Below are 54,779 nucleotides of genomic sequence, written 5' to 3'. Positions count from 1 at the left end.
CGAGCCGCCCCGGTCAGTCCTTCTGCTGCTTGCCGGTGATGAGCGTGAGCGCCTCGGTGATGGCCGTCTCCGCAGCGGCCTTGTCGAGCCCGAGGCCGGTCAGCAGCCCCGCACCGTCCTCGTGCTCCAGCAGGGCCAGGAGGATGTGCTCCGTGCCGATGTAGTTGTGCCCCATCCGCAGAGCCTCCCGGAACGTGAGCTCCAGGGCCTTGCGCGCGTCGGCGTTGTACGGGATCAGCTCGGGCAGCCGGCCCTCCGTGGCTGCCGGGAGCGCCTGCTCGGCGGCCTGGCGCACGGTGTCCAGGGCGACACCCTGCGCCTTGATGAACGCCCCCGCGAGGGCCTCCGGCTCGATGAGCAGCCCCAGCACGATGTGCTCGGTGCCGATCTCGGCGTTGCCCGCGGCACGGGCCTCGTTCTGCGCGGCCATGACGACGTTCCTCGCGCGCGGGGTGAAGCGGCTGAAGCCCTGGCTGGGGTCGAGCTCGGAGAGCTCACCGGGGTCCTTCGCCACGAACCGCTTCTGGGCGGCCTGCCGGGTCACGCCCATGCTCTTGCCGATCTCCGTCCAGGAGGCGCCGGAACGCCGGGCCTGGTCCACGAAGTGGCCGATCAGGTGGTCGGCGACGTCACCGAGGTGATCCGCCGCGATGACGGCGTCCTGAAGCTGGTCGAGAGCGTCGGGGTGCACCTTCTTGATGGCGGCGATGAGGTCGTCGAGACGGACGGGCTGATTCATGCCTACGGGATTCGTCATGTGTCAACGGTAGGTTGACAGTCGCTCGCTGTCAACCTTCGGTTGACACGTGTGCCCGGTACACGGGCCCCGGGTACGGCGACGGCCGGGAACGGGCGTCGGCCCAGGGAACGGAAGTGGGTCCGGAACGACGGAACGCGCCGGCCGACGGTGTTCGTCGGCCGGCGCGTTCCGGTGTGTGTTCCGCGAGCGGACCGGGGTCAGAGCGTCCCGGAGTCGGCGATGGTGACCTTCGCCTTGGTGCGGCCGCTCTGCGAACCGAGACCCTCGATCTTCGTGACCAGGTCCATGCTCTGCTGGTCGGCGACCTCGCCGAAGACCACGTGCTTGCCGTCCAGCCAGGAGGTCACGATGGTCGTGATGAAGAACTGCGAGCCGTTGGAGTTCGGGCCGCTGTTCGCCATGGAGAGGAGGCCGGGCTTGGTGTGCGCCAGCTTGAAGTTCTCGTCGTCGAACTTGGCGCCGTAGATGCTCTTGCCGCCCGTGCCGTCACCGCGGGTGAAGTCGCCGCCCTGCAGCATGAACGCGGGGATGACGCGGTGGAAGGACGAACCCTTGTAGCCGTAGCCCTGCTCGCCGGTGGCCAGCTGGCGGAAGTTCTCCGCGGTCTTGGGAACGACGTCGTCGTACAGATTGAAGACGATGCGCCCGGCGGGCTCGTCGTTGATGGTGATGTCGAAGTAAACCTTGCTCGTCATGGAACCATCCTGACATCTGCCCGCCCGGCCCCGACGGGCGGGCGCGTCCAAACACCGCTGACGGGTGACCGGCCAGGGGCGTGTGGTGGACACTCCGCCGGGGCCGCCGGGGCCGCCGGCCCCGTCGCGCCCGGCACCGTCACACCCCCGTCGTGCCGTCGATCCGCTCCCGCAGAAGGTCGGCGTGGCCGCTGTGGCGGGCGTACTCGCCGATCATGTGCGTGTGGATCCACCGCAGGTTCACCTCGCCACCCATGAAGGGCGCGGTGTCGTCGAGCGACCGCGCGGCGCAGTTGGCGCGGGCCGCGGCGATCTCCTCCTGCCAGCGCGCGCAGGTCTCCGCGAACGTCGCACCGCCGGAGAGCTCGAACCCTCCGTCGTGGCCGTCGGGGCTCGGCGCGCCGTACGCGGGCGGGACGTCCTCGCCGGTCAGCACCCGGCGAAACCAGTTCCGCTCCACCTCCGTGAGGTGTTGCACCAGGCCCATCAGGGTCAGCGTCGAGGGCGCCACGGAGGCGTCACGGGCCTGCTCGTCGGTGAGTCCTTCACATTTCACCGCCACCGTGGCCCGGTAGAAGTCGAGCCAGGCGGCCAGGCCGGTGCGTTCATCAGGTGTTCAGGGGCGGCATGGGACGTTCGGTGGTCGTCATGATCACCGATGCTGCCAGGAGGGTCTGACATCGAGCCCCCGCGCCCCGCGCCCCTCGCCGGGCGTCGTGCTAGGGACGCCGACGCGGCTTGCCGCGCTTGGCGCCGGCGGCACCCTTGGCACCGCGGGCGCCGCCCTTCGTGCCTCCGGAACCGCCTCGCGGGTTCTTCCCCGCCGAGGCGCCCGCGGCGGGCTTGCGTCGCGGATTGCCGCTCTCGGCGCGCTTCGGCTTCGACTTCGACTGCTCCGCAGGTGCACTACTGCGGCCCCGGGAGCTGTTCACGGTCCGCCCGCGGACGATCCCGATGAAGTCCTCCACCAGGTCGGTGGTTCTCTCCTCGGGCCAGGACAAGGCGATCCGCGACTCCGGCGCGTCCGACAGCGGGCGGTAGGTGAGGTCCTTGCGGTGGTGCAGACGGGCGAGGGACTGCGGGACGACGAGGACACCCACCCCGGCGGCCACCAGCTCGACGGCGTCCGCCGTCGTGGCCGGGCGCTCGATCGCGGGCCGGCCGGGGAGCTCCTGCCAGCCGAGGGTGTCGTCGAGCGGATGCAGCACGATGTCGTCGGCCAGCTCCGCGAGGGAGACCTCCTCGACCGCTGCCGCCACATGGTCCTTGGGGATCACGACGACGGTCTGCTCGGTGTAGAGCGGGATCGCGCTGAGGTCCGGCCCGTCGACCGGCAGCCGGACGAACCCCGCGTCGGCGTCGCCGGCGCGCAGCAGGGCCGTCGCCTCGGCGGCGGGCACCGCGACGAGGGTCAGGGGGATGCCCGGCAGGCGCTCGTTCCAGATCCGCACCCATTTGGTGGGCGTCACTCCGGGGACGTACGCGAGCCGGAATGAAGGGGATGCTTCCGAGCCTGTCACTCCGCCAGGTTACCGGTCGTGGTCGGAGGGGGCGCACGCGCTCGATACTCTTGACCCCATGACGTCGCACCAGACCGCCCAGACCATGAAGCCCGCGACCGCGGCGAAGAAACTGGGTGTGTACCTCGAGGCCACACCCACCGAGTTCCAGGAGGGTGTCGTCTCGCGCGCCGAGCTGGCGGCCCTCCAGGCCGATCCGCCCGAGTGGCTGCAGGAACTGCGACGCAGCGGTCCGCACCCGAGGCCGGTGGTCGCGTCCAAGCTGGGCGTCTCCATCTCCGGCCTCGCCCGCGGAGGCGTCACGGACGCCCTCACCACGGAGCAGATCGACGCGCTGAAGCAGGACAACCCCGAGTGGCTGCAGAAGGAGCGGGCCACGCAGGCGGACGTCCGGAAGGAAACCGTACGCATCAAGGAGCGGAACGCGGAGCGCAAGAACGCTTCCTGAGGGCTGTCCCGACCCGAAGACCGCCGTGTGGGTGGTCTCCGTCCCACGGCGGCCGCCGCGTGGGACAGAGGCCACCCATGCGCATGTCCGCGCGGGGAGACCGGGGCGGGAGGCGGTTGCCCCGTAAAAGCGGGTGACGGCCGGCCGGGCCCTCCGTACCTTGGTCCCCATGGGAACGCTGTGATCGCCCCGCCCACGACCGCGTAGAGCTCAGCTCCGCCGTCGTGGCGCCGATTCGTCCTCGAATCCGTTCTGTCGGCACGGCCGGGAACAGGGGCTTCTTCATGCACCCAGCACACTCAGCACAACTCTCTCTGCACGGCGTCACCAAGCGTTACGGCGAGCGCACCGTGCTTCAACAGATCTCGTTCAGTGTCGCGCCCGGTGAGAAGGCCGGCGTCGTCGGCGACAACGGGGCGGGCAAGTCCACGCTGCTCCGTCTCCTCGCGGGTCAGGAGCGGCCCGACGCGGGCGAGGTGTCCGTCGTCTCACCCGGCGGGACGGGGTATCTCGCCCAGGCCCTCGCGCTGACCCCGCAGGACACGGTCCAGGACGCCGTCGACCTGGCACTCGGGGAGCTGCGTGCCCTCGAGGCACAGCTGCGCCGGGCGGAGTCCGCGCTGGCCGGAGTGCCGCCCGGGCAGGAACTCGAGCGGGCCCTCGCCGCGTACGCCCGCCTGACCGAGCAGTACGAAGCACGCGACGGCTACGGAGCCGACACCCGGGTGGACGGCGCGATGCACGGCCTCGGGCTGCCGTGGCTGTCCCGGGACCGGCCGCTGGGGACGCTCTCCGGCGGTGAGCGCTCGCGACTGGCGCTGGCCGCGACGCTCGCGTCCCGCCCGGAACTGCTGCTGCTGGACGAGCCGACCAACGACCTGGACGACCGGGCGGTCGGCTGGCTGGAGGACCATCTGCGGGCCCACCGCGGAACGGTCGTCGCGGTCACCCACGACCGGGTGTTCCTGGAGCGGATCACCGCCACGGTCCTGGAGGTCGAAGGCGGGCGCGTCTCCCGTCACGGAAACGGCTACGCCGGATATCTCATCGCCAAGGCCACCGAACGCAGGCGGCGCCAGGAGCGGTACGACGAATGGCGGGCGGAACTCGACCGCAGCCGCCGGCTCACCGAGTCCAACGTCGCCCGCCTCGACGCCATCCCGCGCAAGATGCCGAAGGCCGTCTTCGGGTCCGGGGCGTTCCGTGCGCGGGGGCGCGCCCACGGCGCGATGAGCCGTATCCGCAACGCGAAGGAGCGGGTCGAGCGGCTCACCGCGAACCCGGTGACTCCGCCGCCGGACCCGCTGTCCTTCGCGGCCCGCATCGCCACCGCGGCCGGCCCCGGCGGGACACCGGCCGCGGCCCTGGACGACGTGGTGGTCGAGGGCCGGCTGAAGGTGCCGCACCTGCGCATCGCCCCGGCCGGTCGGTTGCTGGTCACCGGCCCCAACGGGGCCGGCAAGAGCACCCTCCTGCGCCTCCTGGCCGGTGAACTCCGGCCGGACGCGGGGGCGGTGGGCGTCACCGGGAAGGTGGGACACCTGCGACAGGAGGAGACGCCGTGGCCGCCGGGCCTGAGCGTGCTGGCGGCGTTCGCCCAGGGCCGCCCGGGTGACCGGGACGAGCACGCCGACCGGCTGCTGTCGCTCGGCCTGTTCGAGCCGGACGCCCTGCGGCAGCGCGTCGGGGACCTTTCGTACGGTCAGCGGCGCCGCGTCGAACTCGCCCGGCTGGTCAGCGAGCCGGTCGACCTGCTTCTGCTGGACGAGCCGACCAACCACCTCTCGCCCGGGCTCGTGGAGGAACTGGAGGCGGCGCTGACCGGTTACGACGGTGCGCTGGTGCTGGTCACCCACGACCGCCGGATGCGGGCGCGGTTCGAAGGCAGCCGACTGGAGCTGAGGGAGGGCGTCGTCACCGGCGCCCACTGAGCACGGACCTGCCGACCGTCTCGGCGCGGGCGGCGGCCTACGGGAGAGAAAAACAAAAGGCAAGGAGTGTGAAACGACTCCTTGCCACTCTCAAGATATAGCGCACCGGGGGCCTTGCGGCAAGGCCCCCGGTGCGCCGCAGAATGACCGGCCACGGCCAGAACCTGCTGATCTCCTGAATGGGTGTTCCGATGATTGACGTAATCGTGGTCGGCGGCGGACCGACCGGTCTGATGCTCGCCGCCGAACTGCGGCTGCACGACGTGCACGTGGTCGTACTGGAGAAGCTGACCGGACCGACGGGGGAGTCCCGCGGCCAGGGTCTGCACGCCCGCAGCGTCGAGGTGATGGACCAGCGCGGCCTCCTGGACCGGTTCCTGGCGGTGAGTGAGAAGTTCCAGGTCGGCGGTCTCTTCGGCGGCATCGCCACGGCGTGGCCGGACGGCCTGGACACGGCGCACCCGTTCGGTGTCGCCACTCCGCAGCCGGTCACCGAGCGGCTCCTCGAGGAGCGGGCGGCCGAACTCGGTGCCGAGATCCGGCGCGGCTGCGAAGCGGTCGCGCTGAGCCAGTCCGGAGAGGGGGACGAGGCCGGTGTGACCGTCGAGCTGGCGGACGGCACGCGGTTGCGCTCGCGCTACCTCGTCGGGTGCGACGGCGGCCGCAGCGCGGTGCGCAAGCTGGCCGGCATCGGATTCCCCGGCGAGGCGGCCACGGTCGAGACGCTGCTGGGGGAAATGGAGGTGACCGAGGATCCGGAGAAGATCGCCGCCGTTGTCGCGGAGGTCCGCAAGACACAGCTGCGGTTCGGTGTCGGTCCCGCGGTCGACGGTGTGTGCCGGGTGGTGGTGCCTGCCGACGGGGTCTCCGAGGACCGTACGACCCCGCCGACCCTCGAGGACTTCAAGCAGCGGCTGCGGGCCGTCGCCGGCACCGACTTCGGTGTGCACTCGCCGCGCTGGATGTCCCGTTTCGGTGACGCCACCCGCCAGGCCGAGCGCTACCGTGTGGGGCGGGTGCTGCTGGCCGGAGACGCGGCGCACATCCATCCGCCGACGGGTGGGCAGGGCCTCAACCTCGGCGTCCAGGACGCGTTCAACCTCGGCTGGAAGCTGGCCGCCGCGGTCCGTGGCTGGGCACCGGAGGGTCTGCTGGACAGCTATCACGCCGAGCGCCACCCGGTGGGCTCCGCCGTGCTCGACAACACCCGCGCGCAGATCACACTGCTGGGGACCGACCCGGGTGCGACGGCGCTGCGGGCGCTGTTCACGAAGCTGCTGGGGTTCGAGGAGGTGAACCGGTACGTGACCGGAATGATCACCGCGGTCGACATCCGCTACGACTTCGGCGAGGGCCACGCACTGCTGGGCCGCCGGATGCGGGACGTGCAGCTGGGGGACGGGCGACGCCTCTACTCGCTGATGCACGAGGGGCGCGGGCTGCTCCTCGACCGGACGGGCCGGCTCTCGGTGACGGGATGGGCGGACCGGGTCGACCACGTCGTCGACGTCGACGGGGGAGCCGCGGGGGAGGATGCGGACGTGGCCGCGGTCCTGCTGCGTCCGGACGGTCACGTGGCGTGGGCCGGCGAGGACCAGCAGGAACTGCTCGACCGGCTGCCCCGGTGGTTCGGCGCCGCCGCCCACTGAGGCCGACCGGCCGTGCGCGACCGGCCGGCGTCTCGTCCCCGGTCGCCGGACGAGGGCGGGGACGGGACGTGTCCGGTCGGTGCGGCGGGGTCAGGAGGCGACGAAGCGCGCGATCTGGCCCAGCACGACCGTGTCCGCCAGGTACCCGATGTGGGTCTGGCAGAGCACGTTGTTGTTCGTCGCGCCGCTCAGCCTGGTGCTGGTGTACGGGAGGATGACGCCGTCGCACGCCGAGTACCAGGTGGCGTACCTGGTGTCGCCCGGCGTCTCGTCCCCGGAGGAGATCTGGGAGATGAACGACGAGCCCGGGTACATCTGCTGACAGGTCGTGTAGATCAGGCAGGCACTGGCGAAGGTCGTTCCGTGGTTGGCGCCCGCGATGGAGGCCAGGTGGCTGACGCTCGTGTTGCCGCCCAGCACCTTCAGGTAGTACTGGCTGACGAGGCCGCCCATCGAGTGGTTGACGATCGCGACCTTGCTCGCACCGGTCTGCGACTTCACGTTGTTGACGAAGGCGGCCAGGCCCTGGGCGTTGGTGACGTTGTTGCCGTACGAGTTGTACTCGTAGGCGAACAGCTTGGAACCGGACCAGCCGTTCAGCTGGAAGACGCTCTTGGCGGTCACCCAGTTGGAGGCGTTGCCGGTGTACCCGTGGACGAAGACGACCGGGGTGCTGGTCGACAGGGGCGTCACGGCCGCGGCGGACTTCGCGGCGGGCGCACGGTCGGCGGCGCCGGCCGTCGACGTCGAGCCGAACAGGGTGAACGCGACCGTGACGGCCGCGAGAACGCCGAGAAGGCGGCGGGGTGAACGACGACGCATGGGAGCACTCCTGACAGGGGTGTGGGGATGCGGATGCCTGCTCGGATCAGGGTCGGGGCGCGCGGGGGCGGGCGGCATCGGTGATTTCACCGGTGTTCGCGGGCGGCCCGCCGGACGCGCCCGGCGGGCCGCCCGTCCCGGAGGGACAAGGGGAACGCCCCTGCTCGGACGCCCCGGGCGCACCGACGCGCGCGCAGCCCCGGCCGAACGACGCGAGGTCCCTGGACCGGCGGGTCAGGTCCGGTAGCGAGCCGAGGTGAACAGGCGCAGGAGGTACTTGAGGGGAAGCACCGCGAGCCAGGTCCACAGCGCCGCCGGGGGTGACACCGCGTACGCCACGGCCACGGACGCGGCGGCGACCGGGACGATGGAGGCCAGATCGATGGCACCGTCCCAGGTGGCGCGCTCGCTCAGAGGGACCGCCGTCCGGTGCGGGCGGCCCCGCGCGAGGAGGAACAGCGTCAGGTGCAGCAGGGCGATCCCGCCGATGGTCACCGCGTACACGGCTACCGCTGCCGGGTAGCTTCCGCCGTACTCCGAGAGCACCGACGTCGGGAAGGGCAGCAGCGCCACCAGCCCCAGCCCCGCCAGGGCGACCCGGACCATCAGGGTGCTGCACCGGCCGACCTGGTGCAGGATCGACCGCTGGTCACGCCAGAAGCCGGCCAGTACGGCAAAACTGAGCGCGTACGCGCCCAGGCTCGGCCACACCCCGGCCAGGGCGGCCTCGAAACCCGCTTCGTCCAGCGCCGGAGGGATGGTGATGTCGAGCACGAGCAGCGTCATCGCGATCGCGTAGACCCCGTCCGACAACGCCACGAGCCGCTCCGGGCTCCCCGCCCCCTCAGCGGCCCCACCGGGCTCGGCCGGCACGTCCCCGCTCACCTTGGCCATGCCGCCCACCCTGACCGACGTCCTGCGCCCGCCCCGCGGGCCACGCCTCCGGATCACCCGCACCCCCCGGCCCCTGGTCCGAACGGCCCAGAGACGCGGGGCGTGTGCTGTCATACCTCCGGAGCGACAGGAGGCCGGCAGGACGTCGAGGGGCACCTGGAACGCGGGGCCCCTGCGGACTCCGCCGGATGATCGCAATTCTTTGCATAAAAGTGCAGAGATGCGTATAGTCATGCCATCGACGAGGAGGGTTCCGATGGTGGTACGTGCAGCGGTGGCAGGGGCGAGCGGATACGCCGGCGGGGAACTGCTCCGCCTTCTGCTGGTCCACCCCGAGGTCGAGATCGGGGCCCTCACAGCGAACTCCAACGCGGGTCAGCCGCTCGGCGCCCTGCAGCCGCACCTGCGGCCGCTGGCCGGCCGGGTGCTCCAGCCGACGACCCCCGAGGTGCTGGCCGGGCACGACGTGGTCTTCCTCGCCCTGCCCCACGGGCAGTCCGCCGCCGTCGCCGAGCAGCTCGGTGACGAGGTGCTCGTGGTCGACATGGGGGCCGACTTCCGGCTCGAGGACGCCGCGGACTGGGAGAAGTTCTACGGTTCGCCGCATGCCGGGACCTGGCCCTACGGTCTGCCCGAGCTGCCCGGCGGGCGCGCCGCGCTCGCGGGGAGCAAGCGCATCGCGGTGCCCGGCTGCTACCCCACCGCCGTGTCGCTCGCGCTCTTCCCGGCGTACGCGGCCCAGCTCGCCGAGCCCGAGGCCGTGATCGTCGCCGCCTCCGGGACCTCGGGCGCGGGCAAGGCGGCCAAGCCGCATCTGCTCGGATCCGAGGTGATGGGCAACATGTCGCCGTACGGAGTCGGCGGTGTCCACCGGCACACGCCGGAGATGATCCAGAACCTCAGTGCCGCCGCCGGTGAACCGGTCACCGTGTCCTTCACCCCGACCCTCGCCCCGATGCCCCGCGGCATCCTCGCCACGTGCAGCGCGAAGGCGAAGCCGGGCGTGAGCGCGGAGTCGCTGCGCGCCGCGTACGAGAAGGCCTACGCCGACGAGCCGTTCGTCGATCTGCTCCCCGAGGGCCAGTGGCCCGCGACCGCCGCCGTGTACGGCTCCAACGCCGTGCAGATCCAGGTCGCGTACGACGAGGCCGCCGGCCGGATCATCGTGATCAGCGCCATCGACAACCTTGCCAAGGGCACCGCGGGCGGCGCCCTGCAGAGCATGAACATCGCCCTCGGACTCCCCGAGGACACCGGACTTTCCACGATCGGAGTGGCACCGTGAGCGTCACGGCAGCACAGGGGTTCTCCGCGGCGGGCATCGCCGCGGGAATCAAGGAGAGCGGCAACCCGGACCTGGCCCTCGTGGTCAACAACGGTCCGCGTCGCGCCGCCGCGGGCGTCTTCACCTCCAACCGTGTCAAGGCTGCTCCCGTCCTCTGGTCGGAGCAGGTGCTCAAGGGCGGCGAGGTCACCGCCGTCGTCCTCAACTCCGGTGGCGCCAACGCCTGCACGGGACCGCAGGGCTTCCAGGACACCCACGCCACCGCCGAGAAGGCGGCGGAGGTCCTCGAAGGCCACAGCGCGGGTGAGATCGCCGTCGCCTCGACCGGTCTCATCGGCCTGCTGCTGCCCATGGACAAGCTGCTGCCCGGCATCGAGAAGGCCGCGGCGGCCCTCAGCGAGCACGGCGGCGAGAAGGCCGCCATCGCCATCAAGACCACCGACACCGTCCACAAGACGGCCGTCGCGGGCGGCGAGGGCTGGACCGTAGGCGGCATGGCCAAGGGCGCGGGCATGCTCGCTCCCGGCCTGGCCACGATGCTCGTCGTCCTCACCACCGACGCCGACGTCGCCGCCCCCGCGCTCGACGCCGCGCTGCGCGACGCCACCCGGACCACCTTCGACCGGGTCGACTCCGACGGCTGCATGTCCACCAACGACACCGTGCTGCTGCTCGCCTCCGGTGCCAGCGCGATCACCCCGGAGCAGAAGGAGTTCGCCGAGGCCGTACGGACCGTCTGCGACGATCTCGCCCGGCAGCTGATCGGCGATGCCGAGGGTGCCTCCAAGGACATCCGGATCGAGGTCGTGAACGCCGCGACCGAGGACGACGCCGTCGAGGTGGGCCGCTCCATCGCCCGCAACAACCTCCTCAAGTGCGCCATCCACGGCGAGGACCCGAACTGGGGCCGGGTGCTGTCCGCCATCGGCACCACCAAGGCGGCCTTCGAGCCGGACCAGCTGAACGTCGCCATCAACGGCGTCTGGGTCTGCAAGAACGGCGGCGTCGGCGAGGACCGCGATCTCGTCGACATGCGCTACCGGGAGGTCAAGATCACCGCCGACCTCGCCGCAGGCACCGAGTCGGCCGTCATCTGGGCCAACGACCTCACGGCGGACTACGTCCACGAGAACAGCGCGTACAGCTCATGACCGCCGCGCGGAAGCACACCGCACTCCCGAAGGCGCAGATCCTCATCGAGGCGCTGCCCTGGCTGACCCGGCACAACGGCAAGACCGTCGTCATCAAGTTCGGCGGCAACGCCATGATCGACGAGGAACTGAAGGCGGCCTTCGCCCAGGACGTCGTCTTCCTGCGGCACGCCGGCCTCAAGCCCGTCGTCGTGCACGGCGGCGGCCCGCAGATCAGCGCCCAGCTCGACAAACAGGGCCTCGTCAGCGAGTTCAAGGCCGGACTGCGCGTCACCACGCCCGAGGCGATGGACGTCGTGCGGATGGTGCTCGCCGGACAGGTCCAGCGCGAGCTCGTGGGCCTGCTCAACCAGCACGGGCCGCTCGCCGTGGGCATGACCGGTGAGGACGCCCACACGATCACCGCCATCCAGCACCGCCCCGTGATCGACGGCGAGGCCGTCGACATCGGCCGGGTCGGCGAGATCACCGCGATCGACACCGGGGCCATCCAGGCGCTGCTGGACGACGGCCGCATCCCGGTCATCTCCTCCATCGCCCGCTCGGCGGAGGACAACCACGTCTACAACGTCAACGCCGACACGGCTGCCGCCGCGCTCGCTGCCGCGCTGAACGCCGAGACGCTGATGGTGCTCACCGACGTCGAGGGCCTGTACGAGGACTGGCCCAACAGCGACGACGTGATCAGCCGCCTCACCGCCACCGAGCTGGAGAAGCTCCTGCCGGAACTCTCCAGCGGCATGGTGCCCAAGATGCAGGGCTGCCTGCACGCCGTGCGCAACGGCGTGGAGACCGCCCGGGTCATCGACGGCCGGGTCCAGCACTCGATCCTGCTGGAGATCTTCACCGACGAAGGAATCGGCACGATGGTCGTGCCCGACGCACAGGGGGAAGCATGACCAACGCCGGGCTCACGCAGCGGTGGAAGTCCGCTCTGATGGACAACTACGGCACCCCGCAGCTGTCCCTCGTCCGTGGCGAGGGCGCCCATGTGTGGGACGCCGACGGCAACGAGTACCTCGACTTCGTGGGCGGCATCGCGGTGAACGCGCTGGGCCACGCCCACCCCGCGGTCGTCGAGGCGGTCTCCAGCCAGATCGCGTCTCTCGGCCACGTCTCCAACCTCTTCATCGCCGAGCCGCCCGTCGCGCTCGCCGAACGGCTGCTCCAGCACTTCGGCCGTACCGGAAAGGTCTACTTCTGCAACTCGGGCGCCGAAGCGAACGAGGCCGCCTTCAAGATCGGCCGGCTGACCGGGCGCACCCACATGGTCGCCACCGACGGCGGCTTCCACGGCCGGACCATGGGCGCACTCGCGCTCACGGGCCAGCCCAAGAAGCGCGCGGCCTTCGTCCCGCTGCCCGGTGACGTCACGCATGTTCCCTACGGGGACGTCGAGGCGCTGCGGACGGCGGTGACCACCGACACCGCGCTGCTGATCATCGAGCCCATCCAGGGCGAGAACGGTGTCGTCGTCCCGCCCAAGGGCTACCTGGAGGCGGCCCGGGAGATCACCCGGGCCACCGGCACACTCCTCGTCCTCGACGAGGTGCAGACCGGCATCGGGCGGTGCGGCACCTGGTTCGAGCACCAGGCCCACCAGGGCGTGGAGCCCGATCTGGTCACTCTCGCCAAGGGACTCGGCGGCGGACTGCCGATCGGTGCCACGGTGGCGTTCGGCGAGGCCGCCGACCTGCTCGCGCCCGGCGGGCACGGCACGACGTTCGGTGGCAACCCGGTCGCCTGCGCCGCAGGTCTCGCGGTGCTGGACACCTTGGCCGCCGACGGGGTGCTGGACAACGTGAAGCGGCTCGGCGAACGGATCCGCGACGGCGTGGAGGGCCTGGGGCACCCCTTGGTCTCCCACGTCCGCGGCTCCGGCCTGCTGCTGGGTATCGTGCTCACCGAGCCCCTCGCACCCCAGGTGCAGCAGGCGGCTCAGGGAGCCGGGCTCCTGGTGAACGCGCCCGCCCCCGATGTCGTACGGCTGATGCCGCCGCTGATCATCGGTGAGGCGGAGGTGGACGCGTTCCTCCAGGCGCTGCCCGGTGCCCTCGACGCGGCATACGGGGACGGACGATCCGGGGCGGGACACACCGGAGAATGAGGCGACGACGATGACCGAGGCGCAGGATTCCGAGCACGGCGGGCCGTCCGTGCCGCAGACCCGCACCGCACGCCACCGCCGGATCGTGGACATCCTGAACCGGCAGCCGGTGCGCTCGCAGAGCCAGCTGGCCAAGCTCCTCGCGGACGACGGGCTCAGCGTCACCCAGGCGACGCTCTCCCGCGATCTGGACGAGCTGGGTGCGGTGAAGATCCGCAACACCGGCGGCGAGCTGATCTACGCGGTGCCGAGCGAGGGCGGGTTCCGCACCCCGCAGGCGCCACTGGGCGGGTCCGCGAAGGAGGAGCGGATGCGCCGCCTCTCCGCCGAACTGCTGATCTCGGCGGAGGCCTCGGCCAACCTCGTCGTACTGCGCACGCCCCCGGGCGCAGCCCAGTTCCTCGCCTCCGCGATCGACCAGGCCGAGCTGCACGACATCCTCGGCACCATCGCCGGCGACGACACGCTCATGCTGATCAGCCGTGACGCCGCCGGCGGACAGGCGCTCGCCGACCATCTGCTGCGGCTCGCGCAGAACGACCGCTAGAACTCTGGTGAGGATGCTGTCGAGGGGCCGTCCGGCGGAAGCCGGACGGCCCCTCGACGCTGTGTGACGGCCGGGGGTGCCCTGCAGGGTTCAGCCTGCGTCGAGGCCGGAGAACGCTTCGGTCGTGAGCTCCTGGAGCTCCGAGAGCGGGAGGTCACGGAGATGCTGCGTGAGCCCCCACCGATGACCGAACGGGTCGAGCAGCTGACCTTCCCGCTCGCCCCAGAAGGCGTCGTCCAGCGGGCGAATCACGGTCGCCCCGGCACCGACGGCCCGCTGCCAGGCGTCATCGACATCGTCGACGTGCAGGTAGAGGGCGCCATAGGTGCCGCCGAAATGCTGCGGCCCGTAGGAATCCATCTCGGGGAACTCATCGGCCAGCATCAGGGTGATCGTCCCGATGCGGACCTGGACGTGGATCAGCCGGCCGCCGGGCACCACCAGCCTGGTGAGTTCTCGGGCTCCGAAAGCCTGGCGGTACCAGGCGGATGCCTCGTCCGCGCCGCGCACGGTCAGGTGCAGAGCGGGGGAGTGGAACGACATCGCTACTTCCTTTCCTGGGATACGGACCGGCCGGTTCGGGCACCGCGTCACCGCGTGCCGACGGTCCGACCGATCGACGGCCCCGCGGCCGCAATTGTCAGGCGGAAGGCCGGCACGCCCCTCAACGGCTCCATGGCCGCAGCTTGTCCGGGTTGCGAATCGCCCAGATGCGCCGGATGCGGAACTTCTCGATGTCGAACGCGTACACGGTCAGCACCTGACCGCCGTTCACCGCGACGAGGCCCGGCTGCCCGTTGACGGTCCGCTCGAGGAGCTCCAGCCGGCCGGCGAGGCCCGCCAGGTGCACCAGGAACTCCGCGACCTGGAGGTGGCCCCGGACAGGCGTCGGCGAGGCCGTCGCGCGACCGCCACCGTCGGCGACGGCGACGACCGACGGGTCGAGGAGCCGTACCAGGGCGTCCATGTCCTTGGCCTGCCACGCCTGCCGGAACTCGCGCACGACGACGGAACGCTGCCGGGCCCGCGCCCCGCCGGTGCGGGCGGCAGCCACGCGTCGACGCCCCGACGAGGCGAGCTCGCGGCAGGCTCCCGGCGTGCGGCCGACGATCTCCGCGACCTCGTTGAACGGCACCCGGAACACGTCGTGCAGCATGAAGGCGACGCGTTCGGCAGGCGTCATCGAGTCCAGCACGACCAGGAACGCCATCTCGACGGACTCGTCCAACGTGATGTGGTCGGCGGGATCCCCCGCCGTCGATCCGTCGGAGAGCCCGCTCCACTCGGCCCGTGCCGGCACCGGCTCCGGAATCCACTCACCGACGTAACGCTCCCGGCGCGTCCGGGCCGAACGGAGCTGGTCCATGCAGATGCGGCTCACGACGGTGGTCAGCCAGGCCGCGGGATTCACGACGGCGCCCCGGCGCTCCACGGATTGTGCGAACCAACGGGCGTACCCCTCCTGGACGGCGTCCTCCGCCTCGGTCAGCGAGCCGAGCAGCCGGTAGGCGAGATTCGCGAGGCTGCGCCGTTCCGAGATGAGCGGCTCGTCCTCGGGACCCGCCGAGGCGTCTTCGTTCCCGTCTGTGATGTCCATTCGGTCAGCGCCTTCCAGTCGTCACGTACGCATCCTCCCGTGAGGGACGACGGATCAGGCCCCGCCGATGTCAGGCGCGACCGCGGCCCCGACTCCTGACGATCGAGGTCCCTGCCGCGTCGGTACGGGTGTGGGCACGGCGGACGGCCGCGAGAACGACCGCCTGCCTGTGGCCCACGCAGGGAATCGCGACAGGAGGACGCAGCATGACCAGGATCGGCATCGTCATCGGCAGCACTCGTCCGGGACGGATCGGCCCGCAGGTGGCCGGGTGGGTCCATGAAGTCTCGGCGCGGAGGTCCGACGCAGAGTTCGAGCTCGTCGACCTCGCCGAGTTCCGGCTCCCCCTCTTCGACCAGGTGGTTCCACCCGCCATGGGCGGAACCGGAGGCCCCGGGGCACAGGCCTGGGTGCGCACGGTCGAGTCGCTCGACGGATTCGTGTTCGTCACGCCGGAGTACAACAACCAGCTCCCCGCCGCACTCAAGAACGCCATCGACTTCGTCCACACCGGCTGGGCGGACAAGGCCGCAGGGATCGTCGCCTACGGCGCCGCCGGCGGCACGGGGTCCGCGGCCCAGTTGCGGCAGCTGTGCGGTCTGCTCGGGCTCGCCGACGTGCCGGCCCAGGTCTCTCTCCACCTGGCCACGGACTTCGAGGACTTCAGGGTGTTCGCTCCGAGTGCGCCCCGGGCGCGCTCGCTGGAGGAACTGCTCGACGGCGTAGTCGGCTGGACCGCGGCACTCGCGCCTCTGCGCGGTGCCCGCACGGCGTCCATCGCCTGAGCTGCCGCCCCCCACCGATCGGTACCAGAAGGAGACGAACGAGCATGCCTCACCTCACCGTCCACGCTCTCGAGTCGCAGATCGCCGGGCACGAGAACGACCTCATCGCCCGGCTCACCCGAGCGGTCACCTCCGTCTACGGGGAGGGGGCCCGCGATCTCGTGGTCGTACGGCTCGCGGGACTCGCGGCCGGCCGCTGGGCCGTCGGCGGGGTGGTGTGCCAAGAGGCGGCGCCGACCGTGACGTTCGCCATCAGGGAGAAGGCGTTCACCCGGCCCGACGGTCCGCGGATCGCGGCCCGGCTCGTCGCCGCGGTGACCGACGCGGTCGCGGCGGCGCTCGGAGAGCACCATCGCGACGAGATAGTCGTCGACCTGGTCGCCGCACGCGACGATCGCACCGCCGTCGGCGGGCGGCTCGTAGGCGACGTGGCGGGGAGCGAAGCGGACGAGTTGCGGGACCGCGTCGAGATCGAGGCGCTCCGCTCGGAGTTCACGGACGCGGCGATGATGAACGACCACGACCGGCTCGCCTCACTCTTCGTGCCGGACGGTGTCGTCCGCATCCCGGACGCCGGGATCGAGGCCGTCGGCCGCGACGGGATCCGAGGTCTCGGGCAGCAGCGTGAGGCCGGCTTCGACGTGTTCGTCCAGACGGCCCACCCCGGCGTCGTCTCACTCACGGGAGACACCGCGACCGGGCGGGCCTGTCTCTCCGAGGTCATCCGGATCCGGGGCGGCGCCTCACACCGCAATTACGCGATCTACCACGATCGTTACCGACGCACTCCGGACGGCTGGCGCTTCGTCGAGCGCGCCTACGAGATCCGCTATCTGGACTCGACGCCGCTTGCCGGGGGGCCCGTCGGATCCGTGGTGGATCACGGACAGCCGCCCTCCCCGCAGGGTTCGGAGCAGAGGGGCTGAGCGGCGAGGACATGCGCGACGTCCGGACACGGCGCCCCAAGAGCTCCTGTCGGGCGCATACGCAGACCTTCTCGCAGCTTCCGGGGCGGGATCAGTACCGCGTGATCGCCGTCGGGCCGGAGCGGGTCCCGATCGCGATGTGCGGCCGGCGGGCCGGATCGGCCCAGGCCAGGATCCGGTCCATCGCGGCCGCCGGCACGGAGACGCAGCCGGCGGTCGCGCCGCGTCCGTCGACGTGGAGGAAGATTCCGGCGCCCCGGCCCCGTACCGGCCGGTGGTAGTTGAACCCGACGACGAGGGCCCGGGCGTACTGCGTCGGATACGTGATCAGGTGCTCGGCCTCGGCCGCCCGGCAGTCGGGCGGCCGGGGCTCCACCCACCGGTTGTAGGCGCGCGCGTCATTGTCCTGGCACCACCACGAACGGTCGCCGGCCCGGCGGTACGGATACCGCGTCCCGGGCGGAGCCGCCTCGGTCCCGAAGGCGTACGGCAGGTCGTACAGGCCGGTGGGTGTCGTGTTCGTACCCTGCTTGCGCGCAGCCCCCTCGGCCAGCCCGTTCGCCCCGAAACGGGCGGGCGCCGACCCGGCCGCCGTCCAGCGGCCGCCCCGCCGGCTCCACCACGTGACCGTGCCCGTGGTGGAGCCGGTACCGGACGCCTCGGCCGTGACGAGCTGGCTGCCGCCGCCCGTGTCGGCCAGCCGCCGGGGCAGCGGCTCCGCCGTGGGGGGCCGGGCTCCGACAAGGCCGGTGAGAGCGATCAGGACCGAACCGGTCACCAGAAGTCTGCGCATGCCCCGGACCGTAGACCTGCCGTCCTCCGCTCACCTGCGGACCTGCTCCGTACGGCCCAGTGGCTCAGGACACGGGCGGCAGGACCGGCAACGGGAGCGGCAGCCCCGGCAGGCCGTCGATGCTGGTGGCGATGTGCTCCTTCTTCTCGAAGTAGGCGCTGAGCGAGGCGTCGTCCTCCCGCGCGAAGCGCTGCCCGTGCAGGGTGCGGTCCTCGTCGTAGCTCATGAAGGGCACGCCGTATCCACACGAGTCCCGGATCAGCTCGGCCATCACCACGATGATCGCGCGCAGCCCGTGCCGTGAGGGGTCCACCCCGTCGAACTTTCCGAGGAGCTCCGGGAAACGGGGATCATCACGGAAGACCGGCTCGCCCCGGCCGTGCACCCGCACGATGTTCGGCGGACCCTGGAAGGCGCACCACATCAGGGTGATCCGCCCGTTCTCGCGCAGGTGCGCCACGGTCTCCGCGGTGCTCCCCGCGAAGTCCAGATAGGCCACGTGCTGCTCGTCCAGCACTGTGAAGGAGCCGCTGACGCCCTTGGGGGAGAGATTGACCGTGCCCTCCCCGTCGAGCGGCGCGGTCGCCGCGAAGAAGACCGGCTGCTGCTCTATGAAGGTGCGCAGACGCCCGTCGATGCGTTCATACGTTTTTCCCATGGTCCGAGTATCGGTGCCGACTGCCGCCCCGGCGGGGGTGTTTCAGCCGGTGGGACGGACGTGCCCGGCCGCCCGCGACAGACGCCGCGCCGCCGCCCGAACCACCCGCGGCCGGTCCGGTGTGCTGCGCTCGGCGTGGTCCCCTCGTCTGCCGAGTGCCGACCGTACCGGGGCGGCGCGCCCGGGTCTGCGGGATTTCCGGCTGCGGCGTCCCGGCCGTCAGCTTTGACAAAACATACAGAGGACCGCATAGTTATGCCTGTTAGTGATTGCGGCAGAGGCTGCACCGTGGATCGCGCCGTGAGCAGGCATCCGTGACCGAGTGGGTCGCGCTCGCGCGGGCCGACGGTCGCCCGTCCAACCCCCTGGTTCTTCCGAGGAGCACGCAGTGAGCAACGGCAACGGCAACGGCGACGTACGTCTCTGGGGCGCCCGCTTCGCGGACGGTCCGGCCGAGGCGCTGGCCAGGCTGTCCGCCTCCGTCCACTTCGACTGGCGGCTCGCGCCCTACGACATCGCCGGCTCCCGCGCCCACGCGCGCGTCCTCAACAAGGCGGGTCTGCTCACCGAGGACGAGCTGGAGCGGATGACCGCCGGGCTGGACAAGCTGGAAGCCGATGTCGCGGACGGCTCCTTCACCGGCACGATCGCCGACGAGGACGTCCACACCGCCTTGGAGCGCGGACTGCTGGAGCGGCTCGGCCCCGACCTCGGCGGCAAACTGCGTGCCGGACGGTCCCGCAACGACCAGATCGCCACGCTCTTCCGGATGTACCTGCGCGACCACGCCCGCATCATCGGCGGCCTGATCGCCGAGCTCCAGGACGCCCTCGTCGGCCTCGCCGAGGCGCACCCGGACGTGGCCATGCCCGGCCGCACGCACCTCCAGCACGCCCAGCCGGTGCTCTTCGCCCACCATGTCCTGGCCCACGTGCAGTCCCTGTCCCGGGACGCGGAGCGGCTGCGCCAGTGGGACGAGCGGACCGCGGTTTCCCCGTACGGTTCCGGCGCACTCGCCGGTTCCTCGCTCGGGCTCGACCCGGAGGCGGTCGCCGCCGACCTCGGGTTCGAGCGCGGCTCGGTGGGCAACTCCATCGACGGCACGGCCTCGCGGGACTTCGTCGCCGAGTTCGCTTTCATCACCGCGATGATCGGCGTCAACCTCTCCCGGATCGCCGAGGAGATCATCATCTGGAACACGAAGGAGTTCTCCTTCGTCACCCTGCACGACGCCTTCTCCACCGGCTCGTCCATCATGCCGCAGAAGAAGAACCCCGACATCGCCGAGCTGGCCCGGGGCAAGTCGGGACGGCTCATCGGCAACCTCACCGGCCTCATGGCCACGCTCAAGGCCCTGCCCCTCGCGTACAACCGCGACCTCCAGGAGGACAAGGAGCCCGTCTTCGACTCCTGCGACCAGCTCGAGGTCCTGCTCCCCGCCTTCACCGGCATGATGGCCACGCTCACCGTCAACCGCGCGCGCATGGAGGAGCTGGCCCCGGCGGGCTTCTCGCTCGCCACCGACATCGCCGAGTGGCTGGTCAAGAAGGGCGTGCCGTTCCGCGTCGCCCACGAGGTCGCCGGTGAGTGCGTGAAGGAGTGCGAGAGCCACGGCATCGAGCTCGACGAGCTGACCGACGAGCAGTTCGCGAAGATCTCCGAACACCTCACCCCCGAGGTCCGCTCGGTCCTCAACGTGGCCGGTGCACTGGCCTCCCGCAACGGCCGCGGTGGCACCGCTCCCTCGGCGGTCGCCGTCCAGCTGAGCGAGGTCAAGGCGGACCTCGCCACGCAGCACGCCTGGGCGGCGGCACGCAAGTAGCCGGACGGGCATCGCGGGCTACGTTGGGGGTAGTCGAGATTCCTGCCGACGACGAGGAGCCCGCGATGCCGTTCGCCCGACTGACCACAGCGACCACCCCGACCGCCCACATCGGGCTCGGTCTGGCAGCGGTCGGCAGGCCCGGCTACATCAATCTGCACCGCGACCGCGACCTGCCCGGCGAGCGCAGCGTCGACGCGCTGCGCGCCCGTACGCACGAACTCCTCGACGCGGCCTACGCGCAGGGCGTCCGGTACTTCGACGCCGCCCGCTCCTACGGCCGCTCCGAGGAGTTCCTCGGCGAGTGGCTGACCGCCCGGCCGGAGGTCCGCGACGTCGTCATCGGGAGCAAGTGGGGCTACACCTACACCGCCGACTGGAGCGTCGACGCCGAGGCGCACGAGGTCAAGGACCACGGTCTCGACACCTTCCTGCGCCAGCGCGCCGAGACCGGCGCCACGCTCGGCGACCGGCTCGACCTCTACCAGATCCACTCGGTGACTCCCGACAGCCCGGCGCTCACCGACAAGGAGCTGCACGCCCGGCTCGCCGCGCTCGCCGCCGAAGGGGTCAGTGTGGGCCTCTCCACCAGCGGACCGGCCCAGGCCGAGGCGATCCGGGCTGCCCTCACCGTCACGGTGGACGGCGAACCCCTCTTCCGTACGGTCCAGGCCACCTACAACGCCCTGGAGACCTCGGCCGGACCGGCGCTCGCCGAGGCGCACGCCGCCGGGCTCACCGTCATCGTCAAGGAAGCCATGGCCAACGGCCGGCTCGCGGGCACGGAGGCACCCGCCGTGATGCGGGAGATCGCCGACGAGGAGGGGCTCGGCAGCGACGCGGTCGCCCTGGCGCTGGTGCTGCACCAGCCGTGGGCCGGGGTCGTGCTCTCCGGAGCGGCGACCGTCAACCAGCTCGCCGGCAACCTCCACGCGGCCGTCCTCGACCTCGACGAGGAGCGCAGGGCCGGGCTGGACGCGCTGGTCGAGGAGCCGGAGGCGTACTGGCGGCACCGCGCCTCGCTCCCGTGGCGCTGACCACTTCGCGCACTCCTGTCACATCGGCCGGGTGCCCTGCGTCAGTGTGGTGACGGCAGACGACGCAGGAGGACGACGGTGGACGGAAACGAGTTCCTGGCGGCACGCTTCGAGGAGAACCGGGCCCGCCTCAGAGCGGTGGCGTACCGGATGCTCGGCTCCGACAGCGAGGCGGAGGACGCCGTCCAGGAGGCGTGGATCCGTCTCGGCCGTTCCGACGGCGCGGCGATCGACAACCTGGGCGGCTGGCTGACCACCGTGGTCGGCCGGGTCTGCCTGGACATCCTGCGCTCGCGCCGCTCCCGCCGCGAGGAACCTCTGGAGACCGGCGCGGTGGAGGCCGATGTGCCCGGCCTTGCCCTGGGCCCGCGGCCGGGCGCCGATCCGGAGCAGCAGGCGCTGATGGCCGACTCGGTCGGCCTCGCGCTGCTCGTCGTACTCGAGACACTTGACCCGGCCGAGCGCCTGGCCTTCGTGCTGCACGACATGTTCGCGGTGCCGTTCGACGAGATCGCCCGGATCGTGGACCGCACCCCCGCTGCCGCACGGCAGCTCGCCAGCCGGGCACGCCGCCGGGTGCAGGGCGCAGACCCGGTGCCCGACCCGGACGCGGCCCGCCGACGGGAGGTCGTGGACGCCTTCCTCGCCGCGGCCCGCAGCGGCGACTTCGACGCGCTCGTCGCCGTGCTCGACCCGGAGGTCGTGGCCCGGTCCGAAGGGGTGGCCGGAGCCGCCTCGCTCGTGCGCGGAGCCGCGAACGTGGCCCGTCAGGCGATCATGTTCGCCCCCTTCGGCCGGTCGGCGCGGCCGGCAGTGCTCGACGGTGCCCCGGCCGTCGTCTCCGAGGTGGAGGGACAGCGCTTCTCGGTCATGCGGTTCACGATCGAGCGCGGAAAGGTGGTGGAGCTGTTCGTGATCAACGATCCGGCCCGGCTGCCCGGGCTCGATCTGACCCTGCTGAGCGACTGAGAGCGGGGAGCGGTCAGCAGGCCGCTCCCCGGGCGTCCGCCCACGCGGCCAGCGCGTCGAAGTCGGCCCGCTCCAGGCCGATCCCCGGGTCGATCCGCAGCAGCAGGCTCTCGCGGTCCGCCCCGTGCTCCGCGACCCACGCCCGGTCCAGCTCGGTGATCTCGTCGTCGATCCACGCGAACGGCCGCCCGGCCGCGTACTCCACGACGTACTGCGTCTTCCAGTACGTACCGGCCGGCGCGGCGCCGTGCATGTCCGGCCAGTCGATGTACGGCAGAGGAGGCAGCCCCAGACGCGGCCCGATCCACTCGTTCGCCTCGTCCTTCCACGTGGTCGCCCAGATCAGGTCGTAGCGGCCGGCCAGCGAGAGGAGTTCCCCGCCGTGGCCGGGGTTGAGCAGAACGGGCAGGGGCATGCCGTCGGTCCACCCCGTTGGCCGCATGTGGTGCCTGGTGTATCCCTCCGGTGCGCGGCGGCGGGAGAGCGCTGCGTACGGATTGAGCGGACCGTCGATGTCGATCAGCAGCAGCGGCTTCATGCAGACATGGTCCTCCGCTTCCGGTCGGCGACGCGAGCTCATTTCCGGTGAGACGCCTCTGTCTCAAATGGGCTAGTGTCGTCTCATGACTCTTGATCGTGAGCAGGTGCTGCGCAGCGCCGCCGCCCTGCTGACCCGTAAATCGACGGCCACCATGGACGAGGTCGCCAAGGCCGCCGGCATCGGCCGTGCCACCCTGCACCGGCACTTCGCGGGACGGGACGCGCTGGTCAGGGCGTTGGAGGAGCTGGGCATCCAGGAGTTCGGCGCAGCACTCGACGCCGCGGTGCTGGACGAGGGCACCTCGCAGGAGGCCCTGCGCCGGTTCGTCGCCGCGATCGAGCCGAGTGCCGGGCTCCTCTCCTTCCTCGTGACCGAGAACCAGCTCTTCGAGGGCGACGAGCAGAACGACGGCTGGGACCGGCTGGACGCCCGGGTCGCCGCGTTCTTCCGGCGTGGGCAGGAGCGGGGCGAGATCCGCATCGACCTGACCCCGGCCTGGCTGACCGAAGCGCTCTACGGGCTCATCAGCAGCGCCGCGTGGGCCGTTCAGGCGGGCCGGGTGGCCGCACAGGACTTCGCGTACATGATCGTCGAGTTGCTGCTCGGCGGCGCACGCCGGAGCGTGGAGCAATGAGCAGCATCGAACAGCAACCGGAGCCCCCGCCCGAGCTGCACCGCCCCGGGCGGTGGATCGCGCTGTCCGTGCTCGTGCTCGCCGTGCTCCTGGTGGCCGTCGACGCCACCGTGCTGGGCCTCGCGACCCCGTTCCTCAGCGAGGACCTCGAACCGACCGGCACCCAGTTGCTCTGGATCGGCGACGTCTACTCCTTCGTCATCGCGGGTCTCCTGGTCTCGATGGGCAGCCTCGGTGACCGCATCGGCCGCAAGAAGCTGCTGCTGTGCGGAGCCACCGCCTTCGGCGCGGTCTCGGTGCTCAACGCGTACGCGCAGACGCCCGAGATGATGATCCTCGCGCGGGCCCTGCTGGGCGTGGCGGGCGCCACCCTGATGCCGTCCACCCTCGCCCTGATCCGCAACCTCTTCCACGACGCCCGGGAGCGGAGCCTCGCCATCGGCATCTGGGGCGCGATGGCCTCGGCGGGCGCGGCCGTAGGGCCCGTCGTCGGCGGTTTCCTCCTGGAGCACTTCTGGTGGGGGTCGGTCTTCCTGATCAACCTGCCGGTCATGGCGGTGCTCGTCGTCGTCGGGATCAAGATGATCCCGGAGTCGAAGAACCCCGCGCCCGGGCCGTGGGACCTGCTGAGCGTGGCGCTCTCGCTGGTCGGCATGATCGGGGTCGTCTACGCCATCAAGGAGCTCGCCGCACATGGTGGGAGCTGGGAGGTCGCCCTCTCGGGCCTCGGTGGCCTGGCGGCGCTCATCTGGTTCGTACGCCGGCAGTTCCGGCTGCCCGCCCCGCTGCTCGACATGCGGCTCTTCCACCACCGGGGCTTCTCCGGCGCGGTGCTCGCCGATCTGCTGACCATCCTCGGTCTCTCCGGCCTGGTCTTCTTCCTCTCCCAGTTCCTGCAACTGGTCCAGGGACGCGGGCCGCTGGAGGCCGGGCTCGCCGAACTGCCCGCGGCCGTCGGCGCGGTCACCGCGGGCCTGCTGGCCGGTACCACCGCCCGCCGCTTCTCGGTGCGGTCCGTGGTGGCCGGCGGTCTCGCCGGGATCGGCCTGGCACTGGCCGCGGTCGCGGCTGTCCACAAGGACACCGCCTATCCGCTGATCGGCGCGCTCCTGCTGGTGGTCGGTGTGGGGGCGGGCTTCGCCTTCACGGTCACCTCCGACGTGATCCTCTCCAGCGTCCCGAAGGAGCACGCCGGCTCCGCGTCCGCGGTCTCCGAAACCGCCTACGAGCTGGGGGCCGCCCTCGGTATCGCCCTGCTCGGCTCCATCGTCACCGGGGTCTACCAGGGCTTCACCGCCCCCGCCGGGACCCCGGCCGACATCGCGTCGGCCGCCCACGAGTCGCTGGGCGGCGCGGTCGAGGCGGCCGAGGCGCTGCCCGAACCGGAGGCGACGACCCTGGTCTCCGCCGCGCAGGACGCCTTCGTCGACGGGCTGGGGGCCGCCTCGGCCATCGGTGCGGTCGTTCTCATGGCGACAGCGGTCGCCGCCTGGTTCCTGCTGCGCGGCCAGGAACTGGAGGAGGGCATCGTCAAGGACTGATGCGGGCACACGAAAGGGGCCCGTCCGCCGACCGGCGTACGGGCCCCTCCTGTTCTCCGGGTGCCGCGCAGTCGCGCTGCGGCTCAGGCGGCCTTCGCCTTCGTCGCGTACATGTCCACGTACTCCTGGCCGGACAGCCGCATCACCTCGGCCATCACCGAGTCCGTCACCGCCCGCAGCACATAGCGGTCGCGGTCCATGCCCTCGTAGCGCGAGAACTCCATCGCCGCACCGAAGCGGACGGTGACCTTGCCGGGCCGGGGCAGTCCGGAACCGCCGGGCTGCAGCTTGTCCGTACCGATCATCGCGAAGGGCACCACCGGAGCACCCGTCATCAGCGTCAGGCGCGCGATGCCCGTACGGCCACGGTAGAGGCGGCCGTCGGGGGAGCGGGTGCCCTCGGGATAGATCGCGAAGGCGTTGCCCTCCTCCAGGATCCGGCGGCCGGTCATCAGCGCCGCGACACCGCCGCGGCCGCCGTCGCGGTCCACCGGGATCATGCCGACGCCCGTGAAGAACCAGGCCATCAGCCGGCCCTTGATTCCCTTGCCCGTGACGTACTCGTCCTTACCGATGAAGAACACCGGACGGTCGCAGCAGATCGGCATGATCATCGAGTCGATGAACGTCAGGTGGTTGCCCGCCAGGATCACCGGCCCGGAGCCCGGAATGTTCTCGATGCCCTCCATCCGCGGACGGAACATCAGACGCAGGATCGGTCCGAGCACTGCCTTGATGAGTGCGAGACGGGACAACGGTTCCTCCGGTGTAGTGGCCGGGCCGGCCGGGGCGACGAACTGCAAGGGTCCATGCAGGTGAGGACGATACTCGCGGGTACTCGCTGATCGCACATCGGGTTCACCCAGTGGATACGCAGTGTTGACGTGTGTTTGCGCCATGTTCGTCCGGATGGCGCCGTCCGGACCGCACCGATGCCTACGCTCGGTCCTCGCCCGACAGGTGCCGGACATCACATGCGAGGAGCATTCATGACAGAGCGTGCGCAGGCCAGTCCCGGACGACGGACCGTCATGGGCGTGGGAGCCGCGGTACTCGGTACCGCGGCCCTCGGCGTCACCGGAACGGCGCAGGCGGCCGGAAAGCCCGCGGCGAAGTCCGGCGGGCACGGCGGCCACCGCCTCGACCTGCCGGTGCCGACCGTCATCGGGCACCGCGGCACCAGCGGCTACCGCCCCGAGCACACGCTGGGCTCCTACCAGCTGGCCCTCGACATGGGCGCGCACATCATCGAACAGGACCTGGTCCCCACCAGGGACGGCCACCTCGTGTGCCGCCACGAGAACGACATCACCGCCACCACCGATGTCTCCGCCCACCCCGAGTTCGCGAACCGCCGGACGACGAAGAAGGTCGACGGCGTGTCCCTGACCGGCTGGTTCACCGAGGACTTCACCCTCGCCGAGCTGAAGACGCTGCGGGCCAAGGAGCGCATACCCGGCAACCGTCAGAAGAACACGCTGTACGACGGCCGCTGGGAGGTCCCCACCTTCGAAGAGGTCCTGCGCTGGGCCGACCGTGAGGGCCGACGACGCGGAAAGCCCGTCTGGCTGTACGTCGAGACCAAGCACCCCACCTACTTCCGCGGTCTCGGCCTGGGTCTGGAGGAGCCGCTCGCCAAGCTGCTGCGCCGCTACAACCGGCACCGTGCGCAGTCGCCGCTCATCCTCCAGTCCTTCGAACCCGGCAGCATCCAGCGGCTGTCGAAGCTCGTGGCCACTCCGCGTGTCGTCCTGCTCTCCGGTGCCGGTTCCAAGCCGTGGGACTTCGTGGCGTCCGGTGACCCGCGCACCACCGACGACCTGGTGAAGCCGGCGGGCCTGGAGTGGATGGCGTCCTTCGCGCAGGGCATCGGCCCCACCCTGGACCTGATCATCCCCAAGGACGGCTCGGGCCGGCTCACCACGCCCACCACCCTGGTGCGCGACGCGCACGCGCAGGGCCTGATCCTGCACCCGTACACGATGCGCAACGAGAACACCTTCCTGCCCGCCGACTTCCGCCGGGGCACGGACCCCAACGCGTACGGCGACGCCTTCGGCGCCTTCGCGGCGTACTTCGCCACGGGAATCGACGGGATCTTCTCCGACAACCCGGACACGGCGCTGCTCGCGGCGGCGGACTTCGCGGGCCACTAGGTACCCCGTTCGCTTCATGCCGGGCTCGCGGGGCGGGGCCGGCATGAACGAATCGTGGCGGCGTCAGCACCCGGCCGGGGCATGCCCCGGTCGGGTGGTCCCGGCAGGTTCGGCAACCGGTGACCGGCATGCCGGGTCGGGTGGGGGCGTGACTCCATTCGATCTTCCTCGGGCTTTCCCCGCCCCGGGCGCCGCGACCGTCGTCCGCACGCTCCGTCCACTGGTCCAGGCCGAGGCGAGGGCGGAGGCCGCGGCATCCGCCACCGGCGCCGCCGTCGACCCCGCCGACCTCGAACAGGCCCTCTGGCTGCGGCTGCTGGAGCGGCTGATGGACCAGGGAATGCCCGCGGACCCCGCCCGCTGGGTGCGGGACACCGTCAGGGCGGAGGCCCGCCGGGCCCGCCGCACCGCCCGGCGCGAGCGCCCCTACCGTGACGAGAGGGCCGCCGACCTCTCCGGCTGCCCGGAGAGGGCAGCCCTCGGAGCCGACCAACGCCGGGTGCTGCACGCCGCGGTGGACCGTCTCCCCGGCCCCTGCGCGCGCTTACTGCGCGCCCTGCTTTCTCCGGTCGACCCCACCTACCGCGAAATCGCAGGGGAGTTGGGTATGTCACAGGGCAGTTTGGGTCCGATCCGTTCCCGATGCCTTGGATGTCTGCGCAGAATGCTGGCGGCGGAGGTTGTAGCTCCTGAACTGCGGGGAAAGGAGCGGTAGACAACCGGCGGATCAGGTGAGCGAGAGGCATGCGCAGATGGGCATGAGCGTGATCATCTCGGCGGCGAAGGCACAGGACGCCGAACAGATCTTGAAACTCCAGTACCTCTGTTTTCAGAGCGAGGCGGAGCTGTACGGGAACTACCGGATCGACCCGCTCGTCCAGACCCTCGACTCGGTACGTGCCGAAATCGCCACGAACCTGGTGTTCGTGGCGCGGCTCGGCGAGGAAGTCGTCGGTTCGGTACGCGGGTCGGCGGAACAGGACGGCACCGGGCAGATCGGGAAGCTCTGCGTCCACCCACGGCTCCGGGGGCACGGGCTCGGTGCCCGCCTGCTGGGCGCGGCGGAGAGCGGACTCGCCGACCAGCGGTCGGCCACCCGCTTCCGGCTGCACACCGGACACCGGAGCGAAGGCAATCTGCGGCTCTACCGGCGCGCGGGCTACGCGCCCGTCGGCAACGCCACCGGTCAGGACGGTGTCCGAATGATCCTGCTGGAGAAGGAGGCCTCGGCGCCCGCCTATGTGACGAGCGCCTAAAGGCTGTCACGCCTCGCGCGGCGCAGCCACATCATCCCGGTGACCGGAAGGATCACCGGGATGAACAGGTAGTCCCGACCGAAGTACGACCAGACCGTCGCGTCCGAGAAGGCCGACGGCTCGACCAGCGTCCACGTACCCACGATCAGCACCCCGGCGAGCTCGGCGGCGCAGCACACCAGCGCCGTCCGGCGCGCCCTCTCGCCACCGCGCACCAGCGAGTACGTGATGAAGCCGTAGACGGCCGCGGCGGCGGCCGACAACACGTAGGACAAAGGGGCCTTGCCGAAGTCCAGGATCATCTGGACGACCGCGCGGGACGCCGCCGCCACTGTGAACACGCCGTAGAACCAGACGAGTACCCGCCCCGGCCCGGTGCCCAGATCGAAGGGCTGCTTCTCGCCGGCGGCGGCCGCTGCGGGGGTGCGATCGGTGTCGGTCACGGTCAGTTTCCCCAGATGTCGTAGAGCCGTACTTCGAGGACGGCCAGTACGACCGCTCCCGCCGCCACCGTCACCGAGCCCCACCGGGTCCGCTCGCTCAGCGACAGGAAGCCCGCCGCCGGTACGGCGAGGAAGGCCCCGATCAGGTAGGCGATGAAGATGGTCATGCCCTGTTCCGGCCGTTCGCCGCGGGCCAGCTGCACGATCCCCACCACCAGCTGGGCCAGTGCCAGAGCCGAGACCACGGCCATCCCGATGAAGTGCCAGTCCTTGGTCGGCTGGTCCCGGTAGGCGGCGAATCCGCACCAGGCGGCGAGGGCGAGGGCGGCCACGCCGACCGCGATCGTCAGGGCGTCAAGCATGAGCCGAGGGTATTACGGACCGCGGGGCCCCTTGCGTGCGCCCCCGTGCCCGCCCGCCGCCGCACCGGTGGGCAGGGGGCCCGCGGCCGGGCTGCGGGCCCTTGGCGAGTGATCGTGGTCTTGACCACACGCCCCGGCGCTCCCGGCAGGTGAAGCGCGGCGACGCGGAGCGCTCGTCCCCCGTATCGGTGCAGGTCATGGCGGTCCGGCCGGAGGGGGCCGAAGCCGGTCGGCCGGAGTCCCCGGCCCATCCACGGCTGTCCGCTATCCGGACAGCGGGTTCGGCGGGAACCTCACGTCTGTTTTACTTGGCGCATGACCACGACGAGCAGCCGCACCCTTGCGACCGAGGCGATCACGACGCCCGGTGCTCGTTGTATGTGTCGAATGCGCGCCTTCTGAGGGCCCCCGCCTGAGCCTCGCGCCCCGAAGCGAGACCGAGCCCGAGCCGTCCGCACCCAGCGGAACGCGCCTCCCAGCACGCTGCTGCCCGGCCACCGCCGTGCGTGCGGCCGCGCCGGGACCCGCTCGGAACGTCCGATCGAACCGTCCGGACAGTCTCACCGGACGAATGCCCCGTGCCCGGCGGACACCGCGCCGCGCACTCGACAGTGACGGAAACCCTGTGATCACCACTACGGGCCTCACGAAGGTCTACCAGTCGCGCGGCCGTGAGGTCACCGCTCTGGACGGCGTCGACCTGCACGTCCGCGAGGGCGAGGTGTACGGCGTCATCGGGCAGAGCGGCGCCGGGAAATCCTCCCTCATCCGCTGCGTCAACCTGCTGGAGCGCCCCACCTCCGGCACCGTGACCGTCGCCGGGCAGGACCTCACCGCACTGGCGGGCCGTGGCCGCCGGGCCGGCAAGGAACTGCGCGAGGCGCGCAGCCGCATCGGCATGGTCTTCCAGCACTTCAACCTGCTGGCCTCCCGCACCGTGCAGGGCAACGTCGAACTCCCGCTGGAGATCCTCGGCGTCACCGGCCGCGAACGGTCCCGCAAGGCGCTCGAACTCCTCGACCTGGTGGGCCTCGCCGACAAGGCCAGGGCCTACCCGGGGCAGCTCTCCGGCGGTCAGAAGCAGCGCGTCGGCATCGCCCGTGCGCTCGCGGGCGACCCCAAGGTGCTGCTCTCCGACGAGGCGACGTCGGCCCTGGACCCCGAGACCACCCGCTCCATCCTCCAGCTGCTGCGCGACCTCAACCAGCAGCTCGGCCTCACCGTCCTGCTCATCACGCACGAGATGGACGTCGTCAAGACGATCTGCGACTCCGCCGCGCTGATGCAGCGGGGACGCATCGTCGAGTCCGGAACCGTCGGGGACCTGCTCGCCACACCCGGCTCCGAACTCGCCCACGAGCTGTTCCCGGTAGGCGGTACCGCCTCCGGTCCCGACCGCACGGTCGTCGACGTCACCTTCCACGGGGATGCCGCAGGCCGCCCGGTGATCTCGCAGCTCTCCCGCACGTACAACATCGACATCTCGATCCTCGGTGCCGCGATGGACACGGTCGGAGGCAAGCAGATCGGCCGGATGCGCATCGAACTGCCCGGCCGTTTCGAGGAGAACGTCGTCCCGATCGGCTTCCTGCGCGAGCAGGGACTGCAGGCCGAGCTCGTCGACGGCACAGACGCCGAACCCGTCATCATCCCCGCACCGCTCACCAAGGAGGTGGCGAAGTGACCTGGTCCGAAATGCAGCCGCTGCTGACGCAGGGCACCGTCGACACCCTCTACATGGTCCTGTGGTCCGCGGTGGTCACCATCCTGGTCGGACTGCCGCTCGGCGTCCTGCTCGTCCTCACCGACAAGGGCGGACTGCTGCAGAACACCCCGGTGAACAAGGTCATCGGCGTGATCGTGAACATCGGCCGTTCGCTGCCGTTCATCATCCTGCTGATCGCCCTGATCCCCTTCACCACCTGGGTCGTGGGCACCTTCATCGGCCCGACCGCGATGATCGTCCCGCTCGCCGTCGGCGCCGTCCCGTTCTTCGCCCGGCTCGTCGAGACGGCTGTGCGCGAGGTCGACCACGGGCTCGTCGAGGCCGTCCAGTCCATGGGCGGCTCCATCCCGACGATCGTCCGCAAGGTCCTGCTGCCGCAGGCGCTGCCGTCCCTCGTCTCCGGCGTCACCACCACCGTCATCGTGCTCATCGGCTACTCCGCGATGGCCGGAGCGGTCGGCGGCGAAGGCCTCGGATCCAAGGCCGTCACCTACGGATTCCAGCGCTTCGACAACCAGTTCATGCTCATCACCGTCGCGCTGCTGATCGTCATCGTGACCGTGATCCAGCTGATCGGCGACGGAGCCGTACGCCTGCTGGCCCGCCGCGGCCGCACCTCCTGAGACTTCTCCTCCCCGAGCCCGCACTCCTTGTCCGGGCGTACCACCATCACCACCTGAAAGAGGCACTCTTCGTGCGTAAGAACATCAAGCTCACCGCGGCTGCCGCCGCCACCGCCGCCCTCGCCTTCGGCCTCACCGCCTGCGGCACGGACTCCGACCCGGCGTCCAAGTCCGGGGGCGGCGCCGATGCCGACACCTCCAAGGCCCTCGTCGTCGCCGCGTCGCCGACGCCGCACGCCGACATCCTGGGCTTCGTCAAGAAGAACCTGGCGGCCGACGCCGGCCTCAAGCTGGAGGTGAAGGAGTTCACGGACTACGTCCTGCCGAACACCGCCACCGAGACCGGCCAGGTCGACGCCAACTTCTTCCAGCACCAGCCCTACCTGGACGACTTCAACAAGAAGAACAACACCCACCTGGTCTCCGTCGGCACCGTGCACCTGGAGCCCCTCGGCCTCTACTCCAAGAAGGTCAAGGGCCTGGGCGACATCAAGTCCGGCCAGACCATCGCCGTACCCAACGACACCACCAACGAGGGCCGCGCGCTCCAGCTCCTCGCCGAGAACGGCCTGATCACCCTCAAGGCCGGCGTCGGCACCAGCGCCAAGCTGAGCGACATCACCGACAAGAAGGGCCTGGAGTTCAAGGAGCTGGAGGCCGCAACCGTGCCCCGCGCCCTGAACGACGTGGATGCCGCCGTCATCAACGGCAACTACGCCATCGAGGCCGGCCTCAAGCCCGCCAAGAACTCCCTGGCCCTGGAGAAGGCCGCCGGCAACCCGTACGCCAACATCGTCGCCGTGAAGAAGGGCGACGAGAAGGACCCCCGCGTCGAGAAGCTCGTGAAGCTCCTCCACTCCGACGAGGTCAAGAAGTTCATCGAGGACACCTACCAGGGCTCGGTCGTCCCGGCCTTCGGTACCGCAGCCAAGTCCTGACCCGGGCGCGGCACTTGTCCGCCGGGCCCCGCACACCCCGCCCGGGTGTGCGGGGCCCGGCCGTGCCGACCCGGCCATGCACAAGGTCCGCCCGATGCTGCATGCTGTGCCTTTACACGGTCTTCGGCATGGAGCTGCGCATGACTTCCACCTTTCCGGACATCTCCATCAGCACGGACCGGTTGGTGCTGCGCCCGTTCGACATGGCGGACGTCCCCGCGTACATCGAGATGATGAACGACGAACTCGTCGTCGCCTGGACCGAGGCACCCCACCCCTACACCCAGGTCGACGCCGAGCGCTGGGTCCGCAGGATCGCTCCCGCGCAGCGCACCAAGGGAGACGGCATCGTGCTCGCCGTCACCGAGTTCCTCACCCAGCGGCTCGTCGGCTCGGTACGTCTGCGCAACACCGACTGGCGCACCCGTGCCACCGAGGCCGCCTACATCACCGCCCCGTGGGCGCGCGGCGAGGGCTACGCGACCGAGTCGGTCCTGGCCGTGGCGCAGTGGCTCTTCCGCGACCAGGCCTTCGAGCGCATCGAACTGCGTACCGCCGCCGACAACACCGCCTCCCAGCAGGTCGCGCAGAAGCTCGGCTGCATCAGCGAGGGAGTGCTGCGCAACGCCCGTATAGCCCGCTCACAGACCGAGGACGGGGGATGGACCGACATCAGGACCGATCTGATCGTCTGGGGCCTGCTCCCCGAGGACCTCGAAGGGGTGGCCGAAGAGCTCGCCGACGCCGGTGGCTACGGCACCTACAACGACTGGAACTGAGAGCGCCGGCCTTTCCGGGGCACCGGCACGGCACTGGTCCGGACCAGGTAGCCTCACCCTGCCCGACCTTGGGCAACCAGCCCCACCTGCGACAACTCCAGGAGACTGACGACAGATGGCCGACCGGGTCACAGTGATCGGCTGGGACGGCTCGCCACTGACCAGAGCGGCCACGGCCGCACTCTCGGCCGCGACCCTCGTCGCCGGCGCCGCCCACCACCTCGCGCTGCCCGAAGTCCCGCACGGCGCGGAGCGCATCCGCCTCGGCTCCGTCGATCTCGCGGCCCGCCGGATCGCCGGCCACCGTGGCAGCGCCGTGGTCCTCGCCGACGGAGACCCCGGTTTCTTCGGGGTCGTCCGCACCCTGCGCGCCCCCGAGCACGGCCTCGAAGTCGAAGTGGTGCCCGCCGTCTCCTCCGTCGCCACCGCGTTCGCCCGCGCCGGCATGCCGTGGGAGGACGCCCAGACGGTCGTCGCCCACCCCCGCACTCTGCGCCGCGCCGTGAACGTCTGCCGTGCCCATCACAAGGTCGCCGTCCTCACTTCACCCGGTGCGGGCCCCGCCGAACTCGCCCTGCTCCTCGAAGGCGTCCACCGCACCTTCGTCATCTGCGAGGAACTCGGCACCGAACGCGAGCAGGTCACCGTCGTCACCTCGGACGCCGCCGCCGACCACGTCTGGCGCGATCCCAACGTCGTGATCGTCGTCGGGGGAGGCCCGGAACAGCGGGCCGAAGGAGCCTGGATCGCGGGCCGCCACCCCGCCTACCCCCAGGGCGTACGCGGCTGGGCACTGCCCGCCGACGCCTACCGGGGCCCAGGAACGGACCCTCACGGCGGAGACGGTGAGGGCGAGGCCCCCGGACTGCGGGCCGCCCAACTAGCCCACCTCGGACCACGGACCGGAGACCTGCTCTGGGACATCGGCTCGGGCAGCGGCGCCCTGGCCGTGGAGGCGGCCCGCTTCGGCGCGGCTGTCCTGGCCGTCGACAGCGACGCCGATGCCTGCGCCCGCACGGCCGCGGCCGCCCGGGCCTTCGGGGTCCAGCTCCAGGTCGTCGAGGGCCGGGCACCGCACGTGCTGGAACGGCTGCCCGAGCCCGATGTCGTACGGATCGGGGGCGGCGGAGCCCCCGTAGTCACCGCGGTCGCCGATCGCAGGCCCGAGCGGATCGTGACGCACGCCTCGACCCGGGACGAGGCCGAGACGCTCGGCGCAGCCCTCACCGAGAACGGGTACACGGTCGCCTGTTCCCTCCTCCAGTCCGTCGAACTCGACACGGCTGCATGGTCGGAGCGCGAACGCACGGTCGTCTTTCTGCTGTCCGCACTGCGTTCGGACCTTGCCCCCTGACCCGGTCGGCATACGGTGCGAGGTAGGCTGGCCGATCGTTGCACCGCGCCCGGACGTTCGTCGCTTCGTTCGTCAATGTCCGGAAAAGGGGACTGTTTTGACCCCCGTTGTGGTACGGCAGAACCGGGGGACGCGCAACGTGGCGCAGTCCACAGCGAGCCGTGGCGAAATGACCTGCCGCGGCGGCGAACGGCCGCGAGAATGCAGTATGTCCGCGACCGACTCGTGCCGCGCGGCGCGCCCGCTCGTTCCATGGGACGAGCACCGGCGTGCCGTGTCGGGGCGTCCCGGGCGAAGGGCCGAAGGAGCACTGACGATGGGCGAGGGGTACGCATGAGTGACACCGGCCAGATCCCGGGCGAGGGACTGCCGGAGAACGCAGGCATGGTGGAGCAGCCGGGCGCCCCCGCCCCGGGCGCCTACACCTTCCTCGACCCCTCCGAGCACACGACCGAGGACGACGACCTTCTCCTGATGCCGAGCCCCCAGGGTGCCTGGAGCGAACCCCAGGCGGGCCAGGCGCCGCTGCCCGAGCAGGGTGGCGGCTACCAGCCCGTCGCCCCGCAGCCGCACACCGTGCCGCAGGGCGACGGCGGGGCGCAGGGCCCGGTCCAGTTCCAGGAGCAGGCCCAGGTCCCGGCGTACGCCATGCAGCAGGCCGCCGCACCGCTCCAGGAGACCGGCCCGGGGACGCACGAGTCCGGCGGCCGGGACTCCGGCCATGTCGACCTCGCCGGCGTGCGCATCCCGTCGCCCGTCCCCGCACCGGCGCAGACCCAGGTACCCGTGGCCCAGGCCCAGGCACCCGTGCGCCGCCCGCTGCACCGCGGCCCGGCATCCCCCGATTCCGGCCCCTCCTACGGAGGTACGTCCGGCGGGGGTGTGGTCCGTTCGCTGGCCGACCGGGGCCCCGCGGGCACCCCGCAGCCGCAGGCCCAGCCCCCGATGCGGGCAGCCGTGCAGACGCCCGCACGGCACGCCGGTCCGGCCACCGCCGAACCCGAGTACTTCGGGCTGCCGGCCGACGAGGTGGCGGCGCTCCCGGGCCCGCAGCTCGGCGAGATCCCGCCGCAGGGCACGGGCCAGTGGGCGGCCCAGGCGCCCCAGCAGGCCGCCCCGCCGGTCGAGACCGTGGTTCCCGCTACCGTCGCCGCCCAGGAGCCGTCGGCCCCTCAGGCGCCGGCAGCAGAAACGGTCGTCCCGGAGGCGGCTGTGCCGGAGGCTGTGGCTCCGGAGCCGGTCGTCGAGGAGCCTGTGGCCGAAGCGCAGGCAGAGGTGCCGGCGCCTGTCGCCCACACCGTCGAGCCGTCGATCGTCGAACCGGCTGCCGTCGAACCGGCTGCCGTCGAACCGGCGCTGAGCGAGCCCGTGGCCGTCGAGGGCGGGGAGCCGGTGCCCGGACCCGCGGCGGCAACCGTCTCTGCCGGGGTCCCCGAGGAGGCCGCTCAGGCCCCGCGGGCCGAGGCGCCGGCGGAGACCGCACCCGAAGACGTGGCGCCGGTCGAGGCCGCGCCTGCCGAAACAGCAGTGCCGGTCGCGGCCGCGCCTGCCGAAACAGCCGTAGCGGCCGAGGCCGGGCCCGCCGAGGCCGTGGCCCCGGTGGCCGCCGCAGGTGCCGAGGAGCAGGCCCCCGAAGCCGCGCCGGTCGAGGCCACGTTCGTCGAAGCGGTGTCGGCGCAGACCGTGCCCGCCGCGGACGAGCAGGCGCAAGAGAGCGTCTTCGAGGCACCGGCGGCTGTGCAGCCGCCGGTGGAACCGGTGCCCGACGGATCGTCCCTGGGCCGGTTCGTACCCGTGGTGGGCTCGCTTCCCACCCCACCCCACCTGGCCCCGACGCCCGTGGCCGAGCAGCCGGCCGAGTCGGCTGCGGCGGCAGAGGCAGCGGCAGCGCCCGTGGCAATCGCGGCGGAGCCCGGACCGGCCGAGGCGGCGGAAGGGGTGGCGGTCATCGAGCCCGTCGCCGAGCCGGAGCCGGGCCCCGAGGTCATCGAGACCCCGGACCTGACGGGCAGTGGGCCGGAGCCCGTCCGGCCCGAGGCAGCCGAGACGGAGTCCGAGCCGGTGGCCCGGACCACCGGGCTCGCGGAGGCCTCTGCTCCCGCATCGGCCGACGAGCCCCGAGCCCAGCAGCCCGACGGCGCCCCGGCCCCCGAGGCCGAAGAGGTGCCCGCGGTCTCGCCGCCGGCCCCCGGTTACGACGACGCCGAGCGCGAGGCCGTACTGCGCGTCATGCGCGAGCGCCGCGACATCCGCAACGGCTTCCGCAGCGACCCCATCCCGCACGAGGTGCTCCTGCGGGTCCTGGAGGCCGCCCACACCGCGCCGAGCGTGGGGCACTCCCAGCCCTGGGACTTCGTCGTCATCCGTTCCGCGGAGACCCGCCGCTCCATGCACGAACTGGCGCAGCGTCAGCGTGAGGCGTACGCGAAGTCGCTCCCCAAGGGGCGGGCGAAGCAGTTCAAGGAACTGAAGATCGAGGCGATCGTCGACACCCCTGTCAACATCGTCGTCACGGCCGACCCCACCCGCGGCGGCCGCCACACCCTCGGCCGGCACACCCAGCCGCAGATGGCCCCGTACTCCTCGGCCCTCGCCGTCGAGAACCTGTGGCTCGCCGCCCGGGCCGAAGGCCTCGGCGTCGGCTGGGTCAGCTTCTTCGACGAGCGCGAGATGGTCCGCGCCCTGGGCCTGCCCGAGCACCTCGAGGTCGTCGCGTACCTCTGTGTCGGTTACGTCGACGAGTTCCCGGAGGAGCCCGAGCTGATGCAGGCGGGCTGGTCCAAGCGCCGTCCGCTGTCCTGGGTCGTCCACGAGGAGACGTACGGCCGCCGCGCCCTGCCCGGCGAGGAGCCGCACGACCTGCTCCAGGAGACCATCTCCAGCATCCGGCCGCTGGACGCCAAGGCGCTCGGTGAGGCGTGGGAGCGCCAGAAGCGGATGACCAAGCCGGCCGGCGCGCTCGGCATGCTGGAGATCATCTCGGCGCAGCTCTCGGGGCTCTCCCGGATGTGCCCGCCGCCGATCCCGGAGCCCGCGGCCGTCGCGATCTTCGCGGGCGACCACGGAGTGCACGCCCAGGGCGTCACGGCCTGGCCGCAGGAGGTCACCGGCCAGATGGTCGCCAACTTCCTCGGCGGCGGCGCCGTCTGCAACGCGTTCGCGGCCCAGGTCGGTGCCGAGGTGTGCGTCGTCGACGTCGGCGTGGCCACGGAGCTGCCCGCGCAGCCCGGCCTGCTGCCCCGCAAGGTGCGCGCAGGGACGGCGGACTTCACGACCGGACCCGCGCTCACCCGCGAGGAGGTCCTCTCCGCGATCGAGGTCGGCATCGAGACCGCCCGCGACCTGGTCGCGGCCGGCAACAAGGGCCTGCTGACCGGCGAGATGGGCATCGCCAACACCACGGCGTCGGCGGCCCTGATCTGTGTGTACACGGGGATGGACCCGGCCGAGGTCACCGGCCGCGGTACCGGCATCAACGACGAGATGCACGCCCGCAAGGTCGACGTCGTGCGCCGCGCCCTGGACCTGCACCAGCCGGACCCGGCCGACCCGATCGGCGTCCTGGCGGCCGTGGGAGGCCTGGAGCACGCCGCGATGGCCGGGTTCCTGCTCGGCGGGGCGTCGCTCCGGACGCCTGTCATCCTCGACGGCGTGAGCGCGGGCGCCGCGGCACTGGTCGCACGCGCCATCGCGCCGGAGGCCCTGGCAGCCTGCATCGCCGGCCACCGCAGCGCCGAGCCCGGCCATGTCGCCGCGCTCAACAAGCTGGGCCTGCGCCCGCTCGTCGACCTCGACCTCCGCCTCGGCGAGGGTACGGGCGCACTGCTGGCACTGCCGATCGTGCAGAGCGCGGCGCGTGCGATGCACGAGGTCGCGACGTTCGACTCGGCGGGCGTCACGGAGAAGTAGTCCGGCAGGGGGTCCGGGGGCGCTGCCTCCGGGCCCCCGACCCTCGACCGCCGGAAGGGCCGGACGTCGCCCGGATTCCAGCCTCGCCGGCGTTCGAGGCGCGGAGCCAGGGGCGGAGCCCCGCTCACCCCCGCACCCCACCCCGTATCGTGAACCCCGCACGTCACAGCCGCTCCACCGCCGCAGCGGCCGCAGCCCCCGCATCGCACGAGGAGCCCGCACCGCCATGGCCGAGCACGCCGATCACCCCGCCTACCCTGTCGGACTGCGCCTGAGCGGGCGCCGCGTAGTCGTCGTCGGCGGCGGCCAGGTCGCGCAGCGCCGGCTCCCCGCCCTCATCGCCGCCGGAGCCGACATCGTCCTCGTGTCGCCTGCCGCCACCCCTTCCGTCGAGGCCATGGCCGACGCCGGAGAGATCCGTTGGGAGCGCCGCCCGTACACCGAGGGGGACCTGGTCGACACCTGGTACGCCCTCGTCGCGTCCGACGACCCGGCGGCCAACGACGCAGCCTCGGCCGAGGCCGAGCGCACCCGTACCTGGTGCGTCCGCAGTGACGACGCGGACGCCGCCACCGCCTGGACCCCCGCCACCGGCCGCAGCGAGGGCGTGACGGTCGCCGTCCTCACCGCCGGCGCACACGGCCGCGACCCGCGCCACTCCGCCGCCGTCCGCGACGCCATCGTCGAGGGCCTGCGCGACGGCACCCTCGCCGCACCCCACCACCGGACCCGGACCCCCGGCGTCTGGCTGGTCGGCGGAGGCCCCGGCGACCCCGACCTGATCACCGTCCGCGGCCGCCGCCTGCTCGCCGAGGCGGACGTCGTCATCGCGGACCGGCTCGGCCCGCGCGACCTGCTCGACGAACTCCCGCCGCACGTCGAGGTGATCGACGCCGCCAAGATCCCCTACGGCCGCTACATGGCGCAGGAGGCGATCAACAACGCGCTGATCGAGCACGCCAAGGCCGGCAAGGCCGTCGTCCGGCTCAAGGGCGGCGACCCGTTCGTCTTCGGGCGCGGCATGGAGGAGGCCCAGGCGCTCGCCGCCGAAGGCATCCCGTGCACCGTGGTGCCCGGCATCTCCAGCTCGATCTCGGTGCCCGGAGCGGCCGGCATCCCCGTCACCCACCGCGGTGTCGCCCACGCGTTCACCGTCGTCAGCGGTCACGTCGCCCCCGACGACGAGCGTTCGCTGGTCGACTGGGAGGCACTCGCCCGGCAGCGCGGCACCCTCGTGCTCCTGATGGCCGTCGACAAGATCGGCGCCATCGCCCGTACGCTCATGGCCCACGGCAAGTCGCCCGCGACTCCGGTCGCACTGGTCCAGGAAGGGACCACGGCAGCCCAGCGCCGCGTCGACGCGACGCTCGCGACGGTCGCCGAGCGAGTCGTCGCGGAGGACGTCCGTCCGCCCGCCGTCATCGTCATCGGCGATGTCGTCGCGGTCGGCCCTACGGCCGTCGCGCGCACCGCAGAGTAACCATCGGTAACGGATCTTCCTCCAGACCGTTGGCACCACACACCGGACAAGGCAGTATCAACCTGTGGCTGATCTCATCACCGTCGACGACCCCGACGACCCCCGCCTGAGCGACTACACCGGTCTGACCGATGTCGAGCTCCGGCGCAGGCGGGAGCCCGCGGAGGGCCTCTTCATCGCCGAGGGGGAGAAGGTGATCAGACGCGCCAGGCACGCCGGGTACGAGATGCGCTCCATGCTGCTCTCGGCGAAGTGGGTCGACCTGATGCGCGACGTCATCGACGAGGTCCCGGCGCCGGTGTACGCGGTCAGCCCCGACCTCGCCGAACGCGTCACCGGCTATCACGTGCACCGCGGCGCGCTCGCCTCCATGCAGCGCAAGCCCCTGCCGACGGCCGACGAACTGCTCCGCACGACCCGCCGCGTGGTCGTCATGGAGGCCGTCAACGACCACACGAACATCGGCGCGATCTTCCGCAGCGCCGCCGCGCTCGGCATGGACGCCGTGCTGCTCTCCCCGGACTGTGCGGACCCGCTCTACCGGCGCTCCGTCAAGGTCTCGATGGGCGCGGTCTTCTCGGTGCCGTACGCCCGCCTCGACACCTGGCCCAAGGCCTTGGAGACCGTACGGGAAGCGGGCTTCAAGCTGCTCGCGCTGACGCCCGACGAGAAGGCCAGCAGCATCGAGGAGGCGGCGCCGCACCGGATGGACCAGGTGGCCCTGATGCTCGGAGCCGAGGGCGACGGGCTGTCCACGCAGGCCCTCGTCGCCGCCGACGAATGGGTGCGCATCCCGATGGCCCACGGCGTCGACTCGCTGAACGTCGGCGCGGCCGCCGCGGTCGCCTTCTACGCGGTCGCGACCGGCCGCCCGGAGAGCTAGGGCCTCGTCGAACTCCCGGCTGCTGAGCGGCGTCCGGCACACACTCGCGGCGTTCCCGCAATGCACCGGTCCCTGGCAGCTCCGCTACGCGACCATTCCGGCGCCTTGCGATCGCACGCACCGGACGCCGCGCGGCCGCCCTTCGGGCATCGGCGGGTGTGTGACGGCAGGCCCGGGGGCCTGCCGTCCGGCTCGGGCCGCTCCCGCGAGCTCGGCACGAGCCTGACAAGGAGCTCCGGGCGGAGTCCTGAGCGCCTACTGCTCGCCCTGCCCCTGGCTCTGGCCGGCGCCGAGCCCGCGGGCCGGCCCCTGGCAGCCCTGAGCCGCCGCGATGCCCAGCGCCACCAGCAGCGTCACCACGACGAAGACCACCAGCCGCTGCCGCAGCAGCCGCGGATTGGCGGGACGCCGGCCGGTCGAGGTCGAGCGGGCGCCGGGCCGGGTCCCCGGCCTGCCGTTTGTCCCGACCGTCCCCTGCGCCCTCTTGCCCGAACGTGTCGTGCTGCGCGGCTGCTGCTGCGCGGGGCGCGAACCTCCGGTCCGGGGCGACGCGGGCCGCGGTGATGCCGCCTGCCGGCTCTGCGGCCGCGAGACCGGGGCGGGGCCGGGCGCGCGACGGGTCTGCTGCTCGGTGTACGGGCCGTCCAGACGTCCGGTCGGGCGGTCGGCCTCCTGCGCCGAACGCTGGGCGGGCGGGCGGCTCTCGTGCAGTCCCTGCGCCTCGCGTGCCGCGATCTCCTTCAGCCGCATGGAGAGTTGCAGCGTGCTGGGCCGTTCCTCCGGGTCCTTCGCCAGGCACGCGCTCACCAGGGGGGCGAGCGCGTCGTGCACGTCGTACAGCTGAGGCTCCTCGTGCACCACGCGGTAGAGCATCACTTCGGAACTGCCGTGACCGAAGGGTGAGTCGGCCATGGCCGCGTACGCCAGCGTCGCCCCCAGGGAGAAGACGTCCGTCGCGGGCGTCACCGCCGCGCCCCGCACCTGCTCGGGCGCGAGGAAGCCCGGTGATCCGACCGCCGTACCGACGTGCGTGAGCGTGGATGCGCCGGTTGCCCAGGCGATACCGAAGTCGATGATCCGCGGGCCCTTGGGGGACAGGAGGATGTTCGACGGCTTCAGGTCCCGGTGGACGACACCGGCCTCGTGCACCGCGACCAGGCCCTCGGAGAGCGCCGCCCCGATCGATGCCACCTCGGCGGCCGACAGCGGCCCTTCCTCGGCCACCTTGTCGTGCAGCGAGGGCCCCGGGACGTACTGCGTCGCGAACCACGGACGGTCCGCCTCCAGGTCGGCGGCGACCAGCCTCGCCGTGCAGCCGCCGCGGATCCGCCGGGCGGCGGACACCTCGCGCGCGAACCGCGAGCGGAACTCCTGATCCTCCGCCAGGTCGGGGCGGATCACCTTCAGCGCGACCCGCTGGCCCCGCCGGTCCGAGCCCAGGTAGACGACGCCCATGCCGCCCGCCCCGAGCCGCCGGTGCAGCCTGAACGAGCCGACGACACGCGGGTCCTCGCGCCGGAGCCGCATCATCGCCATGTCTGCCCATCCCCGCTGCCTGGTCCGCCTGACGAGGCACAGCTTACGTACCCGCCGCCCGGGGCGCTCAGAGGCCGCGCCCTCGCCGAAGAATCGATTGTCAGTGCCGGGTGGGAAACTTGAGGAGTGGTCAGGGAGCCGCGGATCCACGCTCCCCGACCCGTGCGAGATCTCAAAGGTCAGTCGCAGAAGGGGGATTGGATCAATGAAGGGCGATCGAGTCGAGATAGTCGTGGACGCCGGAGACACGACCCGAACCTACGAAATGGTGGCCTCCAGAGCAGGGCGCAGGGTGGAGACCGCGGTCCGCCGCGGGGTGGTCGAAGTGAGTGAAGTCACGAGGAACGGCTCCGTGGTGCGCACCGCCCGCTTCATGGCGACCAGGGTGCTCGCCCTGGTCGAACAACCGGTACCCAGGGAGGATGCCTCCGAGCGTCCCCTCCGGGATGACCCCAACGCCGGGTAGGCCCGTCTCCACCCAGGGGAGTACGCCGACTACCCACGGCTCATCCTCCGGGAGGCCCGGCATTCGGTACGCGGGCATGACGCCGCCCGCCTCCCGGATCCCTAATGTTGAAGTCAAGCGGCGGGCGTCGCACTCGTCCCCCGAGGTCAAACGCCCGCCGCCCCACATACAGGTCAGGAGAGGAACCATGGCGGACACGGCAGCGCGGACGATGATCCGCACGCAGGGACGCAGGGCCTATGCCTCGTTCGGCAGCCGCCCGTCCTCCGGCAAGCGCCACCCCCTGGTGGCGACGGCCATGGTTCTTCCTCTGGCGGCCCTGCTCGTAGTCGTCTTCGGCGGCTGGGACGCAGTGGTCACACAGGCGTCGTCCGTGGGCGTGATGCTGGGGCGCTGAGCGGCGCCCCGGGTCCGGAAGAGCGGTCCGGACCGGGACATCCGGCCAACAACCCCGTGGGGACGGGGGTGCGGCGGACGGCAGCGTTTGTCCGGTCAGCTGGGGAGCTGACCGGACATCGCGCTGTCCGGGGCCGTGCGCTGCCCCGGACACCGGCCGGCCGGCACGATCCGCGTACGCTCTCCGGCGGGCACGGCGCCGGCCGCGCCAGCCGATCCCGTGGCACCGGGGGAGTTCGTGACCACCGCAGTCGTACGCGCGCTGGGCGCCCTCGCCCACGAAACGGCCCATGCCCGTTCCGGGCCCCGCTGCGGCTGCCCGCCGCCGGTCGTCCTCGCGGACCGGGCGGACGGCACTGTCGTACGCTGCGGCCCCGTCGTCGCCAAGGCCCATGCCGCCGGTACGGATGCCGCCGCGCTGTCCGCGCGCCTCGGTCTGGCCGCCGGCCCCGGCCTGGCCGGCGTCCTGCTCGCACCGCTCCCCGTGCGGCCCGTCGGCGGCGACGTCGCCTCGCCCCACCTCATCGAGCTGCACGGCCGTCCGGTGACCCTGTGGCCGTACGGGGAGCCCGTGGACCCCGGCGACCCGGACGCTGCGCCGTGGGAGGCGGCGGCCGGCCTGCTGGCCCGCCTCCACCGCGCGGGCGGCCGCACGGGGTCCGCATGGCCTGAGCCGCCCGCCATGCGCGGCCCGGCGAAGGCCGCGCTCGCCGTGGCCCGGATGCGTGCGGCACGGCCCGGCGAGCAGGCGACTGCCGCCGTGCTCGAGGCCTGGCGCGGACTGCCGCCCTGGGCGCGGGACGAGGCCCCCGCCCCCGCGCACCGTGCGCACTTTCTCTGCCACGGAGACCTGCACCTGGGCCAGCTCGTCCGGCACCCCGCGCCGCACGGGCCGTGGCTGCTGATCGACGTCGACGACGCGGGACGGGGCGAACCCGCCTGGGACCTCGCGCGGCCCGCCGCCTGGTACGCGGCGGGGCTGCTGCCCCCCGGGGTGTGGTTCCGCTTCCTGGACGCCTACCGGGCCGCGGGCGGCCCCGCGGTACGTGCCGACGGTGATCCGTGGCCCGAGCTGGATGTCGCCGCCCGCGCCCTGACCGTACAGACGGCAGCGCTGGCGCTCGCCAAGTCCGCGGCGGAGCACAGGGTTCCGGATGCGGTGGAACAGGTGATGATCGACGCCTGTGCCCGAATTGCCGCTCTCCCGCCCGAGTTGACCGCCGAGCACTCGTCGTAGGGTGAACCGAGCGCCGCCGGGCACACATTCCGGCGACGGCTGACCGACGGCGAGGAGTGAGCCCGAAGATGCAGTGTCCCAAGTGCCACGCACAGATGCAGACGTACAACCGCAACGGCATTCAGATCGAGCAGTGCAGCGGCTGCCGGGGGATATTCCTGGACTACGGCGAGCTGGAGTCCCTGACCCGCGTCGAGGCGCAGTGGACGCAGCAGGCTCCGCCGGCGCCGCCTGCCCCGCAGGCCTACCCGGCAGCACCGGCACCCGCCTGGGGCGCCCCGCAGCAGCACGGTGGACACCACCAGGGCCACTACCGGCAGAAGAGCTTCGGCCGGATGCTGTTCTCGTCCTGACCCGGTACGCACGGCGCCCCGGTCCGGACGGAACCCGTCCGGACCGCGGCGCCGGCACGCGCGGAAACGACGAAGCCCCGGTCGTGGAGACGACCGGGGCTTCGGGCTGTGCGCGATACTGGGATTGAACCAGTGACCTCTTCCGTGTCAGGGAAGCGCTCTCCCGCTGAGCTAATCGCGCAGGGTGAACCTGCGTGTACTGCGTGCGCGATACTGGGATTGAACCAGTGACCTCTTCCGTGTCAGGGAAGCGCTCTCCCGCTGAGCTAATCGCGCGGGGGTCCTTGCGGACCGGTGGACGATACTGGGATTGAACCAGTGACCCCTTCCGTGTCAGGGAAGTGCTCTCCCGCTGAGCTAATCGTCCTTGGAGGTGGAGACGGGATTTGAACCCGTGTAGACGGCTTTGCAGGCCGTTGCCTCGCCTCTCGGCCACTCCACCAGGGGTGGGGGTTCGGGAAGATCCCCCACCTTCTGCGAGCGGACGACCAGGTTCGAACTGGCGACCTCAACCTTGGCAAGGTTGCGCTCTACCAACTGAGCTACGTCCGCTTGTCGGTTCCGGTTCACTTGCGTGTCCCGGTGACGTGTTGAACTCTAGCGGATTCCGGGGCCAGTACAAAAACGCGTTTGTGCAGCGTGCTGAGGTGCGCTCGCCCCGGCGCAGGTGGCCGCGCGCCGTCCTAGACTCACCGACGTGCACGACCTTGCCCCAATGGCCCGCTTCGGCGGCCTCGTCGCCTCCGATCTGCAGGATGTGACCAGTGATCCCGCAGCCCTCGACTCGTCCGGCTTCTGGGCGGTATCAGCTGATTTCGAGGGCCGGCTCGTCTGCGCCCGCTTCGCCACCGTGCGCACCGCGGCCGTGCCCGCACCCGTGCGCGGCGCCTGGCGCGGCCCCGTCGCCGGTGACTGGACCTCGTCCCTCGACCGTGCCGCGTACACGGCGGGAGTACGGCGCATTCGCGCGTACATCGCGACGGGCGAGGTCTACCAGGCCAACCTCTGCCGCGTGCTGACCGCGCGGCTGCCCGATCCTGCCGCGGCGGACGTGGACGCCCTCACCGCACTGCTGGCGCGCGGTAACCCCGCCCCGTACGCAGGAACGATTCGGCTGCCCGGTCACGGAGTGGAGATCGCGACGGCCTCGCCGGAGCTGTTCCTGCGCAGGGACGGCCGCACGGTCGAGTCCGGGCCGATCAAGGGCACCGGCCGCACCGAGGCCGATCTGCTGGAGAAGGACCACGCCGAGAACGTGATGATCGTCGACCTGGTCCGCAACGATCTGGGCCGGGTGTGTGCCACGGGGTCGGTCACCGTTCCGGACCTCTGCGCCGTCGAGAAGCACCCGGGCCTCGTCCACCTCGTCTCCACCGTGCGTGGCCGGCTGGCCGACGGCGCCGGCTGGCCGGAACTGCTCGCCGCGGCCTTTCCGCCGGGTTCCGTGACCGGGGCGCCCAAGTCCAGCGCGCTGAGGATCATCGAGGAACTGGAGACCGCCGCGCGCGGCCCCTACTGCGGGGGCATCGGCTGGGTGGACGCCGACCGGGTCACGGCCTCCCTCGCCGTGGGCATCCGCACCTTCTGGACGGACCGCACGGGCGACGCCCCGGTCCTGCGGTTCGGTACCGGCGCCGGCATCACCTGGGGATCGGATCCGGAACGCGAATGGGACGAGACCGAACTGAAGGCGTCCAGGCTGCTCGCGGTAGCGTCGGGCGCGTACGAAGCAACCGGAAGGACCGCACCATGAAGATCTGGGTCAATGGGGGGCTGCGGGCCGCCGACGACGCCCGGGTGTCCGTGCTCGACCACGGGCTGACCGTCGGCGACGGCATCTTCGAGACGGTGAGGACCGCCGACGGCAGGCCCTTCGCCATCACCCGCCATCTCGACCGGCTGACCCGCTCCGCCCTGGGCCTCGGCCTGCCCGCGCCCGACCTCGACGAGGTGCGCCGTGCCTGCGCCGCCGTCATCGAGGCCAATCCGGCAGCGCTCGGAAAGCTCCGCATCACCTACACCGGAGGGATCTCGCCGCTCGGCTCCGACCGTGGCACCGCGGGACCCGGGCTGGTCGTCGCCCTCGGCGAGGTGAAGCGCCGCCCGGACACCACAGCGGTCATCACCGTTCCCTGGACGCGCAACGAACGCGGCGCGCTCACCGGGCTCAAGACCACCTCGTACGCGGAGAACGTCGTCGCCCTCGCCCGCGCTCACGAGCAGGGCGCCTCCGAGGCACTGTTCGCCAACACCGTCGGCAGGCTCTGCGAAGGCACCGGCTCCAACGTCTTCGTCGTCCTCGACGGACAGTTGCACACGCCGCCGGTCGCCTCCGGCTGCCTGGCCGGGATCACCCGCGCACTTGCGGTGGAGTGGACGGGGGCACAGGAGACCGACCTGCCGTTCGACGTCCTGGAACGGGCCGAGGAGATCTTCCTGACCTCCACCCTCCGCGACATCCAGGCCGTCCACCGGGTCGACGGCCGCGAGCTGGCCGGCGGCCCTGGACCGGTGACCGCCAAGGCGATGCGCCTCTTCGACGAGCGGGCCGGCCACGACCTGGACCCGTGACCGGGCCCGCGGCCGCCCGCTTCCTCGTCGCAAAACGGGATGACGCGTGCCCGGACGGGGGATAGAAATCCTCTGATGACCACGACACTCCGGCCGTCCGGGCCGATCCAGTCAGGCGCCGACGGCGCGCGGAGCCGCACGTACGACGTGTGCGACAACGGTCGCCCCGTCGGCGCCGTCGACATCGCCACGGAGCCAGATTCCGACGGCGCGACGGGGGTGCTGCGGTCCTTGCGCATCGAGGAGTCGGTCCGGCGGCGCGGCCGCGGGACCATCGCCGCGCTGGCGGCCGAGGAGGTGCTGCGCGGCTGGGGCTGCACACAGGTGCGGACGGCTGTCGCCGCCGAAGACACCGCGGGGCAGCGGCTGACCACAGCACTCGGCTACACCGAGCGCAGCCGGAACATGATCAAGCAACTGCACGCCGTCCCCCCGGCCCTGCCCGACGGGCTGACCGCACGGCCGATGACGCCGGAGGAGTTCGCAGACTGGGAGGACGGCGCGATCGCCGGGTACGCCGAGAGCCTGATGACGCGCGGCACCCCGCAGGAGGCGGCGCTGCGGGCGGCCCGTGCCTCGCACGCCGCACATCTGCCGCAGGGCCTCGCCACCGAGGGCGCGCAGTTGCATCACCTCGTCCATGAGGGCGAGAAGGCCGGCTTCCTCTGGGTGGCGCGGTTCGAGATGCACCCAGGGCAGGTGATCGGCTACGTGTTCGACGTCGAGGTCGACGAACGCTTCCGGGGACGGGGGTACGGCAGGGCGCTGATGCTCCAGGCCGAACGCCTCGCGATCGGTGCCGGGGAGACGCGGCTGGGCCTCCACGTGGTCACGGCCAACACGCCCGCACTCCGGTTGTACGAGTCGCTCGGCTACGAGCCGACCCGGTACAACCTGGCCAAGCCGCTCTGACCCGATGAGAGGCCGATGCCCGGAGCCGCCGGGCCCCGCAGGCGGGGGCTGGCGCCGAGGGCTCGGCAGGCGGGTTGCTCCGATGATGCGCGGGACGCGTAGGAGCCCCGGCTGCTCCGAGGGGCCGGCCTTCCCTGCAGGCGGGCTGCCGCAAGGGCGCGCCGGCCTCGCGGCCCGGCTGCGCCAGGAGTGTGGCGGCAGCCCCGTCGGCGTCGGCAGCCCGGTCCCTGGCCCGTTTCCCGCGCTCAGCCCTGTTCGGCCAGCAGCAGGTCGGCGATCGCCTCGATACGCTCGCGCAGCCCTTCCTGGCTCTTGCCGCCGTCCAGCCGCTCGCCGCCGATCACGTACGTGGGCGTACCGGTGACCCCGATCGCCTTGCCCTCGGCCTGGTCGGCGTCCACGATCAGCATGTGCCTGCCGTCGATCAGGGCGGTGTCGAACTCCTCGGCGTCCAGACCCAGGTCCCTGGCCACCTCGACCAGCAGCGGTTCACCGGTGCGTGCGAGTTCGGCGGTGCGGGAGAGCACCGCCTCGATGTAGGGCCAGTCCTTGCCCTGCGCCACGGCCTCCTCGGCGGCCTGCGCGGCGGCGTAGGCGTGCTTGTTCTTCTCCAGCGGGAAGTGCCGGAGCCGGATGTCGGCCCGGTCGCCGTACCGGGCGCGGAGGGCGTGCACATCGGTGAGGGCACGGTGGCAGTCGGGGCACTGGAGGTCGCACCAGACATCGAGGACGACCGGGGCTGCGGGGATGGAATCGCTCATGGGGCCAGTCTCCCAGGGCGCGCGAAGGCGCCACGACCGGCATCGGGCGGGCGGAGGCAGCCCGATGCCGGTCGTGCCCCGTACGGCACCTGGGGAGGACCCCGGCCCTGAAATGTCCCTGATGTGGGCTCGGGGCATGGCCGCCCGCCCGGTCGCCGGTGCAGGATGGAAGGGACGTTTCCCCTGCGCATGGAGGCACCGATGCTTGCCGAGACCATTTGCTCCGCGGTGTCCGCGGCGGGCCTGGGCATCGCCGCCGTCACCGCGTACCGGAAGCGGTTTCTCACGGCGACCCGGATCGCCGCCTACTCCCTGGTCCCGATCGGCCTGGTGCTGACCGGCGTCGTGGAATGGGTGTCGGACATCGCGTTCAAGCCGAGCGTCTGGCTCGGCTTCGGGGTGCTGGGGGTGGCCTGGCTGCTGTTCATGACCACCCGCGCGATCGAACGCCGCGGCGGGGGCACCCGCAAGGAGCGCAAGGCGGCCGCCCGGGCCGCGCAGACCGACGCGGTGGCACCCGCGGCCGCGGCCCCCTCACTGGGGGCGGGCGCACCGGCCGCCGAGCCGCGGCAGAAGCAGAAGAAGCAGTCCGGCGGCGCAGGGCCGGGGGACGACTTCAGCGACATCGAGGCCATCCTGAAGAAGCACGGTATCTGAGCAGTTGCGGCCACGGCCGGCGTCCGAGCTCGTCGGCGCGCCTGTGAGGCCCGCTGTCCGGCCCGCGGGTGAGGCTGCGGGGACTCACCCATGTGAATCGATTCAGGCATGATCCTTGACGACGTTCGGTGAGCGGGTTAGCGTCCCACCCGCATTGAAACAATTCATTCACGCCGTCCGTACGATGGGGTGACGCCGCTTGACGAGCGCGGCCGACGGCAGTGGGGCAGGACTAGTGGCGCGTGTGGCAGGGATCAAGGATGTGGCCCGGCAGGCCGGGGTCTCCGTGGGCACGGTCTCCAATGTGATCAACCGCCCCGAGGCCGTGCTGCCCGAGACCCGGGCCCGGGTACTGGCCGCGATCGAGGAGCTCGGATACGTCCGCAGCGAGTCGGCCCGCCAGCTCAGGGCCGGCCGCAGCCGGATCATGGCGCTCCTCGTCCTGGACATGGGCAACCCCTTCTTCGTCGACGTCGCCCGCGGCGCCGAACGCGCCGCCCGCCAGGCGGGCCTCGGTGTCATGGTCTGCAACAGCGGCCAGAGCCCTGCGGAGGAGGCCGAATACCTCGGCCTCTTCGCCGAACAGCGCGTCTGCGGCGTACTCGTCACCCCGGCCGACGCGACCGGCCGCAACCTCGAGTCCTTCAGCCGCCACAAGATCCCCTACGTCCTGGTGGACCGGGTCGCGTCCGGCACGGGCAGCTGCGCCGTCTCCGTCGACGACGTGCGGGGCGGCGCCCTGGCCGTCGGCCACCTGATCTCGGCCGGGCACCGCTCGGTGGCGTACGTCAGCGGTCCCGGCGACCTGCACCAGATCAGGGACCGCCGTGAAGGTGCGCTGTCCGCCCTCGCGGACGCCGGACTGCCGCCCGAGGCGCTCGTCGAGATTCCCTCCGACCGCCTCGACGTGGCGGCGGGCCGTGACGCCGGGGCCAGGCTGCTCGGGCTCGTCCCGCGCCCCACCGCCGTGTTCTGTGCGAACGACCTGCTCGCCCTGGGCGTGCTCCAGTCCCTGTACGCGGCAGGGGTGCGGGTGCCGCAGGACATCGCGATCGTCGGGTACGACGACATCGAGTTCGCCGCCGCGGCTGCCGTACCGCTCACTTCGGTCCGCCAGCCCGCGGTCGTGATGGGCCGGATGGCCGCCGAGCTGCTGCTGGAGGAGGCGGACGACGAGGGCGGCACCCACGAGCACCGCAGCGTGGTGCTCCAGCCGGAACTCGTCGTGCGCGCCTCGAGTTCCACGCCCCGCTGAGGCCTGTCCCCGCTCCGTCCATCCCCTTCTGCCACCGTCCGCCGTTCCTTTCCGCATGCCCGAAATGGAGACGCCGTGTCCCTGTTCGACCTGCCCCTGGACCAACTCCGCAGCTACCGGCCCGAGTCCGATGAGCCCGACGACTTCGACGCCTTCTGGCGCCGCACCCTCGACGAGGCCGCCGAGCACCCCTTGGACGCCGAATTCATCCCCTACGACGCCGCGTTGACCAACGTCGACGTGCACGACGTCTCGTTCGCCGGCTGGGGCGGCGACCGCATACGCGCCTGGCTGAACGTGCCCGCCGGAGCCGAGGGCCCGCTGCCGGTCGTTGTCCACTACCTCGGCTACGGCGGCGGGCGGGGCATGCCGCACGATCACCTGGTCTGGCCCGCGGCCGGCTGGGCGACGCTGGTCGTGGACACGCGCGGCCAGGGTGCCGTCAACAACCACTCGGCGGGCTCCACCGCCGACCCGCACGGCGGCTCCGGACCGCAGTCGCCGGGCTTCATGACCCGCGGCATCCTCGACCCCGACGACTACTACTACCGCCGGGTGTTCACCGACGCGGTGCGCGCCGTCGAGGTGGCCCGCGCCCACCCGTCCGTGGACCCGGACCGGATCGTCGTGCACGGCGGCAGCCAGGGCGGCGGCATCGCCCAGGCGGTCGCCGGGCTCAGCCCCCACATCAAGGCCGCGCTCGTGGACGTACCGTTCCTGACGCACTACCGCCGGGCCGTGGAGATCACCGACAAGGACCCGTACCAGGAGATCGTGCGCTTCCTGGCCACCCAGCACGGCCGGGCCGACCAGGTGTTCCGGACCCTGTCGTACTTCGACGGCATCAGCTTCGCCGCCCGGGCGGACGTGCCGGCGCTGTACTCGGTGGCCCTGATGGACCCCATCTGCCCGCCGTCCACGGTCTTCGCCGCGTACAACAACTGGGCCGGCCCCAAGGAGATCGAGGTCTACCCCTGGAACGGACACGAGGGCGGCACCTGGGCCCACCGCGTCGCACAGCTGCGTATGCTGCGCGACCTGGGCTGACCGACGAGGGGCCGGGGGTGCGGGGGAGCGGTTTCCGAAAGCCGCACGGGCGGAGCGGAGTTCCGGGAGCCCGGTGGCGGAGCGGAGTTCCGAAAGCCTGACAGCGGATCGGACGCCGGAGCGATTCCGGCCGCCCTGTGAGGAGTGAACTCCCGCCATGAAAAGGTGTGTTGATCGCCAACCGGGGCCGGACTGCGTCATGATCGTCCCGAGATGGTGGACACCTCCCGGGGCGATGCCCCCGCACCCCCAGCCGAAGAGCCGCGTGGCTGCCTCTTCGCGCTTTCCCAGCCCCCTCTGATGATCTTCCTCACGGTGATCGGCGGCCTGCTGCTGATGGCCGCGTTGCACGATCTCTTCGTGCTGTGAGCCGTCAGCCGGCCGCTTCCCTGCGGCGCGCCCGGTACGCGGCCACGTGCAAGCGGTTACCGCAGGTGCGGCTGGAGCAGTAGCGGCGGGAACGGTTGCGCGAGAGGTCGACGAAGGCGTGCCGGCAGTCCGGCGCCTCGCAGCGCCGCAGCCGCTCCGTCTCGCCGGCCACGATGATGAACGCGAGGGCCATGCCGCAGTCGGCTGCCAGGTGGTCGGCGAGCGAGGCGTCCGGCGCGAAATAGTGCACGTGCCAGTCGTAGCCGTCGTGGTTGCTGAGCTGCGGCGTGGTGCCCGCGGCGGCGACGAGAGCGTTGACGAGCGAGGCGGCGGTCCGCGCGTCGGGCGCGGCGAACACGTCCGCGAACCGGGCCCGCACGTCGTGGACGGCTCGCAGGTCCTTCTCGTCCAGCTCGTTCACCCCGCTCACCCGGTGGCGCCCGGCGAACGCGTACAGCGCCTCGGTGTCGGCGAGCCCGTCGACGGGTGAGCCGGCGCCGGTATCGGGCTCCTCGCTCTCCGGCGCGGTGTTCACCAGATCGACCACCGTTTCGAGGGCGATCCGGGTGTCGTGGGGGATCAGCACGCTTCCGCTCCCTGGCCTCCGGCGGCGGGACGCCCGCCGATGCCGGCTGACTCTACTGGCTCACCGCGGCCGCCCCGGGGCGCGAGGGGCCTTTGGGGCCCTTGGGGCATGCCTGCCGGCTACGGCAGCGGCGGGGAGGGCTCCGAGGGCGCCTGGCGGGCACCAGGGCCCAGCCGGGCGCGCGAGGGTGCGGGAGAACGCGGACCGGCGCCGTTCCCACGGTGGATTCCGTGGGAACGGCGCCGGTGTCAGCCGTATGAGGTTGTCCGCGCGGCGCCGTCTCCCCGAGTCGGACGGTGCCGTGCGGCTCTCGGCCTGGCTCAGCTCTCGGCCAGGATGTGTGAGAGCTCCGTATCGAGATCGAAGTGACGATGCTCGGTCCCCGGCGGAACCGCGGCGTCGGTCCTCTTCAGGAACGACTCCAGGGCCCGTGCGGGGGCCTCCAGCAGGGCTTCGCCCTCTGGGGAGCTCAGTGCGATGCAGACGACGCCCTGGCCGTGACTTCGGGATGGCCAGACGCGGACGTCTCCGGTGCCGGTGGGCCTGTGCAGCCCCTCGGCAAGGAGGTCACGGGCGAAAACCCACTCGACCGTCTCCTCCGCTCCGGTGTGGAAGGTGGCGTGCACGGCATACGGATCGGCCGTGTCATACCGCAGGCCCGCGGGTACAGGCAGTGAGGACTCGCTCGACACAACGAGGCGCAGGTGCAGCTCGCAGCTGACCGTGGTGTTCATAAGCGCCAGGGCCTTTCGCTCAGTGTGCGCTCGGGGATTCGCACGTCGGCGAAATCGACATGCCACCTACGGTGGCGTTGTAAACCCCTCTGACCGTTTTGTGATCCTTCGGCTAGCTCGTACAGCGGTGTGTAACTTTGAGTCATGCGGCCATTCCGGTGACGAGGAGCGGTCCGGTAGGTTGACCCCCATGAATGCGGAGAGTGACGAGCGGGACGGGGCTGCCGCACCGGCGGATCCGGCGCCCGCGGCGGGGGAAGTGCGCGAGAGCGTGACGGGGGACGTCACGGAAGGTGTGACGAAGGAGGACCGGGAGCTCGGCTCCAGGGCGCCCGGGTTCATCAAGGCGTCCAGGGCGCTGCACCTGAGCTGGCAGGTCGGCGTCTTCGTGGTCGGCCTGGCCGTGGTGGCGGCGGGCATCGTCATGCTGCCGCTGCCGGGCCCCGGCTGGCTGGTGATCTTCGGGGGCATGGCGATCTGGGCGACCGAGTTCGTCTGGGCCCAGCTGGTGCTGCGCTGGACGCGCCGGAAGGTCACCGAGGCCGCCCAGCGTGCGCTCGATCCCAAGGTGCGGCGGCGCAACATCGCCCTCACGGTGATCGGACTCGTGATCATCGCGGTGCTGGGCGGGATCTATGTGTGGAAGTTCGGAATCGTGATGCCGTGGAAGATCGACGAGTGACTCGGGGATGGTCGGGGGGCGCCGCTGACATGGGGTAATGTTTGGCCTGCGCCCGGGCGATTAGCTCAGTGGGAGAGCGCTTCGTTCACACCGAAGAGGTCACTGGTTCGAACCCAGTATCGCCCACCCCGGACCGACGGCCCGGAAGCTTTCATTATCATTCGGGGCCTGGGCGGTTTCGGGGTGCCCCGGAAAA

General features: G+C 71.7%; 55 protein-coding genes, 6 tRNA genes and 1 pseudogene. 39 read left to right on the top strand and 23 right to left on the bottom strand.

What is annotated here, in order from left to right; genetic code table 11:
- Positions 1-13: 13 nt before the first annotated feature.
- From ABZ434_RS30190 to ABZ434_RS30175, 4 genes and pseudogenes are all read right to left on the bottom strand, one after another.
- The gene (locus tag ABZ434_RS30190; RefSeq protein WP_359143187.1) at positions 14-757 is read right to left on the bottom strand and encodes a Clp protease N-terminal domain-containing protein; all 744 of its coding nucleotides are present in this window, start codon (positions 755-757) and stop codon (positions 14-16) included.
- A 200-nt stretch (positions 758-957) separates the two neighbouring features.
- Positions 958-1,455 (bottom strand): peptidylprolyl isomerase, encoded by a 498-nt coding sequence (locus ABZ434_RS30185; protein ID WP_330826058.1) that lies wholly within the window; start codon positions 1,453-1,455, stop codon positions 958-960.
- A gap of 139 nt (positions 1,456-1,594) precedes the next feature.
- Positions 1,595-2,105, bottom strand: a pseudogene (locus ABZ434_RS30180) (DinB family protein).
- A gap of 69 nt (positions 2,106-2,174) precedes the next feature.
- Entirely contained in the window at positions 2,175-2,975 is an 801-nt protein-coding gene (locus ABZ434_RS30175) for a LysR substrate-binding domain-containing protein (protein ID WP_359143185.1), read from the bottom strand.
- Positions 2,976-3,033: 58 nt separating this feature from the next.
- Here ABZ434_RS30175 and ABZ434_RS30170 point away from each other — a divergent pair, with 58 nt between their 5' ends.
- The 3 genes from ABZ434_RS30170 to rox all read left to right on the top strand — a co-directional run bounded on the left by ABZ434_RS30170 (position 3,034) and on the right by rox (position 7,003).
- A complete protein-coding gene (locus ABZ434_RS30170) occupies positions 3,034-3,423 on the top strand; it encodes a DUF5997 family protein (RefSeq protein WP_359143183.1) in 390 nt (129 codons plus the stop codon).
- A 284-nt stretch (positions 3,424-3,707) separates the two neighbouring features.
- The gene (locus ABZ434_RS30165; RefSeq protein WP_359143181.1) at positions 3,708-5,354 is read left to right on the top strand and encodes a TlrC/CarA/OleB/SrmB family ABC-F type ribosomal protection protein; all 1,647 of its coding nucleotides are present in this window, start codon (positions 3,708-3,710) and stop codon (positions 5,352-5,354) included.
- Positions 5,355-5,545: 191 nt separating this feature from the next.
- Positions 5,546-7,003: a rifampin monooxygenase gene (gene rox, locus ABZ434_RS30160; protein ID WP_359143179.1), complete on the top strand. Its 1,458-nt coding sequence runs from the start codon at positions 5,546-5,548 to the stop codon at positions 7,001-7,003.
- Between the two features lie 90 nt (positions 7,004-7,093).
- Here the strand turns inward: rox and ABZ434_RS30155 are convergent, their stop codons facing one another.
- Both ABZ434_RS30155 and ABZ434_RS30150 read right to left on the bottom strand, forming a co-directional pair.
- Positions 7,094-7,825, bottom strand: coding sequence for an alpha/beta fold hydrolase (locus ABZ434_RS30155; RefSeq protein ID WP_359143177.1), 732 nt, complete (start codon positions 7,823-7,825; stop codon positions 7,094-7,096).
- 234 nt (positions 7,826-8,059) lie between these two features.
- Positions 8,060-8,719 (bottom strand): TMEM175 family protein, encoded by a 660-nt coding sequence (locus ABZ434_RS30150; protein WP_359143175.1) that lies wholly within the window; start codon positions 8,717-8,719, stop codon positions 8,060-8,062.
- A 256-nt stretch (positions 8,720-8,975) separates the two neighbouring features.
- Here ABZ434_RS30150 and argC point away from each other — a divergent pair, with 256 nt between their 5' ends.
- Genes argC through ABZ434_RS30125 form a run of 5 tightly spaced genes read left to right on the top strand, consistent with a single transcriptional unit; the run spans position 8,976 to position 13,809 of the window.
- Positions 8,976-10,004, top strand: coding sequence for an N-acetyl-gamma-glutamyl-phosphate reductase (gene argC, locus ABZ434_RS30145; protein WP_359143174.1), 1,029 nt, complete (start codon positions 8,976-8,978; stop codon positions 10,002-10,004).
- Positions 10,001-11,155 (top strand): bifunctional glutamate N-acetyltransferase/amino-acid acetyltransferase ArgJ, encoded by a 1,155-nt coding sequence (gene argJ, locus ABZ434_RS30140; protein WP_359143172.1) that lies wholly within the window; start codon positions 10,001-10,003, stop codon positions 11,153-11,155. The genes argC and argJ overlap by 4 nt, the downstream gene beginning before the upstream one ends.
- On the top strand, positions 11,152-12,054 hold the full coding sequence (argB, locus tag ABZ434_RS30135; RefSeq protein ID WP_359143170.1) for an acetylglutamate kinase: 903 nt from the start codon (positions 11,152-11,154) through the stop codon (positions 12,052-12,054). The genes argJ and argB overlap by 4 nt, the downstream gene beginning before the upstream one ends.
- Positions 12,051-13,262 (top strand): acetylornithine transaminase, encoded by a 1,212-nt coding sequence (locus ABZ434_RS30130; protein WP_359143168.1) that lies wholly within the window; start codon positions 12,051-12,053, stop codon positions 13,260-13,262. Before argB ends, ABZ434_RS30130 begins: the two co-directional genes overlap by 4 nt.
- A 10-nt stretch (positions 13,263-13,272) precedes the next feature.
- On the top strand, positions 13,273-13,809 hold the full coding sequence (locus tag ABZ434_RS30125; RefSeq protein WP_359143166.1) for an arginine repressor: 537 nt from the start codon (positions 13,273-13,275) through the stop codon (positions 13,807-13,809).
- Between the two features lie 90 nt (positions 13,810-13,899).
- On the opposite strand, the gene ABZ434_RS30120 is transcribed toward ABZ434_RS30125, so the two are convergent.
- The gene (locus ABZ434_RS30120) at positions 13,900-14,352 is read right to left on the bottom strand and encodes a VOC family protein (protein ID WP_359143164.1); all 453 of its coding nucleotides are present in this window, start codon (positions 14,350-14,352) and stop codon (positions 13,900-13,902) included.
- Positions 14,353-14,473: 121 nt separating this feature from the next.
- Positions 14,474-15,406: an RNA polymerase sigma factor SigJ gene (gene sigJ, locus ABZ434_RS30115; protein ID WP_359143162.1), complete on the bottom strand. Its 933-nt coding sequence runs from the start codon at positions 15,404-15,406 to the stop codon at positions 14,474-14,476.
- 206 nt (positions 15,407-15,612) lie between these two features.
- Here sigJ and ABZ434_RS30110 point away from each other — a divergent pair, with 206 nt between their 5' ends.
- On the top strand, positions 15,613-16,191 hold the full coding sequence (locus ABZ434_RS30110; protein WP_359143160.1) for an NAD(P)H-dependent oxidoreductase: 579 nt from the start codon (positions 15,613-15,615) through the stop codon (positions 16,189-16,191).
- A 44-nt stretch (positions 16,192-16,235) separates the two neighbouring features.
- A complete protein-coding gene (locus ABZ434_RS30105; protein WP_359143158.1) occupies positions 16,236-17,117 on the top strand; it encodes a nuclear transport factor 2 family protein in 882 nt (293 codons plus the stop codon).
- Positions 17,118-17,208: 91 nt separating this feature from the next.
- On the opposite strand, the gene ABZ434_RS30100 is transcribed toward ABZ434_RS30105, so the two are convergent.
- Positions 17,209-17,910 carry a L,D-transpeptidase family protein gene (locus tag ABZ434_RS30100; protein ID WP_359143156.1) on the bottom strand — a complete coding sequence of 234 codons (702 nt, stop codon included), beginning with the start codon at positions 17,908-17,910 and terminating at the stop codon, positions 17,209-17,211.
- Positions 17,911-17,974: 64 nt separating this feature from the next.
- On the bottom strand, positions 17,975-18,568 hold the full coding sequence (locus ABZ434_RS30095) for a pyridoxamine 5'-phosphate oxidase family protein (RefSeq protein WP_359143154.1): 594 nt from the start codon (positions 18,566-18,568) through the stop codon (positions 17,975-17,977).
- Positions 18,569-18,956: 388 nt separating this feature from the next.
- Between ABZ434_RS30095 and argH the strand changes: the two genes are divergently transcribed.
- From argH to ABZ434_RS30080, 3 genes are all read left to right on the top strand, one after another.
- Positions 18,957-20,390 carry an argininosuccinate lyase gene (argH, locus tag ABZ434_RS30090; RefSeq protein WP_359143152.1) on the top strand — a complete coding sequence of 478 codons (1,434 nt, stop codon included), beginning with the start codon at positions 18,957-18,959 and terminating at the stop codon, positions 20,388-20,390.
- A 65-nt stretch (positions 20,391-20,455) separates the two neighbouring features.
- Positions 20,456-21,427, top strand: a complete 972-nt coding sequence (locus ABZ434_RS30085; protein ID WP_359143150.1) for an aldo/keto reductase — start codon at positions 20,456-20,458, stop codon at positions 21,425-21,427.
- Positions 21,428-21,505: 78 nt separating this feature from the next.
- Positions 21,506-22,396: a sigma-70 family RNA polymerase sigma factor gene (locus ABZ434_RS30080; RefSeq protein ID WP_359143148.1), complete on the top strand. Its 891-nt coding sequence runs from the start codon at positions 21,506-21,508 to the stop codon at positions 22,394-22,396.
- Between the two features lie 13 nt (positions 22,397-22,409).
- Here the strand turns inward: ABZ434_RS30080 and ABZ434_RS30075 are convergent, their stop codons facing one another.
- Positions 22,410-22,934 carry an HAD domain-containing protein gene (locus ABZ434_RS30075; RefSeq protein WP_359143146.1) on the bottom strand — a complete coding sequence of 175 codons (525 nt, stop codon included), beginning with the start codon at positions 22,932-22,934 and terminating at the stop codon, positions 22,410-22,412.
- Between the two features lie 85 nt (positions 22,935-23,019).
- Here ABZ434_RS30075 and ABZ434_RS30070 point away from each other — a divergent pair, with 85 nt between their 5' ends.
- Positions 23,020-23,571: a TetR/AcrR family transcriptional regulator gene (locus ABZ434_RS30070; RefSeq protein ID WP_359143144.1), complete on the top strand. Its 552-nt coding sequence runs from the start codon at positions 23,020-23,022 to the stop codon at positions 23,569-23,571.
- Complete coding sequence (locus tag ABZ434_RS30065) at positions 23,568-25,112, top strand: MFS transporter (protein WP_359143142.1); 1,545 nt, start codon at positions 23,568-23,570, stop codon at positions 25,110-25,112. The genes ABZ434_RS30070 and ABZ434_RS30065 overlap by 4 nt, the downstream gene beginning before the upstream one ends.
- Before the next feature lie 83 nt (positions 25,113-25,195).
- Here the strand turns inward: ABZ434_RS30065 and ABZ434_RS30060 are convergent, their stop codons facing one another.
- Entirely contained in the window at positions 25,196-25,867 is a 672-nt protein-coding gene (locus ABZ434_RS30060) for a lysophospholipid acyltransferase family protein (RefSeq protein ID WP_359143140.1), read from the bottom strand.
- A gap of 234 nt (positions 25,868-26,101) precedes the next feature.
- Here ABZ434_RS30060 and ABZ434_RS30055 point away from each other — a divergent pair, with 234 nt between their 5' ends.
- The 3 genes from ABZ434_RS30055 (at position 26,102) to ABZ434_RS30045 (ending at position 28,524) form a co-directional block, all read left to right on the top strand.
- The gene (locus ABZ434_RS30055; protein ID WP_359143138.1) at positions 26,102-27,268 is read left to right on the top strand and encodes a glycerophosphodiester phosphodiesterase; all 1,167 of its coding nucleotides are present in this window, start codon (positions 26,102-26,104) and stop codon (positions 27,266-27,268) included.
- A gap of 148 nt (positions 27,269-27,416) precedes the next feature.
- Positions 27,417-27,983 (top strand): sigma-70 family RNA polymerase sigma factor, encoded by a 567-nt coding sequence (locus tag ABZ434_RS30050; protein WP_359143136.1) that lies wholly within the window; start codon positions 27,417-27,419, stop codon positions 27,981-27,983.
- Between the two features lie 37 nt (positions 27,984-28,020).
- On the top strand, positions 28,021-28,524 hold the full coding sequence (locus tag ABZ434_RS30045; RefSeq protein WP_359143209.1) for a GNAT family N-acetyltransferase: 504 nt from the start codon (positions 28,021-28,023) through the stop codon (positions 28,522-28,524).
- Here ABZ434_RS30045 and ABZ434_RS30040 read toward each other — a convergent pair.
- A complete protein-coding gene (locus tag ABZ434_RS30040; RefSeq protein WP_359143134.1) occupies positions 28,521-28,967 on the bottom strand; it encodes a hypothetical protein in 447 nt (148 codons plus the stop codon). The two genes, ABZ434_RS30045 and ABZ434_RS30040, sit on opposite strands and share 4 nt — an antisense overlap.
- Positions 28,968-28,969: 2 nt before the next feature.
- Positions 28,970-29,329, bottom strand: a complete 360-nt coding sequence (locus tag ABZ434_RS30035; RefSeq protein ID WP_359143132.1) for a hypothetical protein — start codon at positions 29,327-29,329, stop codon at positions 28,970-28,972.
- Between the two features lie 625 nt (positions 29,330-29,954).
- On the opposite strand from ABZ434_RS30035, the gene ABZ434_RS30030 reads away from it, so the two are divergent.
- The 8 genes from ABZ434_RS30030 (at position 29,955) to ABZ434_RS29995 (ending at position 41,021) form a co-directional block, all read left to right on the top strand.
- Positions 29,955-31,013, top strand: coding sequence for an ATP-binding cassette domain-containing protein (locus ABZ434_RS30030; protein WP_359143130.1), 1,059 nt, complete (start codon positions 29,955-29,957; stop codon positions 31,011-31,013).
- A complete protein-coding gene (locus ABZ434_RS30025) occupies positions 31,010-31,678 on the top strand; it encodes a methionine ABC transporter permease (protein ID WP_359143128.1) in 669 nt (222 codons plus the stop codon). The genes ABZ434_RS30030 and ABZ434_RS30025 overlap by 4 nt, the downstream gene beginning before the upstream one ends.
- A 71-nt stretch (positions 31,679-31,749) precedes the next feature.
- Positions 31,750-32,616, top strand: coding sequence for a MetQ/NlpA family ABC transporter substrate-binding protein (locus ABZ434_RS30020; RefSeq protein ID WP_359143126.1), 867 nt, complete (start codon positions 31,750-31,752; stop codon positions 32,614-32,616).
- A 101-nt stretch (positions 32,617-32,717) separates the two neighbouring features.
- Complete coding sequence (locus ABZ434_RS30015; protein ID WP_359143124.1) at positions 32,718-33,395, top strand: GNAT family N-acetyltransferase; 678 nt, start codon at positions 32,718-32,720, stop codon at positions 33,393-33,395.
- A 115-nt stretch (positions 33,396-33,510) separates the two neighbouring features.
- Positions 33,511-34,749, top strand: a complete 1,239-nt coding sequence (gene cbiE / locus ABZ434_RS30010; RefSeq protein WP_359143123.1) for a precorrin-6y C5,15-methyltransferase (decarboxylating) subunit CbiE — start codon at positions 33,511-33,513, stop codon at positions 34,747-34,749.
- A gap of 333 nt (positions 34,750-35,082) precedes the next feature.
- Positions 35,083-38,658: a nicotinate-nucleotide--dimethylbenzimidazole phosphoribosyltransferase gene (gene cobT, locus ABZ434_RS30005; protein ID WP_359143121.1), complete on the top strand. Its 3,576-nt coding sequence runs from the start codon at positions 35,083-35,085 to the stop codon at positions 38,656-38,658.
- 226 nt (positions 38,659-38,884) lie between these two features.
- A complete protein-coding gene (gene cobA / locus ABZ434_RS30000) occupies positions 38,885-40,138 on the top strand; it encodes a uroporphyrinogen-III C-methyltransferase (RefSeq protein ID WP_359143119.1) in 1,254 nt (417 codons plus the stop codon).
- A 64-nt stretch (positions 40,139-40,202) separates the two neighbouring features.
- On the top strand, positions 40,203-41,021 hold the full coding sequence (locus tag ABZ434_RS29995) for an RNA methyltransferase (protein ID WP_359143117.1): 819 nt from the start codon (positions 40,203-40,205) through the stop codon (positions 41,019-41,021).
- Positions 41,022-41,276: 255 nt separating this feature from the next.
- Here the strand turns inward: ABZ434_RS29995 and ABZ434_RS29990 are convergent, their stop codons facing one another.
- Positions 41,277-42,557: a protein kinase gene (locus ABZ434_RS29990; protein WP_359143115.1), complete on the bottom strand. Its 1,281-nt coding sequence runs from the start codon at positions 42,555-42,557 to the stop codon at positions 41,277-41,279.
- 205 nt (positions 42,558-42,762) lie between these two features.
- Here ABZ434_RS29990 and ABZ434_RS29985 point away from each other — a divergent pair, with 205 nt between their 5' ends.
- The 4 genes from ABZ434_RS29985 (at position 42,763) to ABZ434_RS29970 (ending at position 45,009) form a co-directional block, all read left to right on the top strand.
- Positions 42,763-43,023 carry a hypothetical protein gene (locus ABZ434_RS29985; protein WP_356317275.1) on the top strand — a complete coding sequence of 87 codons (261 nt, stop codon included), beginning with the start codon at positions 42,763-42,765 and terminating at the stop codon, positions 43,021-43,023.
- A gap of 187 nt (positions 43,024-43,210) precedes the next feature.
- Positions 43,211-43,420, top strand: a complete 210-nt coding sequence (locus ABZ434_RS29980; RefSeq protein WP_359143113.1) for a hypothetical protein — start codon at positions 43,211-43,213, stop codon at positions 43,418-43,420.
- Positions 43,421-43,657: 237 nt separating this feature from the next.
- Positions 43,658-44,656 (top strand): aminoglycoside phosphotransferase family protein, encoded by a 999-nt coding sequence (locus tag ABZ434_RS29975; RefSeq protein WP_359143111.1) that lies wholly within the window; start codon positions 43,658-43,660, stop codon positions 44,654-44,656.
- A gap of 68 nt (positions 44,657-44,724) precedes the next feature.
- A complete protein-coding gene (locus ABZ434_RS29970) occupies positions 44,725-45,009 on the top strand; it encodes a zf-TFIIB domain-containing protein (RefSeq protein ID WP_359143109.1) in 285 nt (94 codons plus the stop codon).
- A 109-nt stretch (positions 45,010-45,118) separates the two neighbouring features.
- Here the strand turns inward: ABZ434_RS29970 and ABZ434_RS29965 are convergent.
- From ABZ434_RS29965 to ABZ434_RS29945, 5 genes are all read right to left on the bottom strand, one after another.
- Positions 45,119-45,190, bottom strand: a tRNA-Val gene (locus ABZ434_RS29965).
- A gap of 23 nt (positions 45,191-45,213) precedes the next feature.
- A tRNA-Val gene (locus tag ABZ434_RS29960) sits at positions 45,214-45,285 on the bottom strand.
- Between the two features lie 19 nt (positions 45,286-45,304).
- Positions 45,305-45,376, bottom strand: a tRNA-Val gene (locus ABZ434_RS29955).
- 1 nt (position 45,377) lies between these two features.
- Positions 45,378-45,451: transfer RNA gene (locus tag ABZ434_RS29950), tRNA-Cys, on the bottom strand.
- A 37-nt stretch (positions 45,452-45,488) separates the two neighbouring features.
- Positions 45,489-45,561, bottom strand: a tRNA-Gly gene (locus ABZ434_RS29945).
- Positions 45,562-45,724: 163 nt separating this feature from the next.
- On the opposite strand from ABZ434_RS29945, the gene ABZ434_RS29940 reads away from it, so the two are divergent.
- The 3 genes from ABZ434_RS29940 (at position 45,725) to ABZ434_RS29930 (ending at position 48,492) form a co-directional block, all read left to right on the top strand.
- Positions 45,725-46,762, top strand: coding sequence for a chorismate-binding protein (locus ABZ434_RS29940; RefSeq protein ID WP_359143207.1), 1,038 nt, complete (start codon positions 45,725-45,727; stop codon positions 46,760-46,762).
- Entirely contained in the window at positions 46,759-47,580 is an 822-nt protein-coding gene (locus tag ABZ434_RS29935) for an aminodeoxychorismate lyase (RefSeq protein WP_359143107.1), read from the top strand. The genes ABZ434_RS29940 and ABZ434_RS29935 overlap by 4 nt, the downstream gene beginning before the upstream one ends.
- Positions 47,581-47,655: 75 nt before the next feature.
- On the top strand, positions 47,656-48,492 hold the full coding sequence (locus ABZ434_RS29930; RefSeq protein WP_359143105.1) for a GNAT family N-acetyltransferase: 837 nt from the start codon (positions 47,656-47,658) through the stop codon (positions 48,490-48,492).
- A gap of 245 nt (positions 48,493-48,737) precedes the next feature.
- Here the strand turns inward: ABZ434_RS29930 and ABZ434_RS29925 are convergent, their stop codons facing one another.
- Complete coding sequence (locus ABZ434_RS29925) at positions 48,738-49,253, bottom strand: DsbA family protein (protein WP_359143103.1); 516 nt, start codon at positions 49,251-49,253, stop codon at positions 48,738-48,740.
- A 201-nt stretch (positions 49,254-49,454) separates the two neighbouring features.
- Here ABZ434_RS29925 and ABZ434_RS29920 point away from each other — a divergent pair, with 201 nt between their 5' ends.
- The 4 genes from ABZ434_RS29920 to ABZ434_RS29905 all read left to right on the top strand — a co-directional run bounded on the left by ABZ434_RS29920 (position 49,455) and on the right by ABZ434_RS29905 (position 52,581).
- Positions 49,455-49,910, top strand: coding sequence for a hypothetical protein (locus ABZ434_RS29920; RefSeq protein ID WP_359143101.1), 456 nt, complete (start codon positions 49,455-49,457; stop codon positions 49,908-49,910).
- A 235-nt stretch (positions 49,911-50,145) separates the two neighbouring features.
- Positions 50,146-51,165 (top strand): LacI family DNA-binding transcriptional regulator, encoded by a 1,020-nt coding sequence (locus ABZ434_RS29915; protein WP_359143099.1) that lies wholly within the window; start codon positions 50,146-50,148, stop codon positions 51,163-51,165.
- A 75-nt stretch (positions 51,166-51,240) separates the two neighbouring features.
- Positions 51,241-52,212, top strand: coding sequence for an acetylxylan esterase (locus ABZ434_RS29910; protein ID WP_359143097.1), 972 nt, complete (start codon positions 51,241-51,243; stop codon positions 52,210-52,212).
- 213 nt (positions 52,213-52,425) lie between these two features.
- Complete coding sequence (locus tag ABZ434_RS29905) at positions 52,426-52,581, top strand: hypothetical protein (RefSeq protein WP_164494018.1); 156 nt, start codon at positions 52,426-52,428, stop codon at positions 52,579-52,581.
- A gap of 4 nt (positions 52,582-52,585) precedes the next feature.
- On the opposite strand, the gene ABZ434_RS29900 is transcribed toward ABZ434_RS29905, so the two are convergent.
- Both ABZ434_RS29900 and ABZ434_RS29895 read right to left on the bottom strand, forming a co-directional pair.
- Positions 52,586-53,167, bottom strand: coding sequence for a CGNR zinc finger domain-containing protein (locus tag ABZ434_RS29900; RefSeq protein WP_359143094.1), 582 nt, complete (start codon positions 53,165-53,167; stop codon positions 52,586-52,588).
- 320 nt (positions 53,168-53,487) lie between these two features.
- On the bottom strand, positions 53,488-53,901 hold the full coding sequence (locus tag ABZ434_RS29895) for an SsgA family sporulation/cell division regulator (protein ID WP_003959770.1): 414 nt from the start codon (positions 53,899-53,901) through the stop codon (positions 53,488-53,490).
- Positions 53,902-54,091: 190 nt separating this feature from the next.
- Between ABZ434_RS29895 and ABZ434_RS29890 the strand changes: the two genes are divergently transcribed.
- On the top strand, positions 54,092-54,583 hold the full coding sequence (locus ABZ434_RS29890) for a TIGR02611 family protein (protein WP_359143092.1): 492 nt from the start codon (positions 54,092-54,094) through the stop codon (positions 54,581-54,583).
- Between the two features lie 54 nt (positions 54,584-54,637).
- Positions 54,638-54,709 (top strand) — tRNA-Val (locus tag ABZ434_RS29885).
- The last annotated feature ends 70 nt before the right edge of the window (positions 54,710-54,779 follow it).

Source organism: Streptomyces sp. NPDC005761, from assembly GCF_040630635.1.
Taxonomy (GTDB): Bacteria; Actinomycetota; Actinomycetes; order Streptomycetales; family Streptomycetaceae; genus Streptomyces.
The sequence above is the reverse complement of the archived record's forward strand: the minus strand, read 5'-3'. Positions and strand labels throughout refer to the sequence as shown.

What these genes read in the sequence shown, in the direction of transcription:
- ABZ434_RS30190 (WP_359143187.1), bottom strand. Translation starts at nt 757, where the DNA reads ATGACGAATCCCGTAGGCATGAATCAGCCCGTCCGTCTCGACGACCTC.
- ABZ434_RS30185 (WP_330826058.1), bottom strand. Translation starts at nt 1,455, where the DNA reads ATGACGAGCAAGGTTTACTTCGACATCACCATCAACGACGAGCCCGCC.
- ABZ434_RS30170 (WP_359143183.1), top strand. Translation starts at nt 3,034, where the DNA reads ATGACGTCGCACCAGACCGCCCAGACCATGAAGCCCGCGACCGCGGCG.
- ABZ434_RS30165 (WP_359143181.1), top strand. Translation starts at nt 3,708, where the DNA reads ATGCACCCAGCACACTCAGCACAACTCTCTCTGCACGGCGTCACCAAG.
- rox (WP_359143179.1), top strand. Translation starts at nt 5,546, where the DNA reads ATGATTGACGTAATCGTGGTCGGCGGCGGACCGACCGGTCTGATGCTC.
- ABZ434_RS30155 (WP_359143177.1), bottom strand. Translation starts at nt 7,825, where the DNA reads ATGCGTCGTCGTTCACCCCGCCGCCTTCTCGGCGTTCTCGCGGCCGTC.
- ABZ434_RS30150 (WP_359143175.1), bottom strand. Translation starts at nt 8,719, where the DNA reads ATGGCCAAGGTGAGCGGGGACGTGCCGGCCGAGCCCGGTGGGGCCGCT.
- argC (WP_359143174.1), top strand. Translation starts at nt 8,976, where the DNA reads ATGGTGGTACGTGCAGCGGTGGCAGGGGCGAGCGGATACGCCGGCGGG.
- argB (WP_359143170.1), top strand. Translation starts at nt 11,152, where the DNA reads ATGACCGCCGCGCGGAAGCACACCGCACTCCCGAAGGCGCAGATCCTC.
- ABZ434_RS30130 (WP_359143168.1), top strand. Translation starts at nt 12,051, where the DNA reads ATGACCAACGCCGGGCTCACGCAGCGGTGGAAGTCCGCTCTGATGGAC.
- ABZ434_RS30125 (WP_359143166.1), top strand. Translation starts at nt 13,273, where the DNA reads ATGACCGAGGCGCAGGATTCCGAGCACGGCGGGCCGTCCGTGCCGCAG.
- ABZ434_RS30120 (WP_359143164.1), bottom strand. Translation starts at nt 14,352, where the DNA reads ATGTCGTTCCACTCCCCCGCTCTGCACCTGACCGTGCGCGGCGCGGAC.
- sigJ (WP_359143162.1), bottom strand. Translation starts at nt 15,406, where the DNA reads ATGGACATCACAGACGGGAACGAAGACGCCTCGGCGGGTCCCGAGGAC.
- ABZ434_RS30110 (WP_359143160.1), top strand. Translation starts at nt 15,613, where the DNA reads ATGACCAGGATCGGCATCGTCATCGGCAGCACTCGTCCGGGACGGATC.
- ABZ434_RS30105 (WP_359143158.1), top strand. Translation starts at nt 16,236, where the DNA reads ATGCCTCACCTCACCGTCCACGCTCTCGAGTCGCAGATCGCCGGGCAC.
- ABZ434_RS30100 (WP_359143156.1), bottom strand. Translation starts at nt 17,910, where the DNA reads ATGCGCAGACTTCTGGTGACCGGTTCGGTCCTGATCGCTCTCACCGGC.
- ABZ434_RS30095 (WP_359143154.1), bottom strand. Translation starts at nt 18,568, where the DNA reads ATGGGAAAAACGTATGAACGCATCGACGGGCGTCTGCGCACCTTCATA.
- ABZ434_RS30085 (WP_359143150.1), top strand. Translation starts at nt 20,456, where the DNA reads ATGCCGTTCGCCCGACTGACCACAGCGACCACCCCGACCGCCCACATC.
- ABZ434_RS30075 (WP_359143146.1), bottom strand. Translation starts at nt 22,934, where the DNA reads ATGAAGCCGCTGCTGCTGATCGACATCGACGGTCCGCTCAATCCGTAC.
- ABZ434_RS30070 (WP_359143144.1), top strand. Translation starts at nt 23,020, where the DNA reads ATGACTCTTGATCGTGAGCAGGTGCTGCGCAGCGCCGCCGCCCTGCTG.
- ABZ434_RS30065 (WP_359143142.1), top strand. Translation starts at nt 23,568, where the DNA reads ATGAGCAGCATCGAACAGCAACCGGAGCCCCCGCCCGAGCTGCACCGC.
- ABZ434_RS30055 (WP_359143138.1), top strand. Translation starts at nt 26,102, where the DNA reads ATGACAGAGCGTGCGCAGGCCAGTCCCGGACGACGGACCGTCATGGGC.
- ABZ434_RS30045 (WP_359143209.1), top strand. Translation starts at nt 28,021, where the DNA reads ATGGGCATGAGCGTGATCATCTCGGCGGCGAAGGCACAGGACGCCGAA.
- ABZ434_RS30035 (WP_359143132.1), bottom strand. Translation starts at nt 29,329, where the DNA reads ATGCTTGACGCCCTGACGATCGCGGTCGGCGTGGCCGCCCTCGCCCTC.
- ABZ434_RS30015 (WP_359143124.1), top strand. Translation starts at nt 32,718, where the DNA reads ATGCTGTGCCTTTACACGGTCTTCGGCATGGAGCTGCGCATGACTTCC.
- cbiE (WP_359143123.1), top strand. Translation starts at nt 33,511, where the DNA reads ATGGCCGACCGGGTCACAGTGATCGGCTGGGACGGCTCGCCACTGACC.
- cobT (WP_359143121.1), top strand. Translation starts at nt 35,083, where the DNA reads ATGAGTGACACCGGCCAGATCCCGGGCGAGGGACTGCCGGAGAACGCA.
- cobA (WP_359143119.1), top strand. Translation starts at nt 38,885, where the DNA reads ATGGCCGAGCACGCCGATCACCCCGCCTACCCTGTCGGACTGCGCCTG.
- ABZ434_RS29990 (WP_359143115.1), bottom strand. Translation starts at nt 42,557, where the DNA reads ATGGCGATGATGCGGCTCCGGCGCGAGGACCCGCGTGTCGTCGGCTCG.
- ABZ434_RS29985 (WP_356317275.1), top strand. Translation starts at nt 42,763, where the DNA reads ATGAAGGGCGATCGAGTCGAGATAGTCGTGGACGCCGGAGACACGACC.
- ABZ434_RS29980 (WP_359143113.1), top strand. Translation starts at nt 43,211, where the DNA reads ATGGCGGACACGGCAGCGCGGACGATGATCCGCACGCAGGGACGCAGG.
- ABZ434_RS29970 (WP_359143109.1), top strand. Translation starts at nt 44,725, where the DNA reads ATGCAGTGTCCCAAGTGCCACGCACAGATGCAGACGTACAACCGCAAC.
- ABZ434_RS29940 (WP_359143207.1), top strand. Translation starts at nt 45,725, where the DNA reads ATGGCCCGCTTCGGCGGCCTCGTCGCCTCCGATCTGCAGGATGTGACC.
- ABZ434_RS29935 (WP_359143107.1), top strand. Translation starts at nt 46,759, where the DNA reads ATGAAGATCTGGGTCAATGGGGGGCTGCGGGCCGCCGACGACGCCCGG.
- ABZ434_RS29930 (WP_359143105.1), top strand. Translation starts at nt 47,656, where the DNA reads ATGACCACGACACTCCGGCCGTCCGGGCCGATCCAGTCAGGCGCCGAC.
- ABZ434_RS29925 (WP_359143103.1), bottom strand. Translation starts at nt 49,253, where the DNA reads ATGAGCGATTCCATCCCCGCAGCCCCGGTCGTCCTCGATGTCTGGTGC.
- ABZ434_RS29920 (WP_359143101.1), top strand. Translation starts at nt 49,455, where the DNA reads ATGCTTGCCGAGACCATTTGCTCCGCGGTGTCCGCGGCGGGCCTGGGC.
- ABZ434_RS29905 (WP_164494018.1), top strand. Translation starts at nt 52,426, where the DNA reads ATGGTGGACACCTCCCGGGGCGATGCCCCCGCACCCCCAGCCGAAGAG.
- ABZ434_RS29895 (WP_003959770.1), bottom strand. Translation starts at nt 53,901, where the DNA reads ATGAACACCACGGTCAGCTGCGAGCTGCACCTGCGCCTCGTTGTGTCG.
- ABZ434_RS29890 (WP_359143092.1), top strand. Translation starts at nt 54,092, where the DNA reads ATGAATGCGGAGAGTGACGAGCGGGACGGGGCTGCCGCACCGGCGGAT.